The following is a 56,086-nucleotide window of genomic DNA, read 5'->3' on the forward strand; positions in this document are numbered from 1 at the left end:
CTGCCATTTGTTTTGTTTGGCGGCATGAATGTACTAGAGTCGCGTGACTTGGCCATGCGCATTGCTGAGCACTACGTCGAAGTGACCAGTCGTTTAGGCATTCCCTATGTATTTAAAGCCAGCTTTGATAAAGCAAACCGGTCGTCTATTCACTCGTACCGTGGGCCTGGTTTAGACAAGGGGTTAGAGATTTTCAGCGAAATCAAGCGTACGTTTAACGTGCCGATTATTACTGACGTTCACGAGCCTTACCAAGCAAAGCCGGTTGCAGAAGTGGCAGACATTATTCAGTTGCCAGCGTTTTTGGCTCGCCAAACTGACCTCGTTGTTGCTATGGCTGAAACTGGTGCGGTAATTAACGTGAAAAAACCACAGTTTTTGGCACCACACGAAATGCGTCATATCATTAAAAAGTTTGGCGAAGCGGGAAATCACAACGTGATTTTATGCGAACGCGGCAGTAGCTTTGGCTATAACAACCTAGTAGTTGATATGCTAGGTATGGACGACATGAAACACATGGCGCCGGTAATGTTTGATGCAACCCACGCGTTGCAGCGCCCAGGTGGACGTGCAGACTCAGCCGACGGCCGCCGTGCTCAAGCGGCAGTGCTGGCACGCTCAGGCATGGCGTTGGGTTTAGCCGGTTTGTTTATTGAAGCACACCCAGACCCCGAACAAGCCAAATGTGATGGCCCTTGTGCCTTGCCATTAGCTAAGCTCGAGCCATATTTACAACAAATGCAAGCGGTTGACCAGTTGGTGAAAAGCTTCGCACCTTTAGATACCAGCAACTGATAGAAGCTAGACAGCTACGCGGCAGCAGCGTTAAGGTTTTCGCACTAGATATATCGTGTGAACCTTAGTGTTGCTGTCGGATGTCATCATGCTCTGATAGTCTTCGTTATACCATCCTGACTGAACGATCTGGCTGTGAAACTTGCTCATAAAATCAATGGGTGTGTTTGAATTACCAAACTCAATTTCACACACTGTCGTACGGCACTCAATATTGTTTAAATTTGCTGACTGTAAGTTTTCATTGCTGTCATAAATCAGTCTTAAATTTTCTTCCATCGCATATGCCCAGTCCTGATCTGTCGGTTCGGTTTGCATGCGCTGCTTAACGTCTTCCATGTTGAGCATATTGCGTAACATTTCAGCAATTTTCTCGTCTTCAGCGCTTGAGCCCGTAGCTGGAGATACTGGCACAAAGGTTTCTTGCTCGACACGGGTTGTTGTGGCTTGCGTTTCAAGGTCTTCGCTCGTTGCAGTCGTCTGAGACGACTGGCTTAAACTATATTCGTTAACGTCATTGACGTTTTTGGCTACTACAGTTGCCGGAGTTTTAGTTGTTTTGACAACTTCAATTTCTTTCGTGACCAAAGGTTGCGACGTTGGTTGCTGCCACAAGAAATAACTTAAAACCGCAATAATGCTTAAGTAAATGACATGAATCCATTTTGACATGTTGAGTATTCCTTTTATGTGCCTATTTAGATGCTTGCGCTAGCGGTCAATCTGCTTTAAATTAAAACGCATGTTTAAAATATGCGTTCTAAACGCGCGCATCCAAAAATAGGGCGCTTTTGTATGGCGAAGCGAGAAACCACGAAAGATAAAATTCTTAATGCTGCAGAAGCTTTATTTGCTGAGCATGGCTTTGAGCAAACCTCGCTAAGGCAAATTACTGCTGAAGCGGACGTTAATCTTGCGTCTGTAAATTACCACTTTGGCTCAAAAAAGGCGTTAATTCAAGCGGTCATGGCCCGTTATCTTGAAGTACTGATGCCAGCGCTAAACGCTGAGTTTGACCAACTTGAACCGCAAGCACAATTTACCACGCGTGACGTATTTGACTGTTTTCGCGAGCCACTTAATGCGCTGAAGAAAGTGCGCAAGGGTGGGCCAACTATCTTTTTAAGCTTGCTGGGTTTTGCGTATGCCGATATTCAGGGGCACCTACGTCGCTACACCATGGAGCATTTTGGCGAAGTAATGCACCGCTTACTTGCTTTGTTACACGTGGCGAATCCAAATTTGAGCCCGGCAGACATGTTTTGGCGCTTGCACTTTGTGTTAGGGGCTTCGGTATTTGCGCAAGTGTCAGGGCCGGCGTTGCGAGAAATTGCCGCCGCCGACTTTGGTGAGTCTATTGCGGCCGACCAAGTTGTCGACCGCTTAATTCCGTTTTTGGCCGGTGGTGTCGATGCACCCACGGCATAATCAGCTATGCTTAACGTAGCTTAATTTGATAGGTGTAATAGCATGGAAATTTTAATTCTCTTAGTGGTTGTAGTGGTGCTGTTATTTGCGGTGCCGGATATTCGCAAGAGCTTGATTTCACGCCCTGCGTTTGCGTTTTTCAAGCGCGTGTTACCGCCGCTGTCGCCAACAGAGCGCGAAGCAATGCAAGCGGGTGATACCTGGTGGGATGCTGACTTGTTTAGTGGCCGACCTGATTGGCACAAGTTTCATCAAACCAAAGCGCCGCAGTTTACCGAAGCAGAGCAAGCTTTTATTGATAACCAGCTAGAAACGCTATTGGGTATGTTGGACGACTTTAAAATCGTCCAAAAAGATGTCGACTTGCCGAAGAAAGTTTGGGATTACATTCGCAAAGAGAAATTCTTTGCCATGATTATTGGTAAAGAATTTGGTGGTCTTGATTTTTCGCCAGCGGCGAACTCACACATTGTGTCACGCATTGCAACGCGTTCCATTAGCGCTGCAGTGTCGGTTATGGTGCCGAACTCATTGGGTCCAGGCGAATTGCTCACGCACTATGGTACCGATGAACAGAAGAACTATTGGTTGCCGCGTTTAGCTGACGGTACCGATATTCCGTGCTTCGCGCTAACAGGACCGGAAGCAGGCTCAGACGCTGGCGCAATTCCAGACACTGGCGTGGTGTGCAAGGGTGAATTTGAAGGCAAAGAAGTGGTTGGTATTCGCCTGAATTGGAGCAAGCGCTATATTACCTTGGCGCCAGTAGCCACAGTGCTTGGTTTGGCATTTAAAATGTACGATCCAGACGGTTTGCTTGGTGATCAGAAAGATATCGGCATTACCTGTGCCTTAATTCCAACAAACCACGAAGCGGTTGAAATAGGCGAACGTCATTATCCGCTCAATCAAGCGTTTATGAACGGTACCACGTACGGCAAAGACGTCTTTATTCCGTTGGATTGGATTATTGGCGGCCAAGATTATGCTGGCAAAGGTTGGCGCATGCTTATGGAGTGTTTGTCAGCAGGGCGTGGTATTAGTTTGCCGGCGTTAGCAGCTGCAACAGGTCATGTGACTGAACGTATGACCGGCGCCTATGCTTATGTGCGTCAGCAGTTTGGTATGCCAATTGGTTTGTTTGAAGGGGTTCAGGCTGCCATGGGTAAAATTGGCGGCACCAACTATACCTTGGAGTCGATGCGCCGTTTAACGGTAACCGCTTTGTGCGAAGGCAAAAGCCCCTCGGTTATTACTGCGATGACCAAATACCACATGACAGAAATGGGGCGCCAAGTTATGGAAGCCGCCATGGACGTGCACGCAGGTAAAGGTATTCAATTGGGGCCACGCAACTATTTAGGCCACGGTTACATGGCTACACCGGTTTCAATTACCGTTGAAGGTGCGAATATTCTCACCCGCAACTTAATGATTTTTGGTCAGGGCGCTACACGCTGTCATCCATACGTATTAGCGGAAATGGAAGCGGCGTCAAACCCAGACGAAGAACAAGGGTTGAAGCAGTTTGATAGCTTGTTGTTGAAGCATATTGGCTTTGCTGCGGGTAACTTCTTTGGCAGCTTATTCATGGGCTTAACCGGGGCGCGCTTTAATGCCAGCCCGATGAGCGGCCCAACGGCGCGTTATTATCAGCAGTTAACCCGTATGAGCCGCGCTTTGGCGTTAACGGCAGATATGGCGATGTTGGTCATGGGCGGTGACTTAAAGCGCCGCGAAATGCTTTCAGCACGGTTAGGTGATGTGTTAAGCCATTTGTATATGGCCTCTGCAGTACTCAAGCGCTACGAAGACGATGGCCGCCAAACCGGTGACTTGCCGTTTGTGGAGTACGCCATGAGCCATCATTTGTATGAAATTGGCCAAGCGTTTAAAGGGTTTTTCGCGAACTTCCCGAATCGCTTTATTGGCTGGACGTTGCGGTTAGCTATTTTTCCTCTGGGATTACATTATGCCAAACCGTCAGACGACAACCTGCAGGTTATTGCGAAGAGCATGATGGAGCCAGGCTTAACCCGTGATCGTCATACTTTCTTGTGTTTCTGGAAAGACGACCCGAAAGATATGACCGGCCATATGGAACTTGCGTTCTTGGCCATGCGTGAACACGCAGATATTTATAAACGTATTCGCAAAGCCGTTAAGCGCGGTGATATTGCTGAAGACCTAAGCGGTGATGACCTAGTGAAAGCGGCGCGTAAAGCTGAAGTGATTAGCGCGGACGAAGCCAAAGCGTTTAAGAAAACGGAGCAGCTGCGCATGACTGCTATTGGTGTTGATCAATTTGCGCCAGGTGTTATTGAAGGGCGTAAGTTCTAAACATCTAACGCTGAACAAAAAAAGGGCTTACCTAGTGTAAGCCCTTTTTTTATCTTGCTGTAGCCACTGGTACGAAATTACACACCAATTGGCTTATAGCGCGTACGGTGTGGTTCCATAGCCTGCTCGCCGTGGGTTTTCTTCATGTATTCTTCGTAGTCGGTGTAGTTACCTTCATAGAAGTTGATTTGGCCTTCGTCACGGTAATCCAAAATGTGTGTGGCGACGCGGTCAAGGAACCAACGGTCGTGCGAGATCACCATGGCTGAGCCCGGGAATTCCAGCAATGCTTCTTCAAGTGCACGCAAGGTTTCAACGTCAAGGTCGTTGGTTGGTTCGTCTAACAGCAATAAGTTACCGCCAGCTTTTAACAGCTTAGCTAAATGCACACGGTTACGTTCACCACCGGATAACTCACCGATTAATTTCTGTTGGTCGTTACCACGGAAATTAAAGCGGCCAACATAAGCGCGGCTGTTAATTTCGAAGTTACCAATACGTAAAATATCTTGGCCGTCGGAGATTTCCTTCCAGACGCTGTTTTTGTCGTTCATGTCGTCACGGAACTGATCGACGCTTGCTAACTGCACGGTATCGCCGAGCTCAACGGAACCCGAGTCTGGCTGTTCTTTGCCGGTGATCATACGGAACAAGGTTGATTTACCCGCACCGTTCGGGCCGATAATACCGACAATGGCGCCTTTCGGAATGCTAAAACTTAAATCGTCAATGAGTACGCGGCCGTCGTAGGCTTTCTTCAGGTTTTTAACCTCAAGCACTTTGTCACCCAAGCGTGGGCCTGGTGGAATAAAGAGCTCGTTGGTTTCGTTACGTTTTTGATAATCACCGCTTTGTAGCTCTTCAAAACGCGCCATACGTGCTTTGCTTTTTGCTTGGCGGCCTTTCGGATTTTGGCGCACCCATTCAAGCTCTTGCTTGATACTACGTTGGCGCGCTTTTTCTTGTTTCTCTTCTTGTTCTAAGCGCTTTTCTTTTTGCTCAAGCCAAGATGAGTAGTTACCTTCCCATGGAATACCGTAGCCGCGGTCAAGTTCGAGAATCCAACCAGCCACATTATCTAAGAAGTAACGGTCGTGGGTAATGGCCACAACAGTGCCGTCGTAGTCATGCAAGAAGCGCTCTAACCACGCGACAGATTCGGCATCCAAGTGGTTGGTTGGTTCGTCAAGCAACAACATGTCGGGCTTACTGAGTAATAAACGACAAATAGCAACACGACGACGTTCACCACCAGAAAGCACCTTAATTTTGGTGTCCCACGGCGGCAGGCGCAGTGAATCGGCTGCACGTTCCAGCATATTATCTAAGTTGTGCCCGTCTTTAGCTTGAATAATGGCTTCAAGTTGGCCTTGTTTTTTCGCTAGCGCGTCAAAATCGGCGTCTTCTTCTGCATAGGCCGCATAAACTTGGTCAAGTTCGGTTAAGGCATTTTTCACATCAGCAACCGCTTCTTCGACGGTTTCGCGTACCGTTTTCTCTTCATCTAATTGCGGTTCTTGTGGCAAATAGCCAATTTCAATGCCAGCCAAAGGGCGTGCTTCACCTTCGATTTCTTTGTCCACGCCGGCCATAATGCGCAATAGCGTTGATTTACCGGCACCGTTTAAGCCGAGTACACCAATTTTCGCACCAGGGAAAAATGATAATGAAATGTCTTTCAGAATTGTCTTTTTCGGGGGGACAACTTTGCCAACCCGCGACATGGAGTAAATATATTGTGCCATAGCAGCGTTCGTTCCTTTTTAGGTCTAATGATTAGACTAAATTACTAAGCGGTTATTTTAACCCTTAAGTTGGCGCTAACCCAAGTATATTGGTAAACTAGCGCCACTATTTTTGTTAACCCCCGTGGATAACAGGTTCGAGTTAGTCCGTTTGTGAAGTCAGGAGCCCCAATGTTGAAACATGAAATGAATATTGCCGATTACGATGCAGATTTATGGCAGGCAATGACTGGTGAAGTGCAGCGCCAAGAAGAGCACATTGAATTAATTGCCTCAGAAAACTATACCAGTCCTCGGGTACTTGAAGCGCAGGGCTCACAGCTGACTAACAAATATGCCGAAGGCTATCCTCATAAGCGTTACTACGGCGGTTGTGAATACGTCGATGCGGTAGAAGACTTGGCCATTGAACGAGCAAAAGCATTATTTGGTGCGAAGTATGCCAACGTACAACCGCATGCGGGCTCACAAGCAAACTCAGCGGTATTTTTAGCGTTATTAAACGCTGGCGACACCGTGTTAGGCATGAGCTTAGCGCACGGTGGCCACTTAACCCACGGTTCGCACGTTAACTTTTCCGGTAAATTATACAATGCCGTACAGTACGGCTTGGACGAAACCACTGGCGAGATTGACTACGCCGAAGTACGTGAATTAGCGCTCGAGCATAAGCCGAAAATGATTGTGGCTGGTTTCTCTGCCTACTCGGGTGTGGTTGATTGGGCTAAGTTCCGCGAAATTGCTGACGAAGTTGGTGCCTACTTGTTAGTTGATATGGCCCACGTTGCTGGCTTAGTGGCTGCTGGTTTGTATCCAAACCCGGTACCATTTGCCGATGTGGTCACCACCACCACGCACAAAACCTTAGCCGGCCCACGTAGTGGTTTGATTTTGTCGGGTAAAGACGACGAAGATTTACATAAAAAATTAAACAGCGGTGTGTTTCCTGGTAGCCAAGGTGGCCCGTTGTGTCATGTGATTGCGGCCAAAGCTGTGGCATTTAAAGAAGCCATGGAGCCTGAGTTTAAAGCGTATCAGCAGCAGGTGCTTGATAACGCCAACACCATGGTGAAAGTGATGCAAGAGCGCGGCTACAAAATTGTCTCTGGCGGCACCAAAAACCACTTGTTCTTAGTTGATTTGATTGACAAAGATATCACCGGTAAAGACGCAGATGCGGCCTTAGGTCGGGCCTATATTACGGTGAACAAAAACTCTGTTCCGAATGACCCACGTTCACCGTTTGTTACTTCAGGCTTACGCCTAGGTACGCCAGCGATTACCCGTCGTGGCTTTAAACAAGCTGAGACCGAGCAAGTCGCAAACTGGATTTGTGATGTGCTTGATAACATGAACGACGAGTCAGTGATTGCACGTGTGCGTGAGCAAGTGAAAGCACTGTGTAAGCAGTTCCCTGTTTACAAATAACGAAGACCAAGGAAGCAGCCTATGCATTGTCCTTTTTGCGGAACACAAGACACCAAAGTTATCGACTCGCGGTTAGTGGCCGATGGCGCTTCAGTGCGACGTCGACGTGAGTGCAGTGACTGCAAAGAACGGTTCACCACGTTTGAAACCGCGGAATTGATCATGCCTCGTGTGATCAAGTCTGATGGAACGCGAGAGCCGTTTAATGAGGACAAATTACGCAACGGGCTGCTTCGCGCTTTAGAAAAACGCCCAGTTAGCTTAGAGGCGATGGAGCAAGCGATTCATAACGTCAAGTCGGCGCTGCGCGCTACGGGTGAGCGAGAAATTACCAGCCAGGTTATCGGTGGTTTAGTCATGGAAAACCTCAAAGCCCTCGACAAAGTGGCCTATATTCGTTTCGCTTCGGTATACAGAGCCTTTGATGATATTCGTGAGTTTGGTGAGGAGATAGCACGTCTCAATGACTAAGCCACGAGTCAACCATCAGTTTTACATGCAACGCGCCCTTGAGCTTGCCGCTCAGGGGCGTTTTTCAACGCATCCGAACCCCATGGTGGGCTGCGTAATTGTTGCTAACGGCGAGATTGTCGGTGAAGGCTGGCATCAGCGAGCTGGCGAGCCACATGCGGAAGTGCATGCGTTGCGCCAAGCCGGCGAGCGAGCGCGAGGTGCAACCGCTTATGTGACGTTGGAACCGTGTAGCCACTTTGGACGCACGCCGCCGTGCGCCGATGCGCTGATTAACGCGGGGCTGAAGTGCGTGGTGGTGGCTATGCAAGACCCAAACCCGCAAGTGAGTGGTGAGGGCATTGCGCGCCTGCAAGCGCAAGGTATTGACGTAAAAGTTGGGGTGCTTGAGCAGGACGCGCGCCGGCTCAATAGCGGGTTTGTGTCGCGTATGCAACGCAAACGTCCGTGGGTGCGGGTAAAAATGGCGGCTTCGTTAGACGGGCGTACTGCGCTTGCGAATGGGGCTAGCCAATGGGTTACTAGCAGCGATGTGCGCAACGACGTACACCGCTGGCGCGCGCAAAGCGGGGCCATTTTAAGTACCGCGGAAACCGTTTTGGCTGACCAAGCACAATTGACTGCACGCCATCAACAAGCCGTGTTACAACCGCTGCGGGTCATTATTGACTCCCGTGGTTTGCTAACCGGTGAAGAAGTTGTGTTTTCGAACACCGCCCCAATTTTATTGGTGCACGCGCCTGATACTCAGCGTTCGGTTGAGAGCGCCGCGCGTTGGCCCGAGCATGTGCAAGTGGTGACAGTTGAGCGCACCCAAACCGGGCATATTGATTTAACTGAATTACTGCACACCTTGGCAGCGCGTGAAGTGAACTCGGTGTGGACCGAGTGTGGTGCGCAACTGGCCGGTGCATTGATTGAGGCTGAGCTAGTTGATGAACTGATTGTGTACTTAGCGCCTAAACTCATGGGACATACCGCCCATGGGCTCTTGCATTTACCGCCATTTGAGGCGATGAGCCAAGTACCGGAACTTAAATTTACCGATGTACGCCTAGTGGCTGACGCGTTGCGAATTGTCGCCGTGCCGCACCGGGTGAGAGGAGACATATTGTCGTGAATAACGTGTTAAATACAGACGCTTCTACACTCAACAGTGCTGCAGAAATTATTGAAGATATTCGTCAGGGTAAAATGGTTATCTTGATGGACGACGAAGACCGTGAGAACGAAGGCGATCTTATTCTTGCTGCTGAATGTGTCACCCCCGCGGCAATTAATTTTATGGCGCGTTACGGTCGTGGCCTGATTTGTTTAACGCTTACTGAAGAGCGCTGCAAACAACTGCGCTTACCCTTGATGGTTGATCAAAACAACTCGCCGTATGCCACCAATTTTACTGTGTCTATAGAAGCTGCTGAAGGTGTCACCACAGGCATTTCTGCGGCCGATCGCGCTCGTACCGTGCAGGCTGCGGTGGCGAAGGATGCAAAACCAGCCGATTTGGTTATGCCTGGTCATATATTCCCGCTTAAAGCCAAAGCTGGCGGCGTGTTGAATCGTGCTGGACATACCGAAGCTGGCTGCGACTTGGCACGTTTAGCAGGCTATGAGCCGGCCGCCGTTATCGTCGAAATATTGAACGAAGACGGCACTATGGCGCGACGTCCTGACTTAGAAAAATTCGCTGCTGAGCACGATATTAAAATTGGCACCATTGCTGATTTGATTGAATATCGTTCGTTAAAAGAGAAAACAGTTGAGCGTAAGGCGCATTGCAAACTACCAACCGCTTATGGCGAATTTGAACTGATTACCTATCAAGACACCATTGATAAACAGGTGCACTACGCGCTCGTGCATGGTGAAGTTAGCGCTGATAAAGCAGTAAATGTTCGGGTGCATTTGCAAGACACCTTTAACGATTTGTTCGCGACAGAGCGCGCAGCCAAGCGCAGTTGGCCGCTTGGCCATGCGATGAAATACATTGGTGAAAACGATGGCGTATTGGTGGTTATCGGTCGCCAGCAGTCTTCAGACGATATTTTAGAGCAGGTGATGAGCTTTGCTGCGGAAGACCGTGGTGAAGTAAAACCTAGCGCCGCCGCCTCGAATGCGTCGCGCAACGTGGGTATCGGCTCGCAAATATTAGCCGACTTGGGTGTTCATGACATGCGCTTAATGAGTTCACCAAAACGTTATTCAGCGTTGTCTGGATTTGGCCTAGAAGTTGTTGATTTTATTGAAGATGCTCAGGCTGACGACGAATAGGTTAGGTTAATTGTTAGCGATGTTAAGCACCTGCTGCCACAGTTGTTCATTGGTGGGAGCAGGGTGGCCAGCTAGCTTTGCTTGGCGCGCAACAAAGCCATTTAAATAGTCAACTTCAGTGGGGCGGTTCAGGCGCACATCCATTAGCATTGACGAATAGTTGTTCGCGGTGTTTTTGATGACATGATGCGCTTGAGCGACTAACTCTTCGGCACCCAACTGCACCCCAAAATAGGCTGCTAACCAACAAATCTCTTGTGCTGCCTGCAATTGTACGGCACTTATATCGTGGCTCAGCAGTTCGCCGTTGCGACAGTTGTGAATAACCGTAAACGGATTAATTAAGCAATTAATGGCGAGTTTAATCCACCGCCGCTGATGAATTGCTGGGCTCCAATTCAATGGCGGTAACGCGTTGTTCAGCACCGAAAATACTTCAATAGGGCGAGCGCTTGAAGCGTGCTCAACTTGTGCCCAACCAAGCCAGCTTTCACCCATTCCAGCATGGATAACCTCGTTGTCATGACGATAAGCACCGTGCGTGGTTACCCAATGCAGGGTGTTTGGCGGCAGCAAACTTGCTTCGTTATCAAGCATACCGTTGTAGCTGACGATCAACGAAGATCCAACGGGTAAATTTGCGGCGTTTAATTGTTCAATCACGGTTTCTACTTGATAGGCTTTTACCGCGGCAAAAACTTGTGTGGGCTGGGTTAATGGTAAGTCAACCGTGCTAAATTCCAGTTGGTGGGCGTTGTAAAGCAGCTGAATAGTTGCTTGTTCATGACGCGGTTTTATAACGACGTGCTCACCAATACGACGTAAATTTGCTGCCATTAAGCTGCCAATAGCCCCAGTACCCACCACTAGCCAATGCATTTAGTTTAGCTCCCGCTGATAATTTTGTTCGAGCCGCGTTAACGGTTTTCGCAATGCCAGTAATATCAGCAAACTCGGGGTTACCATGATTGCCGTAAGGATAAAAAACAATTGCCAGTCGCCGTTTAGCCAGTTCACAACATAACCGCTATACGAAGAAAGCAGTGTACGCCCAAGGTTACCAAGCGACGCAAATAACGCATATTGGGTGGCGGTAAAGGCGCGATTACACAGCAAGCTAATAAAGGCCACAAAGGCGACGGTTGACCACGCTGCGGTAAAGCCGTCAATGATCACCGCAGCCAGTAAAAGGTTCGTGTTGGGCCCAACACCGGCTATCCAGGCAAACATTAAATTCGATGCCGACATGGCAATGCCGCCAGTAAGTAGGCCGCGCACAATGCCAAGCTTCAAGTTAACAAAACTGCCTAAAATGGCGAAGACAATGGTTACCCACCAGGTGACCATTTTTGAGTACACGGCAATATCGTCGTTGCTAAAGCCAATTTCTTTGTAAAACACAATAGACATGCGGCCAAGAAAGGCTTCGCCAATTTTAAACAGAAAAATAAACGCTAGCATACCTAGGGCTAGCTGCCAGCCGCTGCGTTTAAAATACTCGGTTATTGGCTCGACCAAGGTGCTTAGTAACCAGTCTTGCCAGCGGTTGAATTGCGGTATGGCAGGTCGGTAGCGGGTTGATTCTCGGGTGGCCATAACAAACAAAATTTGTGCGCCAATAACAAAACACAGCACCGTATAGGCGTCTTGCCAAAACAGACTAGTGCCATCGACTAAGAAAAATGGAATGGCGCCGAGCCCACTGTAGCCACTCCACCAACCGGCGGTTGCCATGGCTGCACCAGCTGATTGCAGGCGCGCTTCATGGGGGCCAAAGGTTTCAATACGATAGGCATCGATGGCCACGTCTTGGGTGGCTGAAAATATAGCGATGACGAGCGCCATGAGTGCAACCCACCAAATGTCAGTAACCACATCGAGTTGGGTTAAGGTTAGGGTAGCGGCCAGAATACCGAACAAGCAAAGCAGCATCCAGGCGCGGCGTTGCCCAAACCAGCGCTGTAACTTGGGCACTTTGACGCGGTCGACTAACGGTGACCACAGGGCATTGACCGAGTAGGCGACAAAGACCACGCCAAATAGGCCTATAGCCGAGCGGTCTACGCCAACTTCTTGCAGCCAAGCTGACAACATAGAGCCGATGAGCACCCAAGGGAAACCACTAATGACGCCAAACCCGAAGATAACCCATATACGCGGTTCGCGATAAATACTGAAGTCTTTATACCAAGGCTGTGATGAGGTCATGGGGCCTACTGTTGCGGTAGAATTTCTATTTTTTTAAGTACCGGCGGATTTTTCGGAACATTTGGCCAGCCGGTTTGCTTGTGATAGAACTCGGTTTCAACCGCTGCTAACTTTTCTAACACAGCTTCACCTTCAACCACCCAGCCAAACACGGCGTAGCCCCAGCCTTTGGTTGACGGGTTGAGTGACTCGTTGTCATTCACATTAAAATAAAACTGGCGTGTTGCTGAATGAGGGTCATTAACACGGGCCATTGCAATCGTGCCGTAGTTGTTCAACATTCCGTTGCCAGACTCATTGAAAATGGGATCAAACATGGTTTTGGCTTCAAAGTTTTCAGTGTAGCCGCCACCTTGCACCACAAAACCAGGAATAATGCGATGAAAAATGGTGTTGTTGTAACTACCGGCTTGCACGTACTGCAAAAAATTTTCCACGGTAATTGGCGCTTTGGCGCGATTTAGCTCAACCACAATGTCACCTTCGGTGGTTACAAACTTCACTTTAGGAAATAGGTTATTGGGCTGAACTGTGTTTGCATTCGTAGAAGCAGACGCAACGAAAAGAGCCGTAAACACGACAAAAACAGCTAATTTTATGGCAGTTCGCATGATTAACCTCGGGCTTTTAAAATGACAAATTTATTGTTTTGTGCAACTTGGTGCACTTGCTTAAATAAACGTTTCAAAGGCTGATAATAGGGTAAATGACGGTTAGCCACTACCCATAGTTCGCCGTTTTTACGTAAAACTCGCTTACTATCACGAAACATTTGGCGAGCAATGTGTTCGGTCACCGCGTGCTCTTGATGAAACGGAGGGTTGCATAGAATGAGATCGCAGCTGTGATCGTCTTGCTTTGCCAAGCAGTCGTCAACCTGTGCATGATATTGCGCTGTTGTACTGGCAGTTGTGCCCGTAAGGTTCTGTTCAATGTTGGCACGGGTTGACGCAATGGCTAAGAATGACTCATCAACCCAAGTGATCTGACTGGCCGGCGACAATTGCGCGTAGCGCAGGCCAAGCACGCCATTACCACAACCTAAGTCAATAACGCACTCAGCGCCGCTTGGCGGCATATTGCTGAGCATAAATCGCGCACCGATATCCAACTGGTTGCGAGCAAATACACCTGCATGGTGTTGTAGCGTTAGGTTAAACTCAGGCACCTGCCAGGTACTAACAAACCGCTCAGTCTGGATAGGCGTTGAGGTAAGTTTGGCACTTAATGTGCGACATTTTCGTTGTATAAGAGAAACATCGACACCGGTGCAATATTGGTCAAATAGCGCACGCACAGCGGGTGTAAACAGCTTACTTTTTGCCGCCGCAAAAAGCTGGGTGCCAGGGGGTAATTCAGTAGCTAGTTTTGCTAATTGAAATTCAAGTAAACTCTGGCTTTTGGGTATTTTTAAAAATACCACGTCTGTGGCTGCAGGCGCATGGTCTAGCGGTGACAGCGGTTGTAAGGTGTTCGGTAGTTGATTACTGGTTAAGTTGGCATGCCATGCGCAATGGCTTACATAAGAGTCAGCTTGACTGGCAACGGGTAAGCCTGCCAATGGCAGCAGTAGGGCACCGAATTGGTCGTTGACGAGCAATGGTTGCTGGTCGTCGCGCTGAGCAATAATGTCATGCAATAACTCGTCGGCAGCGTCCCACGCTTGCAGCGGGTCGTGACTGCGAACCGGGTAGCGATTTAGTTGCCACTGTCCCGCGGCACTTCGAAGTGTTGTCATGACTCAACCTTATCAATTTTGTTTTCCAGGCACTTTTGTAATGGTCGGACATTTCACCGCCGAACATTCGTGCTATGATACCGAAAAACGACAGGTGACTATAGGTTTTAACACGTGAAAATATATGCAGAAATTACCGGCTGGGGTAAGTGTTTACCGCCTGCTGTGATGACCAACGATGATTTAGCAACTTTTCTTGAAACGTCAGATGAGTGGATTCGTACCCGCACGGGCATCGAAGAACGTCGGGTCAGCGAAGTTGGCACGTCGAAGCTAGCAACGGTTGCCGCGCGCAATGCACTTGCTGCTGCAGGCTTAAATGCCGAAGACATTGATTTGATTATTGTTGGTACCTGCACGCCTGACGAAATTATTCCTAACGTAGCTTCGGCTGTACAGCGCGACTTAGGTAATAAAACCGCAGCAGCGTTTGACTTAAACGCTGCCTGCAGCAGTTTTTTGTATGGGATGCACTATGCCACCCAAGCCATTCGCACCGGCGCACACAAAAAAGTATTGATTATTGGTGCTGAGCGTTTAACCCGAATTCTTGACTGGACCAAGCGTGAGAGTGCGGTGCTGTTTGGTGATGGCGCGGGCGCTATGGTGCTTGAGGCGAGTGAAAACGAATGTGGTCTACTGGCTTCGCATGTTACCTGTGATGCCGATGCACGTGATGTGTTGGCGCTTGAGTTTGGCATGAGTTTTGACCGCTTTGGTTTTGACGGCATTATGCCGTTCAACTTTGTTGGCCAAGAAATATTTAAACGCGCGGTTAAAGGCATGAATACAGCCGTGGAAAAAGTATTTGAAGAAACCGGCCTAACCACTGACGACATTGACTCGTTAATTCCGCACCAAGCGAACAAACGCTTAATCGATTACCTTGCCAAAATGTGCAAAGTGCCGGAAGAAAAAACAGTTATTAATATTCAAAAGTACGGCAATACGTCGTCTGCCACGCTACCGATTGCGTTTTGTGAAGCGGTGGAGCAGGGTATTGTTAAACCAGGCGATACCATTGTCTCGGCCGTGTTCGGTGGCGGCTTAACCTGTGGCGCCGGCATAATTAAGTGGGGCCAGCGTGTCACGCCAATTCGTGACAACAACGAGCAACTACCAAGCCAGGGTAAATCAGCGTTGGATTTAATTTTACCGTTACACGAAGGTACTAAAGCAGCTTGGGAAAAACGTGGCGATGAGTAATTTTGTTAAAGAGGAAGTGCGCAATAATGTACTGTGGCTCACTTTATGTCGTACCGACAAAAAGAATGCCTTAACGCAAGACATGTACACCGCCTTAAGTGCGGCACTGCAAGCGGCTGAGCGCGATGGCAAAATAGCCGCCGTGGTACTGACGGGCGACGGAGATAGTTTTACCGCTGGCAATGACTTGCATGATTTTCTTGCCATTGAAGAGCTTGACGATAGCGCACCGCCATTTGAGTTTCTGTATACCTTAAGTCGCTTAAGTGTACCTTTAGTGGCCGGTGTGAACGGCTTGGCCATAGGTATTGGCACCACTATTTTGCTGCATTGCGACTTAGTTTATGCAGCGGACGACGCGGTGTTCGCGTTGCCATTTGTTAATCTTGGTTTGGTTCCTGAGGCCGCATCAAGCTTGCTGTTACCACAAGCCTGTGGTCACTTACGGGCATCCGAACTGTTATTGTTAGGTGATAACTTTAATGCGCAAACAGCACTGGAATATCGCTTAGTGAATAAAGTGGTCGCGCGTGCAGAATTGCAAGATACCCTAGAACAGGTAGCCGATGCATTAGCAGCCAAACCTCATGGCGGTTTACGTGCAGCGAAGAAGCTAATCAAGCAACCGGCCGAACCAGTCGCTGATCGTATTGAGCGTGAAGCTAAAATTTTTGCCAAAGCATTAAGCTCTGAAGCTGCTCGCAAAGCTATTGCTGAGCGCTTAAATCGCAAGAAATAATCGAAATCGTTTATTTAATCGGCAGTCAGTGTTTAGCGCCTTGCTAGCCGACTGCCTTTGCGCGATAATGCCCGCCGTTATGGTGACCTCATTGGTCCCCTCGCAACACGAACTGGCGAACCCGGTCAGGCCCGGAAGGGAGCAGCCGTAGTTAGGGATGTGTGTGCCGGGGTGCTGGCTGGTGAGGTCGCCACCCAATCTTGTTAGAATCAAGAGCGATATTAGCTATTTGATATCAGATATTAGACCAGTAAAGACTTGTGTTTCTAATATCAAATATCCAGTATCTAATATCGCTTTTGCTTTTCTAACGAGGATGACATGCCAAAGAATGTGAAGCCGGTTTATTACGGCGACTACCTGCAACTCGACAAACTGCTTGATGCACAATCTCCCCACAGCAAAATGCATGGGCCAGAAGCTCATGACGAAATGCTATTTATTATTGTTCACCAGGTTTATGAATTGTGGTTCAAGCAAGTATTGCATGAGCTGCGTGCCATCCATGCAGAGTTTAGCCACGAACAATTAGATGATAGAGCGCTGCAACTAGTGGCGCATCGGTTACGTCGAGTATTGACAATTCAAGACTTGATGAACGATCAGGTCGGTGTTATTGAAACCATGACACCGCAAGAATTTCTTGAGTTTCGTGACTACCTGGTACCTGCATCTGGCTTTCAGAGTATTCAATTTAAAGAATTAGAAATACGTTTGGGGCTTACGCGTAATACTCGTATTGCGTTTGACCAGCAGTCATTCTACAACCGTTTAAATAATGAACATCGAGCGTATCTTGAGGATTTGGAGCAGCAGCCGAATTTGTTTGATCGGGTTGATGCGTGGTTAGCACGTATGCCGTTTCTGCAATTCGATGATTTTAGTTTTTGGGATGTATATCAGCGGGCGGTGCAAGATGCGCTGGATAGAGATGAAGAAATTATAAGAAAAAATGCCAGCGATACCGGCCAGCTAGAAACTGAACTCGCAAGCCTACAAGCAAATCGGGATAATTTTTCGGCATTGTTTGATAACGAACGTTATAAATCTTTACAAGAAAACAACCAAGTAAGGTTGTCTCAGCGCGCAATGCTGAGTGCGCTTTTCATCACGCAATACCGAGAGGAGCCTGCCTTTCATTTGGCGCATCAGGTGATTACATCGCTTGCTGAAATGGATGAGAAGCTTACTATTTGGCGCTATAAACACGCCATGATGGTACAACGTATGCTTGGCACAAAAATTGGCACGGGTGGCTCTTCTGGGCATGATTACTTGCGTCGAACCACTGAACAAAACCGAGTGTTTAAAGATTTCTTCGCTATGGCCACTTATTTGTTACCAAAAACAGCATTGCCGGATTTACCAACCTCGGTACGTCAAGCTCTGGGATTTTACTTTCGCCACGACTAACCTTGGGCTTTTTGTTCAAACCAGCGCACCGCTTGATGTAATGCACTAAGTTGGTGCGCTAAGTGCTCCGATAACCACTGGCTACGCGCCGCCGTGGTTGCGCTATTCAAACTTTTTAATTGTCGACGTAGCTCCGCTATATAATCGCTGGGCACGTTTGCATCCTGGCTAAATAGTTGGCTATCGAACCAATCTGAAAAACTTTCTTCGTTTATTGCCAGCCGATTTATGCGTTGTTCTAAGTTTTCAATTTCAGCATTTATTCGATGGTAGAGATCAGGATTCATAGCCATTATTGAATTGCTCGCTGTACTTTCAAATTTTTACGTGAACTTGTTATGCAAATTTTACTCTAAAAGCTAAGATAATTATGCGCGCAAAGTAATGATTTATGCATAACTGTTAAGAAGCTGTAAACGAGAATTTATCTTAATTTGCAGTGAATTTAAGCTGACATCGGTAGTTGACATGGTCGCGCCGATCGTGGGAGTATTGAAGCATTATTACCGTAGGGTTTCTATCGGTAATAGCTGCAAGTGTTGATTAAACTCTTTTCGTCACTCAAATAACTGGGAGGCTGACGACATTTGGTCGTTGTGCCTAAAGTTAAGTCAAATTGGTTGGGAACTATGACCAAAGTAATCAATAAAAGCAAAGTTGCTGCAGCCTTAGTTGGCATGTTCGCAATTGCAGGTAGCGCGACAGTAGCTGCCCAAGACGTTTCTACGTTGCAAAACGAAGAAGCAAAAATCCATACTGCTGACAAGCGGTCTCAAAACAAAATTAATTCTTTGTTCGAACAGAGCCAAGAGTTGTTGTATGAGTACCGCGGTGTTGTAGACGAATACGAAAACTTAAAAGTCTACAATGATCACGTTCAGCGTTTAGTTGATGACCAAAATGCATCACTGGCTTCTCTACAGCGCCAGATCGATCGTATTGAAGAAACCAAGCAAGGCGTGGTTCCTTTAATGTACAACATGATCGACGCTTTGGAGCAGTTTGTGGAGCTGGATCTTCCAATTCACAAAGAGCGCCGTTTAGCCCGTGTTGAGCGTTTACGCGAAATTATGGGTGCATCAAACGTTGCAACTTCTGAGCAGTTCCGTCAAATCACTGAAGCTTATCAAGCGGAAATGGATTACGGCGCTGGTCTGATCGCATACGAAGGCAAATTGCAGTTCGAAGGCGAAGAAATCTCTGTTGACTTCTTCCACCTTGGTCGTGCAGCGCTTATGGCACAGTCTTTGGACCTGAAAAATGGTTGGATTTTCAACAAAGAAACTGGCGAATGGGAAGCTCTTGATGACGCTTACCTAGGTTCGTTGACCAAAGCAATTCGTATGGCGCGTAAACAAACCGCCCCTGATCTGATTAAACTGCCTATCTATGCAGCGGAGCGTGCAGAATGAACAAACTAGTGAAATCTTTGCTGGTCGCAGCAGCATTCTCATTATCAGCTGGCGCAAGCTCTGCTTATGCGCAAGATGAAGCGAAATCACTAGACCAACTTCTTGATTTAGTGAAGCAAAACCGTGCTGCGTCACAGCGCATTAACGCTGAGCGTGAAGCCGAGTTCACTTCAGAGCGTGCCGACAAGCAAGCTTTGTTGAACCAAGCTAAACGTCAATTAGCTGATGAAAAAGCTCGTGGCGAGCGTTTGCAAACTGAGTTTGCAGAAAATGAAATCTCTTTAGCAAACAAAGAAACCGAATTGCAAAACGCATTAGGTACTTTGGGTGAAATCGTTGGTGTTGCACGTGGTGCTGCATCAGACACGATTGGCCGTATTGCAACCTCGATTGTTAGCGCACAGTTCCCAGGTCGTGAAGACGTGTTGGAATCTATCGCTGAAGCAAAAGAAGTTCCAACAATTGCTGAGCTTGAAGAGCTTTGGTTAGCTTGGTTAACCGAAATGAAAGAGTCTGGCCGCGTTGTAACGTTCAACAGCGACGTGACTTTGCTTGACGGTTCAAGTGAGAACCGCGATGTAACTCGTATTGGTGTATTTAACCTGATTTCAGACGGTGAGTACTTCAACTACAACGACTCCGCTGAAGAAATTCAACCATTGGGCCGTCAGCCTGAAGGTTTTGTTTTGTCAGCCGTTGAATCGTTTGAAAGCACTCAGTCTGGTTACGAAGGTTTATACATTGACCCGGCTCGTGGTCAAATCTTGAACTTGGCAACTCAAAAAGCAACGCTTGAAGAGCGTTACCATCAAGGTGGCACAGTTGGTTATGTAATCACTGTTGCACTAATTGTTGGTTTCTTGATTGCAATTTACAAGTTTGTAACCTTGGGCTTAGAGAGCGCGAAAATGCGTTCACAGTTGAAAAACACTGCTAACCCATCAGACAAGAATGCTTTGGGCCGTATCTTGAAAGTGTATCAAGAGAACAAAGGCGCAGACACTGAGAACCTTGAGCTGAAACTTGACGAAGCTATCTTGCGTGAAACACCACGTATTGAAAGCGGCGTGAACATTATCAAGATCTTGGCTGCTATTGCTCCGTTGTTAGGTCTATTAGGTACAGTTGTAGGTATGATCGGTACGTTCCAATCAATCACATTGTTTGGTACGGGCGATCCGAAAATCATGGCTGGTGACATCTCAATGGCGTTGGTAACAACTGCATTGGGTCTGATTGCAGCATTGCCATTGATTCTTGTACACGCGATTGTGGCAGCACGCGCTAAGTCAATTGTTCATGTATTAGATGAACAGGCTGCAGGTATCGTCGCCGCGCACGCGGAGAAGAAGGAGTAATCCTATGGTATACCTGATGGAGCTTTGGGAATCTATCAGGGATTTTCTGGGTACCGGTGGCGACGTCTTGTACGTCGTCATGGGGGCGCTCTTTCTCATGTGGGTTCTCATGATTGAGCGCTATTGGTTCCTGACTGGCGTGTTTCCAAAGATGAAGCAACAAATCATCGATAATTGGAACGCGCGTCAAGACACCACCTCATGGTACGCTCACAAAATCCGTGATGCATGGATTTCTGAAGCCGACGAAAAACTAAATGCGCGTATTTTGTTGATCAAAACCTGCGTAGCGATTTGTCCTTTAATCGGACTATTAGGCACCGTAACCGGTATGATTGCAGTATTTGAAATCATGGCGGTGCAAGGTACTGGTAACCCACGCCTTATGGCATCGGGTATTTCGATGGCCACCATCCCGACTATGGCGGGCATGGTAGCAGCATTGTCAGGTATGTTCTTCGCCTCTCGCTTAGAAGCACGGGTGCGTCGAGCAAAACACAAATTGATCGACAGTTTGCCACATCATTAAGAGAGAAGAATTATGGCACGTAAACGTTTTCGTGAAGAGGAAGATGCAGCGATCGATATGACGCCGATGCTCGACATCGTATTCATCATGTTGATCTTCTTCATCGTAACCACCTCTTTCGTAAAAGAAGCTGGTATTGACGTGAACAAGCCAGAAGCTAGTCAGGCAGAGAAAAAACCTTCTGCTAACATCTTTATCGCGATTCGTGCGAATGGCGAAGTTTGGATGGACAAGCGTATGGTTGATGTTGAGCGCGTTGGCGCGAACATTGAACGTCTGTTGGCCGAACAGCCAACTGATATCGTAGTGATTCAGGCGGACGAAGAAGCCAAACATGGTGTTGTCGTTAAAGTCATGGATCAAATTAAGGAAGCGGGTATTGACAAGATATCCATAGCCGCAGAGGACGATTAATTATGGTGCGCTTTTTAGTATCAATACTATTAGGTGCTGCAGCTACGTTCCTTCTGTTCGCTTTCATGGCTTTTTTGATTAGCGGCGGTGAGGGACGTAACGAAGGTCCACCACCGACTGCACCAATTGAATTAGTGACTACTCCGCCGGATTCGGATGTGGATCAGCGTAGTCGTAAGCCGCCACCACCTCCGCCTCCGCCTCAGCAGCCACCTGAGACTCCACCGAACGAGCCTGATACCTCAGACTCTGACGGTATGAATCTTGACTTAGGTTTTGATGTTGATGTTGGTGGTGCAGACACAGGCCTTGACGGTAGTGGACTCGCAGTTCGTGACGGTGAAGCAACACCAATAGTACGAATCAACCCACGTTATCCTCCGGCGGCAGCTCGTGATGGTATTGAAGGTTGGGTAATGCTTCGGTTTACTATCGATGAAACTGGCGGTGTTACTGACGTTGAAGTGATTGACGCAAACCCTCGTCGTATGTTCGACCAAGAGGCGCGTCGCGCGCTACTGCGTTGGAAATACAAACCAAAAGTGGTTGATGGTAAGGCTCAGCGCCAACCGGGGCAGACGGTTCGTCTTGAATTCTCGTTGGATCAGGAGTAATGATGATGCACAAAAAACTCACAGCATTAATTAGCGCGAGTGTATTGTGTACTGTGTTAGCCGGAGCACCAGCTCCTGCGCTGGCCCAAGACATCAATTACAACTTGCCTTCGGCACAAACCGTGCAAGAGCGTAAAGACTCTCGTTCGAATCAAGCTGTAAGTGAACGCGTAGGTCGTCGTTTGATGACTGCGCTTGACCTTTACACTGAAGAACAAGACGTAAAAGGCGCTATTGCAGAGCTGCAGGACATTGATCCGCGAGAAGGTTTCGACCGTGCTTATGTAAACCGGTTCCTAGGTAACCTTTATGCTGCTGATGAGCAGTTCGAGCGTGCCTTTGACTTGGTTAAACAAGCTGCCGATGCTGACGTACTCGGTTGGGGTGACCAAGCTACCGTATTGAAATTAACCGCGGATTTGGCGCTGCAAATGGAGCGCTATTCAGATGCGGTAGTGTATTACGGTAAATGGTTACAGTTCACTGGTGAGCGCGATCCTGATGTGTTTATGCGCATCGCAAACGCATTCTATGAAATGAAGCAGTACGAGAAAATTATTCGTCCTGCAGACATTGCCATCGAAGCATTTCGCGCAAAAGGTGAAGAAAACCGTAACCCTTATATTATGAAGGTTGCTTCATATTATGAGCGCAAGATGTACGCGGAAGCCGTCGTTGTTTTAGAAGAAGGCTTGAATGTATTACCAGGTGAGAAGGCTTGGTGGAACCAATTAGGCATGATGTACATGCTATTGGAAAACACACAAAAAGCGCTTCAAACCATGGAGATTGCATACTTAGCCGGTTACCTTGACAAAGAAAGCCACTTCAAAGCATTGGTACAGCTTTATTCAAACATTGAAGTGCCATATAAAGCTGCAAGCATTATGGAGCGCCATATAGAGTCTGGTGATATTGAAAAGACTTCGCGCAACTATAAAACTGCAGCAAGCAGCTATGAGCAAGCACGTGAGTATGCTAAGGCTGCAGTTTTATATGGTAAAGCTGCACAGCTTGAAGATGAGCGTAGCGAGCGAGCTGATGTGTATCGCCGTCAAGGCACAGCGTATTTGCGTGCTGAAGAATTCACAAAAGCGGCTGATGCGTATTTGAAAGCGATTGATAACGACGTAGAAAACCCAGGTCGGGTTTATATGTCGCTTACTGAAGCTTACTTCTATAACAATAATTTCCGTGAAGCACTGAAATATGTTCAAGAAGCCAAGAAGTTCAGTAACGAACGTCGCAACGCGAGTAGCTGGGAACAGTATATTCGTCAAAAAGCGTCGAATCGTGGCGTATCTTTATAAGCTTTAGAATAATAAATTCTATGTAAAACCCCGCCATTTGGCGGGGTTTTTTGTATGTGTAATCTATTATTTGATGTTGGGCGTAGTTTGTTCATACGTGCTATTATTTTGTTCGGAACAACAAGAGGAATACGTTATGAAATCAATGAAAAAGTCAGTATCTGTTGCAGTTGGTGCGTTTTTAGTGAGTACAGCAGGCGCTTCTGTCGCAGCTAATCCGTTTGGCTACACTGAATTACCAGGGGGCTATCAGCAACAAGAACAGCAGCAACAAGAACAGCAGCAACAAGAGATGCGCTGCGGCGGCAATAAAGGTGAGAAAAAGCACGATAAGTCGAAGCACAAAGAAGGCAAATGCGGCGAAGGCAAGTGTGGCGAAGGCAAATGCGGCGAAGGCAAATGTGGCGAAGATAAAGCGAAAGCCAAAGAGAAAATGAAAGACAAGCAAGGCGAAGGTAAATGCGGTGAAGGTAAGTGCGGCGAGGGTAAATGCGGCACAGCGTAGGTCTTGGTTTACGGCGGGAGTTTTTATCCGAGGTACTGGCGAGTACTCCCGCTGTCGACTTTTGGGAAATTGCCCCAGAGAATTGGATGGCGCGTGGTTATGAGGCGGAATACCAGCTTGATAGAATACGTGAGCGGTACGCGGTTAGTAGCCACGGTCTGTCGCTATCCATCGGCAGCCCTGACCCTTTAGATGAGTCATTCGTTCGACAGCTTAAAACCTTTCTCGATCGTTTTAAGATCTCTCGCTACAGTGAGCACTTGAGTTATTGCTCTGCAAACGGTCATTTGTACGACTTATTACCGATTCCTTTTACTGAGCAAGCGGCAGAGTATGTTGCTGCGCGTGTAAAACGCGTTCAGGATATTCTTGAGCGCCCAGTTCTGCTAGAAAACGTTTCTTATTATGCCCCCGCAAAAACTGAAATAACTGAGCTCGCGTTTATTAAACAGGTGCTTGAGCACGCTGACTGCCAATTGCTGCTTGATGTAAACAATGTTTACGTGAATAGTGTTAATCATAACTATGACCCATTTGATTTCATCGCGGCATTACCCTCACAACGCATAACATACGGGCATATTGCCGGCCATTTTGAGGAAGCTAGCGATTTGTTAATTGATACGCATGGCGCCGATGTGCGCAGTGAGGTTTATGAACTGTTAGCTTTTGCGTATCAGCAACATGGCGATTTCCCAGTACTTTTAGAGCGAGACTTTAATATTCCACCGTTAGATGTTCTGCTACAAGAAGTAAAAAAAGTAAAAGCTGTAAGCTAAGAACTTGCATGAGATAGCCATAAGAGGGTGGTTTTGGAAGACTTTAGAGATATTCAAAAGCAATGGGCAATGTGGTTGCGAAATCCAGATGGTGCAAGCCCGCCGGCGAACGTCTCTAGCAGGCGCTTGCAGGTTTATAGTCGCTTAGTTCGCAACAATATCGAGAGTTTTATTGAGCGAGGATTTCCGGTACTAGCCGAGGTTCTATCTAAGCAGCAATGGCAGTCTTTGTTGCAATCCTTTATTGAAAAACATAACTCTGAATCGCCATTATTTGCGAATATAGGGGACGAATTTGTCAATTTTCTTGAGACGTTTACGCAGAAAAACACGTCGGCTATTTCGTATCCAGATTTTATCTATCAGTTAGCCTGTTATGAGCGCATGGAGGTAGAGGCCTATCATGCTGAGATGTCGTGTGTTCCTCCTGTCGTCAAGCAACCAGAGCTTTCATTATGGCGTATAAATCCTTCACTTCAGTGGCGAGATTTTAATTACCCGGTGCATACAATTCAGCCGCAGCTTGTTCCCAACGAGCCGTTACCTCAGCCGATTTTTATTGCTGTATACCGTGTTGATTGTGTTGATGAAAATAAGCAATTTTCAAGCACCGTCAAATTTATGCAATTAAACCCAGTTACAATGCTGTTAATTGACCTGTTACAGCGTCAACCAGGATTATCTATAGCCGACATGGCTGTGAGATTGTCCGAACAATTACCGCAATACAGCGTGCAGCAACTTGAACAAGGTTTATTGACAACCATTCCCGATCTATACCAAAGGGCTATGTTGTTCCCATTCGCCAATTAAAGTATGATCCGCACCGCTAATTTTAGTCAGTGAGGATGTATTTTATGGCACATGATGAAAACTTCCGTGATGAATCGGGCGTAAAAATGGGCTGGCTTGCGGTAATTACGTTTGTGGCAGTTCCAGTACTACCAGCTGTATTGGCTTGGTATAAATTTTTTGCAGCGTAAGCTGAACGATTTAAGGGCATTTTATGTCACTTCGATTATTGCTGGTTGAGGATAAGCCAGCGACACGGGAACAATTGGTAAAAATTATCGAGCAAAGCCCGTATGCGGTTAGCTGTGCCAATGATGGCTTAGACGGCTTAAACTGCAGTAAAAACTATCATTATGATGTGGTGTTAGTTGATCACAAAATGCCATTAATGGATGGTATTGCGTTGATTAAAAGCTTGCGCCAGCTTGACGCCTACGTGCAAACACCAATCATGTTGATGACCACTCAAGATGCGAGCCAAGTTCAGCCACTTGCGGAAAAAGCAGGTGCCAATTTGTGCTTGGCCAAACCGGTTGATGCAGAACGATTATTAGGTTTACTGAATGATCTTGCTGCGACGACGGGTCACCCCCAGCAAACCACAGCTTGAGATAAAACATGCAAATAGAAACATATATTCATGCAATACCTGATTACCCAAAACCAGGTATTGTGTTTCGTGATATTACACCGCTATTAGCTAATGGCGATGCGTTTCGCGAGACAATTAATACCTTTTTGGCGCGTTATAAAGACCAAGGTATAACCAAAATTGTTGGTATTGAAGCACGTGGTTTTATATTCGCAACTGCATTAGCGTATGCAATGGGGGTTGGATTCGTACCACTACGTAAGCCAGGTAAGTTACCCCGTGAAACGGTGTCGCAACGTTATGCTTTGGAGTATGGTGAAGACCAACTCGAATTACATGCCGAAGACTTGACCGCAGACGATAACGTTTTAATTATGGACGATTTGTTAGCAACGGGTGGAACTGTTTTAGCAGCCGTTGAAATGTTGAATAAACTCAATGTCACTATTGCTGAGTGTGCTTTTGTTATTCAATTAAACGAATTGCCAGGTGCAAAGCGCCTTAAACAGGCGAACATTCCATACTATACGCTGTGCTCGTTTTAAGGTAAGTTAACACCTTAATAAAACAGACCGATAAAGAAGATATTGGCAATGAGCTATCAAGTACTTGCACGTAAATGGCGGCCACGAAACTTTGCTGAAGTGGTTGGTCAACAACACGTTTTGCGGCCGTTATTTAACGCGCTGCAAACCGGTCGTTTGCACCATGCTTGGTTACTAACCGGTACTCGAGGTGTGGGTAAAACCACCATTGCCCGTATTCTTGCCAAAAGCCTCAATTGCGAGAAAGGTGTTACCGCACAGCCATGTGGTGAATGCGCCGCTTGTGTAGCGATTGATCAAGGGCGTTTTGTTGATCTGCTAGAAATAGATGCAGCGTCACGCACCAAAGTTGAAGATACCCGCGAATTACTTGATAACGTGCAATACGCGCCAACCCAAGGGCGTTATAAGGTCTATTTGATAGACGAAGTACACATGTTGTCGCGCCATAGCTTTAACGCGTTACTTAAAACGTTGGAAGAGCCGCCCGAGCACGTCAAATTTCTGCTAGCAACTACAGATCCACAAAAACTGCCGATCACGGTGTTGTCACGCTGTTTGCAGTTTAATTTAAAGGCCTTATCGCGTGATGAAATTAGCGGCCATTTGCAGCAGGTATTAACGGCGGAAAACATCACTTTTGAAGAACCGGCCATACAGGCACTTGCTAAAGCAGCGCAAGGTAGTTTGCGTGATGCGCTTAGTTTAACCGACCAAGCTATTGCTCAAGGTGACCAGTCAGTGACCATGGCCGGCGTTCAGCAAATGTTAGGTAGTGTGCCAAGTTTTCAGTTAGTCAACTTACTGCAGCAACTGCTAGCCGGTGATGCTGAAACTATGTTGCAAACCCTTGATACAGTGGCTAGTCAAGTTCCTGACTTAAGCGGTTTAATTCCTGAACTACAGAACTTAATTCACCAACTGGCTTTATTTCAGGCGGTACCAAGCACGGCCCATGCAACCGGGCTAGAGCCAAGTGCCCAACATTTAGCTCAGCAACTGCCGGCTGAATTACTGCACGTGTTCTACGACATTTTGGTGCAGGGGCGTCGTGACTTAAATTATGCCAGCGATGTACGCAGCGGTGTCGAAATGACATTGTTGCGGTTAATGGCATTTCGCCCAGAATACTTAGAAATTGTCGAAACTAGTGCCGAAACTGTCACCCAGACAAAAGCAGTTGCGGCGGCACCACCGCCTTCAAAGCTGACGCAAACAACCAATGAACAGGTTCAGGCGCACCAGCAAGAGCAGGCTTCAGCACAGCCAGATGTAGCTGCAGAGCAGCCAGACGCAGGTCAAGCGCCGCATTACGATGCCGAGCCTTCGAATGCGCCGGAGCCGGAACCACAGCCAGAGCCTGAAGCGCGCTTTGAGCTAGCGCCAGAACAAGCACCAGAGCCAGAGTCTGAGCCGCAACAAGCGCCAGAGTCGCAGGCCGAGCCAGCACCGGCAAATGACTTGCAGGCGCTGCTGGCAACACGCCAAGCGTTAGCGCAAAAAAAAAATCCTGAAGTAGCGGCACCTGCTGAGCAAGAGCCCTCAGCGCAGAACCAAGAGCCCTCAGCGCAGGAGCAAGAGCCCTCAGCTGTTGACCAAGAGCCCTCAGCGCAGGAGCAAGCTCCGGAAACCGGACCACGCACCCCTGTAACTCAGACGCAAGCAGAGATTTCAGCAACAACAAAGCGTGCCGCAGAAGTAGACCAGTGGGCAGCCATGATTGATGAACTCGATTTACATGGTTTAACCCGACAGTTAGCGCGCAATAGCGTATTCACGCAACATAGTGATAAAAACGTGCTAATGGTGCGAAGAAATTGGGCGTACCTGTTGAATGATGGTGCAGTCGTCACCATTAAAGAAGCTATGGTTGAGCAGTTTGATATTCAACTGCACGATGTTTTAGTTGGCGATGCAGAAGCAGCAACCCCAGTTGAAATTCAGCAACAAATTAATGCTCTTCGCTTAGAAGCAGCAAAGCAAACGCTGGCGGACGATCCGTTAGCACAACAATTAGCAAGTGAGTTTGGTGCAACGCTAACGGCAGACTCAGTAAAACCCGATTAATTTTCCAAATTTGAAGAATAGAGGTTGTTATGTTTAAAGGTGGTGGTTTAGGCAACATGATGAAGCAAGCGCAACAGATGCAAGATCGTATGCAAAAAGCGCAAGCGGAAATCGCGAACTTAGAAGTGACTGGCGAAGCCGGTGCTGGCATGGTGAAAGTAACCATGATGGGTAACCACAACGTTCGTCGCGTAAGCATTGATCCAAGCTTATTTGAAGACGACGATAGCGAAATGATTGAAGACCTGGTTGCCGCTGCCATCAACGATGCAGTGCGCCGTGTAGAGCAAACTAGCAAAGACAAAATGGCTGAAGTAACTGGCGGTATGAACTTACCACCAGGCTTTAAAATGCCATTTTAATTAGGCGCTGACCATGCGACTTAGCCCAGCAATACAAGAATTGGTGGAAGCGCTGCGCCTGTTACCAGGGGTTGGGCCAAAGAGCGCCCAACGTATGACATTTCAGCTGTTGGAACGGCAGCGCGATGGCGCTTTACGATTGGCGCGGGCGTTGCAAGAAGCGGTTGAGAAAGTAGGGCACTGTAGCCAGTGCCGTACCTTAACTGAAGACGAAATTTGTGCTATTTGCGCGAGCGACAAGCGCCGTCAAAGTGGCCTGCTGTGCATTGTCGAAACACCGGCTGACGTGCTTGCTATTGAACAAACTGGCCAATACCAAGGTTGCTACTTTGTGCTAATGGGGCATTTATCGCCGTTAGACGGCATTGGCCCTGAAGATATTGGTCTTGATGTATTAGCCAAGCGTCTAAGCCAAGAAAATATCGAAGAAATTATCTTGGCAACAAACCCAACGGTGGAAGGCGAGGCAACAGCACATTTTATTGCTGACTTGGCCCGCACTCGTCACATTCGCACCTCGCGTATTGCTCATGGCGTGCCGGTAGGTGGCGAGTTGGAATACGTTGATCAAGCTACCTTAGGCCATGCGTTTAGTGGGCGTAAGGTTATTGACCATAACTAATCACAGAAATTGCGTAAAAGGCGCTTGAAAAGCCAAGCGCCATCCCCATCTTTCTTCTAGACCAAGATTCACTTACTGAGTCATAACCACAATAGTGTAGGAGAAATCACTATGGCGGAGACCCGTCAAGCAGAAACCCATGGTTTTCAAACCGAAGTGAAGCAATTGCTTCATTTGATGATTCATTCACTTTATTCCAATAAAGAAATCTTTCTGCGCGAGCTGGTATCGAACGCATCGGATGCTGCCGACAAGCTACGTTTTAAAGCGTTAAGCGACAGCAGCTTATTGGCCGATGACGCCGAGCTTTATGTTCGCGTTAGCGCCGACAAAGACGCTGGTACCATTACTATTAGCGACAATGGCATTGGTATGACGCGTGACGAAGTCATGACCAACTTAGGTACCATTGCCAAGTCGGGCACCGCCGATTTCTTTAGCCAATTGTCGGGCGATCAAGCCAAAGATAGCCGTTTGATTGGTCAGTTTGGTGTCGGTTTTTACTCGGCCTTTATTGTGGCCGAAACGGTGACTGTACGCACTCGTGCGGCGGGCGCAAGCGAAGCCGTTGAATGGTTCTCTCGTGGTGAAGGCGAGTACGAGCTAAAAGACATCGAAAAGGTCAAACGCGGTACAGACATTATTTTGAAACTGCGTGATGACGCCACTGAATATCTAGATGAATGGCGCTTGAAGAGCATTATTACCAAATACTCAGACCATTTGAGTATTCCGGTACAAATGCCAAAACGTGACGACGACAACAACAAACAAGAAGGCTGGGAAGCGGTTAATTCTGGCCAGGCATTGTGGACACGTGAAAAGTCGGAAATTTCTGACGACGAATACAAAGAGTTCTACAAAACTGTGGCGCATGACTTTGATGAGCCACTGCTTTGGAGCCACAACAAAGTTGAAGGTACCTCTGAGTACACTAGCTTGCTGTATGTTCCAAAACGCGCGCCGTGGGACTTATGGAACCGTGATAATCAGCATGGCATTAAGCTGTACGTTAAACGCGTGTTCATTATGGATGACGCCACGCAGTTAATGCCAACCTATTTGCGCTTTGTGCGCGGGCTTATGGATTCCGCTGACTTGCCATTAAACGTGTCGCGCGAAATTCTGCAAGACAACAAGATCACGCGGGCAATGCGTAATGGTAGTACCAAGAAAATCTTAAGTATGCTTAGCAAGTTAGCGAAAGACGATGCTGAGAAATACCAAGAGTTTTGGAATACCTTTGGTGCCGTATTAAAAGAAGGCCCAGCGGAAGACCACGCCAACCAAGAAACCATTGCCGGTTTGCTGCGTTTTGCTTCAACCCATGAAGACACCAGCGAAGCGAAGGTGAGCCTTGACGCCTACATTGAGCGCATGCCTGAAAAACAGGACAAGATTTACTACATTGTTGCCGACAGCTATGAAGCTGCTCGTGACAACCCAGCGTTAGAAATCTTCCGCAAGAAGGGCATTGAAGTGTTGTTGCTGTCGGAGCGCATTGATGAGTGGTTAATGAGCCACCTGACTGAGTACAAAGAGAAGCCGTTCCAGTCGGTAACGCGCGGTGACTTAGATCTTGGCGAGTTAGACGACGCCGAGACCAAAAAAGAGCACGAGCAAGCTGAAAAAGCCTTCAAGAAGCCGTTAAAGCGTTTTGAAGAAGCCTTGGGTGACAAAGTCAAATCAGTGCGTGTAACGCACCGTTTGACCGACTCTCCAGCGTGTATTGTCACCGACGAAAACGATATGAGCACGCAAATGGCCAAGCTCATGGAAGCTGCAGGTCAGAAAGTGCCCGAGACCAAGTATATTTTTGAGGTGAACCCAGAGCATACCTTGGTGCAACGCATTGTGGCCATGGACGACGACGCGCGCTTTAGCGAGTGGGCGAACGTGTTGCTTGATCAAGCAACGCTAGCTGAGCGTGGTAGCTTGAAAGATCCGGCGAAATTTGTCGCACGTTTGAACAAATTAATGCTCGATTTGACCTAAAACAAGCGAAAAGAGCATTGTCCGACCAAAGTCGGCAATGCTCGGACTTGTAAAGCCTGTTTGCGCAAGGTAAAGTTCGGCTTTAACTCATCCGCATTAAACACATTAAGTAAAAAGAGGTTGTTCATGCGCATTATCCTGTTGGGCGCTCCGGGCGCAGGGAAAGGTACGCAAGCGCAGTTCTTGATGAAAACCTTTGGGATTCCACAAATCTCAACGGGCGACATGCTTCGAGCTGCAATTAAAGAAGGTACCGACTTAGGCAAGCAAGCGAAAGCGGTCATGGATGCTGGCAAATTGGTATCAGACGATATCATGATTGGCTTGGTTAAAGAGCGTGTGGCACAACCAGATTGCCAAAATGGCTTTTTGCTTGATGGCTTTCCGCGAACGATTCCGCAAGCTGACGGCATGCATGCTGCTGGTATTGATGTCGACGTGGTACTTGAATTTGACGTGCCGGATGAAGTGATTGTGGAGCGTATGGCTGGGCGTCGTGTTCACCCTGGCTCAGGCCGTGTTTATCATGTCACTTACAACCCACCTAAAGTGGAAGGGAAAGATGATGAAACCGGTGATGACTTGGTGATTCGTGATGACGACAAAGAGCAAACTGTACGCAAGCGTTTGGCAATTTATCATGAACAAACCGAGCCTTTAGTGGCATATTATCGTAAACTAGCCGAGCAAGGTCAGGTTAAGTTCCATAATATTGATGGAACCGGCGATGTTGATGCCATAAGCGAGCAGCTTGGTCGTTTATTGAAATAATCAATAGCCGAATCGATTTAAAAAAAAGCCCACCTTGCGTGGGTTTTTTTGTATGCTCTTAACGAATAACCAATAACGAATAACGAAAAAAGGATTCACTCCATGGATTTTAACTTACCGATTACCATGTTGTTTGCTGGCTTACTAACACTGCTGTATTTCGCACTGTCGGTGAATATTATTCGCCTACGTTGGCGCGACCGCGTGGGTATTGGCACCGGTGACTCGCAAGACTTGAAAGTTGCAGTGCGCATACATGGTAACTTTGCCGAATATGTTCCATTGTCATTAGTGCTCTTTGTACTTATGGAATGGCATGGTGCCGCAAGCACATTGTTATACGTGTTAGGGGGCGTTTTATTTGTAGCGCGTATTTGCCATGCCTTAGGCTTAACCATGAGTGTCGGCCCGTCGTGGGCGCGTACGGTTGGCGTATTGGGCACCTTTAGCGTATTGCTGATGCAAGCGGGCTACTTAATCGGTGCCTTTATTGGTGGCGTATTATGATGGATTTTCCCGGCGTGCATCGTTTTGGTGCGGTAGGTAAAGCGCCAATGCTGTTATTACACAGTTCGCAAAGTAATAGCGGGCAATGGCGTGCTCTTATTCAGCAGGTTCAAGCTGACTACGATATTTTAGCGATTGATTTACTCGGCTACGGTAAAGCGCCGGCCGTGCAGGATATTGAACCCGAGGCCTTTCGTTTTGCCGATGAGTTGCCCCGCGTTTTAGAAGCGGTTAAAGCCGCTGACTGGCGGCAGCCCATTACCTTGGTTGGGCATTCTTATGGTGGTGCTTTAGCACTTAAATTGGCACTGGAGCAACCGGTGCCGGTGCGTCAACTGGTTGTTTATGAGCCAGTAGCGTTTCATGTATTAACAGCGAATGAACCGGCTCGACAAGAAATTGAAGCCATAGCGGCACAAATGTATCAGGCTGATGAAACGGCCGCTACGCGCGGGTTCGTTGATTATTGGAATCAACCCGGCTTTTTTGACGCTTTACCCGAGCGTATGCGCCAAGGTATGACTCTGCAGGCGAAAAAGGTGACCATGGACTTTGCCGCATTAATGGGAGAGCCACATAAGCTTGCCGATTATCGCAATGTGCAGGTGCCAGTGTTGTTATTGCAGGGCCAATACACCCAAGAAAGCGCGCGCTGTGTGGCGCACCATTTATTACAAGTGCTGCCCGATGTGCAAACGCAAACAATTCAGGCTGGCCATATGGGGCCTATTACTCATGCCAGTGACGTTAATCAAGCTATTATTGGGTTTTTAGAGCACCAGTTGGTGAGTTAATTATGGCCAAACCTTGTGATCATGACTTTGCATTTCTGCAGCAACAGTCAGAGTTTATGTACCTTGATAGTGCAGCAACCTGTCAGGTACCAACACCTGTGCTAGAAGCCTATAGTCATTATTACCGTCACCAGCACGCGAACGTACACCGCGCTAGCCATCGTTTAGGGCGCGCAGCAACCGCCGCGTTAGAAAATGCCCGCAATGTATTTGCTAAGTATGTGGGAGCTGAGGCCGAAAATATCGCGTTAATGAGCTCAACCACGGCGGCGCTCAACGGCCTTGCCGAGCAGTTGCCAATTGACTGGCAACCCGGCGATGAAGTGCTATTAAGTTATGCAGAACATCATGCAAATATCTTACCTTGGCAACGCTTAGCTAAGCGTTACAAATTGCATTTGCAGTTTATTTCAATTGACCAGCATACCGGCAAACTGGGCGACTGGCGCACGTTACTGAACGCGCGCACCAAAGTGGTCAGTATAACCGCAGCAAGCAACGTCACTGGCGCGGTGTTTGATATTAAAACCTTGTTAGCAGCTGCCAAGGCGCAGGGGGCCATAACCGTTGTCGATGCGGCCCAAGCCGCTGCGCATGTGCCCATCAATGTGAACGATTTACACTGTGATGCGTTGGTGTTTAGCATGCACAAAGTTTACGGTGTCAATGGCTGCGCACCGCTATATTTGCACCCCGAGTTGTGGCCTCGCATGCAGCCATTTCAAGTGGGGGGTGGTATTGTTCAGGAAGTTTCGCCGCGCAGTGCACAGTGGGTGCCGACCATTCAAAAATTTGAAGCTGGGAGCCCAAATACGGCGGCGGCAGTTGCTGGCGCTACCGCAATTGACTGGCTAACCAAACAGCAACCGCATCAGCACTTAGCTCAATTACGCACGCAATTTGTAGAGCAATTGTCGCAGCGGCCATGGTTAACCGTGTTGCCGGCGGGTGACCACACCACGCCGACCGTGGCTTTTTACAGCTTAGGGTGGCAAGCGTTTGATATTGCAACCTGGCTTGATCAACATGACATTGCGGTGCGTGCTGGGCATCACTGTGCACAATTGTTATTGCAACAATGGCAGCTACCAGCGGTCGTCAGAGTGTCCTTTGGCGCGTATAATAGCGCCGCAGATATTTCTCATTTTCTTTCTACATTGGATGCTGGCTGGGATATTTTTTCAGCCTTGGAGTAGCAGACGTGCAACAAGCCAATCATTGGTGGACCGAGTCGGTGAAGCTGGCGCGGCTTACTGGGCCGATATTAATCGCGCAACTCACGCAAATGCTCATGAGCGTTGTCGATACGCTGATGGCTGGGCGAGTTAGTGCCACTGATTTGGCAGCCGTGTCGGTAGGTGGCAGTATTTGGGTGCCTTCAACCTTGATTATTATGGGCTTAGCACTTGCTTTGGCGCCAATCATTTCGCATTTCGATGGCTCTGGCAAGCACCATAAAATTAGTAATATGGTGCAACAAGGATTATATGCAGCGCTTGGTGCAGGCTTATTATGCTTCGCGGTTATTCTATGTGCGCCACTTATTTTGAATGCCATGTCGGTAGAGGCTGAGTTTCGCCAAATCACGCTCGACTATTTGTTTTATATTAGTTTTGGTATTCCGGCGTTAGTGCTGTACATGGTGCTGCGTAACTTCTGTGAAGGGCTATCACATACCGTACCGTCGTTGGTAATCGGAATTTTAGGGCTAATTGTTAACATACCAGTGAACTATATTTTTATTTATGGTGAGTTCGGTATGCCGGCACTTGGTGGGGCAGGCTGTGGCTTGGCAACCGCAATTGTGTTGTGGGTTATGGCGCTGGGCATGCTGATCTATTCAGTGTTTGCCAAACGTTTTAAAAAAATACGGGTATTTGGGCAGTTTCACGCGCCGAATTGGGATGATATTTGGTATGTGGTGCGCATTGGCTTCCCTATTGCTACGTCCATGTTTTTTGAAGTGAGCTTGTTCGCTGCCGCAGCCTTGGTCATCGCGCCGCTTGGGGCCACGGTGGTCGCTAGCCATCAAATTGCTTTGAACATTTCGTCGCTGGTTTACATGGTTCCTTTAAGTTTATCCATGGCGGTAACACTGCGTGTTGGCTTTGCGCTTGGCGCTGGCAACCCGGCGAACGCGATGTTAAGTCATAAGCTCGCAACCTTGTACGGTGTTACGTTCGCAGCTGTTAACGGGTTGATTATGTATTTAGCTGGGGCGTGGTTAGCCGGCATTTATACTGACAACCAAGCGGTTATTCAGTTGGCGGCAACGTTAATGGGCCTCGCTGCCATTTTTACCATTTCCGATACCTTTCAAGCCATTGCCATTGGTACCTTGCGTGGGTACAAAGACACCAAAGTGGTCATGTTTATTACGTTCTTGTCGTACTGGCCGTTTGGTTTAACGCTAGGTATTTTGCTGTCATTAACCGACTGGATAGTGCCGGCGATTGGTGCCGCCGGCATGTGGATTGGCTTTATCTCTGGCTTGAGTGTGGCGGCCGTATTGTTAACCTGGCGCTTGCGCGTGGTTAGCCGCCGTTATGACGCTGAGCAAGCACAGCTAGCACATCGTTAAGTGAACGGTCGCGCGCCGCTAGCACCACCAACAAATGGTAGAGTAAATCGGCACTCTCGTTCAATAACTCTTTGTCGTCGCCGGCCACGGCGGCGAGTGCTACTTCCACACCTTCTTCGCCAACTTTTTGCGCAGCGCGCTTAATGCCTTGGGCAAACAGGCTTGCGGTATAGCTTGAGTCTACCGGCGCACCTTTGCGTGACTCAATAATGTCATTGAGCTTTTGCAACATGGGCACGGCTTGTTCGTCAGTAAAGCAGCTACGCGTGCCGAGGTGGCACGTGGGGCCATTGGGTAGGGCAATCACCAGTAGGCTGTCACAATCGCAGTCTGTGTGCACGCTAATGAGCTCAAGGGTATGACCTGAACTTTCTCCTTTGCACCAGAGTCGTTGTTTGCTACGACTATAAAACGTGACTAAATTGCTGCTCAGTGTTTGTTCTAAAGCCGCTTGATTCATAAACCCTTGCATCAAAATTTCGCCGCTATAGGCATGTTGTACTATAGCGGGTAACAAGTTGTCGGTTTTGGCAAAATCAAGCTGCGTTATTTGGTCTGCAAGAATACGCATGGGACATCCTTTTAGGTTGCGGGGCGAACGGCTATGCCCGCATCGATTAATGACTGTTTAAGTGTCGGTATGGCAATAATGCCTTTGTGAAACACTGAAGCAGCAAGGGCACCATCGACATTGGCGTCAGTAAATACTTGCTGAAAATCCGCAATGCTACCTGCACCGCCAGAGGCAATTAACGGCACCGGACAGTCGTTGCGCAGAGCGCTGAGCTGCTCAATGTCGTAGCCTTTGCGTACCCCGTCTTGGTTCATACAGTTTAAGACAATTTCGCCAGCGCCTCGCGCCACCACTTCACGCAACCAGTCGCGGGTTTGCCAAGTGGTTTTTTGAGTGCGGCTTTCGTCGCCAGTAAACTGGTACACATCGTAGGTATTGGTTTCGCTATTGTAAAAACTATCAATACCAATGACGATACACTGCTGACCAAATTCTTCGACCAGGCTGTTAATGAGCTCAGGGTTACGCAGGGCAGGGGAATTGATCGATATTTTGTCGGCGCCCATGGCTAATATTTCCTGCGCTTGAGCGATGGAACTAATACCTCCAGCTACGGTAAACGGAATATCGATAACACGGGCAATGCGCTCAACCCATGATTTGTCCACCACGCGAGCGTCTGCTGACGCGGTAATGTCATAAAATACTAGCTCATCAGCGCCGGCCTGGGCATATTGCTCGGCTAAAGGTTCAATAGCCCCGATAACTTCGTGGTTACGAAACTGCACGCCTTTAACCACTTCACCATTGCGCACGTCTAGGCATGGAATTATGCGTTTGGCCAGCATGAAAGCGCCTCCTCAAGGGTAAATTTTCCGGTAAGGAGGGCTTTCCCCAAAATAGCGGCGTCACAACCAATGGCTTGTAATAATTCAAGATCGTTGAGCCCAGCCACACCACCGGAAGCCTGTACTTGAACTTGTGGATAGTCGGTTTTGAGCTGTCGGTATAAGTTAATATTGCAGCCGCTCAGCATGCCGTCACGACTAATATCAGTGCACAACACGTGACGCAAGCCATAGGGTAAGTAGGCGTCAATAAGTTGATTGAGTGTTAACTCTGAGGTTTCTTGCCAGCCATGAGTTGCAACATAGGCAACACCGTTGGCGTCAATGTTCACGTCAAGGGCTAAAACAATGGCATCAGGGCCATAGGTTTCAAGCCATTGCTGCACCAAACGCAGCTCACGTACTGCCACCGAGCCAACCACTACGCGTTGCACACCAGCGTTAAATAGCCCTTCAAGATCGGCTTGGCTACGAATACCACCGCCAACTTGTATGTTCATGGTGGTAGCAGAGGTAATGTCCTTCAGCAATGCGAGTTGGCGTTTGGCAGGGTCACGCGCACCATCAAGATCAACCAAGTGCAACCATTGCGCGCCTGCTTGTTGGTAATCAGCAACAATAGGCAGCGGGTTGCTAGCAAAGGTCGTTTGCCGCGCAAAGTCGCCTTGCTGTAAGCGAACCACTTCGCCATTAATTAAATCAAGCGCGGGTATTAACATCGGTTAACTCCAAAAAGTTTTTTAACAGTTGTGCACCGGCTGCGCCTGAGCGTTCCGGGTGAAATTGCGCACCAAAGTAATTGTTGTGGCGAATCATTGCGGCAAAGGTTTGCCCGTAGTCGCACGTGGCAATGGTGGCATCATCGGGCGCCACGGCATAGCTGTGCACAAAATAAAACCAAGCTTGCTCAGGTGAAATATTGGCCAGTAACGGATTGTTCTGGCTGGCTTTTACAGTGTTCCAGCCCATATGTGGCAAGGGTAAGTCTTGCGCTTGCATGCGCAGCGTACGCGCTGGAATAACGCCTAGGCAATCCACATTGCCCTCGGCTGACCAGTTGGTTAGCAACTGCATACCCAGGCAAATACCCAGCACCGGTTGTTCAAGCTGTTTGAGTACGTTTACTAATTCAAGCTGCTGCAGGTTGCGCATTGCCGCCTGAGCGGTACCAACGCCTGGCAAAATAACTTTGTCAGCACTGCGAATGCGCTCGGCGTTTGCGGTAACCTCAGGCTTTACGCCAAGGCGCTCGAACGCAAAGCGTACCGAGCTTAAGTTTGCGCAAGCGGTATCAACAATAACTAAACTCATGCCAGCATTCCCTTACTTGACGGTAGGGCATTGTCACCCGAACGCGCGACGGCTTGACGCAGCGCGCGACCAAATACTTTGAACAAGCTCTCAACTTGGTGGTGTGCATTACCTTCGGTAGTACTCACGTGCAATGACACCGCTAAAGCGTCGCTGATTGAGCGGAAAAAGTGCCCAACCATTTCGGTAGAAAGCTCGCCGACTTTGTCGCGACTAAAGGGCGCAGAAAATTGCAAATACGGGCGACCCGACAAGTCAATCAGGCACTCTGCCCGGCATTCGTCCATAGGCAGGGCAAAGCCAAAGCGGCCAATGCCACGCTTTTCGCCTAGTGCCTGGCGTAGTGCTTGGCCAAGTGCTAAGGCGGTGTCTTCTACCGTGTGGTGCTCATCAATGTGCAAGTCGCCGCTGACATTAATTTGCAACGAAATACCTGCGTGCGTAGCAATTTGTTCAAGCATGTGGTCGAAAAAGCCAATGCCGGTATTCATACGAATTGGTGCGGTTGCGTCTAGGTCCACTTGAATGTCGATGTCCGTTTCACGGGTAGTGCGACGCACTTGCGCTTGGCGCGGCTGTTTCAATAACTGGTGCGCAATTTGCTGCCAAGTTAAGTTGGCGCGGTCGTAACGTAGGCCGCGAATGCCCATGTTTTCGGCCAACTGCATGTCGGTTTCACGATCACCAATCACATACGAATTGGCGAAATCTACTTTGCCCTGCACCAAGTAGTCACGCACTAAGCCCAGTTTTGGTTTGCGGCACGTACAGTTATCGGCATCAAAGTGTGGGCAAATCAATACGTCATCAAAGCGAATGCCTTGTGAGCTAAACACCGCCATCATTAGGTCGTGAGGCGCGTCAAAGTCTGCTTGCGGGAAGCTGTCGGTGCCCAAGCCGTCTTGGTTCGACACCATCACTAAGCGATAACCTTGGTTTTGCAGCGCCAACAAGGTAGGAATAACGTCGGGTTCAAACACTAACTTGCTAATACTGTCGAGTTGCTTGTCAATTGGCGGCTCTTCCACAAGTGTGCCATCGCGGTCTATAAACAAAATTTTCTGTGCCGTGGCTGTACTCATGGCAATACCTCCATTAACTTCTGCATTTCGGTTGCGCTACCAATGCTGACACGAACCGTGTTATTTAACCCACGCTGGGCTGACTGATTACGAATAAGCACGCCGTTGGCAGCGCAATCGCTCACCAGTTGGGCCGCATCGGGCACACTAATCAGGACAAAGTTGGTGACACTTGGCCACACTTTGAGCGCCCATGGCTTGCGGCTTACCCATTGGATAAAATCATCACGCAGCGCTTTGGTTTCGGCAACCAAAGCCTGCATGCGCGCAATATTTGTCGTGCTTAGTGCAGCCGTTGCCGCTTGTAAGCTGGGTTGAGGCATTGGGTAGGGTGCAATAACCTTGCGCAACACCTCAATGATATCTGTATTCGCCAGCGCAAAACCGCAACGAATCGCCGCTAAGCCAAATGCTTTGGATAGTGTGCGTAAGACCACCAATTGTGGATAATCGTTCAGCCATTGCGCGGCGCTAACTTGGTTACTGTTGTCGACGAACTCTATGTAGGCCTCATCCACAATCACCAGAGCGCGCGAACCTACGGCCTTAATAAAGGCTTTTAAAGCCTCGCGATTAACGCGATTACCGAGCGGGTTGGAAGGTTGGCAAATAAACACCAACTTAACGCTATCTAGCGCAGCTAACATAGCTTCAGTGTTCAGTTGCAAGTCACCGTCGGCATCAGCAACGAGCGGCACATCAATAACCTTTGCGCCTTGGGTTTGAGCGCTTATCGCGTACATGCCGTAAGTTGGGGTGGTGATCATAATGGCATCACGCCCGGGTTCACAGAAACTACGAATTAAAAGGTCAATGGCCTCGTCGCTACCGCGGCAGCTAAGTACCTGCTCAGTGGCCACACTAGCATAGGTTGCATAAGCGCCATTTAAGCTGTCGCTTTGAAAGCTAGGATAACGATTCAACATAGCGTCTTGTGCATCACCGGTGGTAAGGCTTGGCGGATAAGGCGCTTCATTGGCATTCAGCCACACGCCATCGCCGCTCATGCTGCGGCGCGCCGATGCGTAGGGCGTTAAAGCGGCTAGGTGCTGGCGCTGTAATTGTTCAGCAATGCTCATGAACCTTCCTCCAAGCGAATACTCACGGCGCGCGCGTGGGCGCGAAGGCCTTCAGTTTCGGCCAAGGTAATAATGGCGTCGGCAAGCTCGCTCAAGCCGGCTTTGCTGACCTGTTGCGTGGTGAAGCGACGATAGAAATCAAGCAAACCTAAGCTGCTGTAATTGCGCGCAAAGCCATAGGTTGGCAGCACGTGATTGGTGCCCGTGGCGTAATCACCGCCAGACTCTGGCGTAAAGTGGCCAATAAATACCGAGCCGGCAAGGTTCACTTGTTCAACCGCTTCGTCGGCTTTATCAAACTGCAACGACAAGTGTTCTGGCGCATAACGTTGACTAATGGCAAAGGCTTCGGCTAAGTCACGGGTTTGAATCAGCGCACTAGACGCCAAGGCTTGGCGAGCGGTTGCGGCGCGCGGCAAAATAGCCAGTTGCTGCTCAATCGCTTCGGCTGTTGCCTGAAGCAGTTTTGCACTTGGGCTCAATAAAATAACCTGCGAATCAACCCCGTGCTCGGCTTGCGAAAGCAAGTCGGCTGCAACAAAGCTTGGATTAGCGCTGTCATCAGCAATCACGAGTAACTCCGATGGGCCTGCGGGCATATCGATAGCTGGGCCCCCTGGCAACTGCGCAACTTGTTGTTTCGCGGCTGTGACATAGCTATTGCCTGGACCATAAATTTTCGCAACCGGCGCAATAGACTCCGTGCCAAGCGCAAGCGCCGCAATAGCTTGCGCACCACCGCAGCGATACACCTCAGTGATGCCACATTTTTGTGCAACATACATAAGCGCTGGGCTCAGTTCGCCATTTTTGTCCGGCGGGCTAACTAACACGCGGCGCGGGTTATTCGCTATTTGAGCGGGCACACCTAACATCAGCGCGGTTGACGGTAACACCGCGGTGCCGCCTGGAATGTACAACCCAACCGCATCTAAAGGGGCAAAGCGTTGCGTACACACCACCCCGGGCGCCGTTTCTACAGTAATGTCCTTCGGTTTTTGGGCCTGGTGAAACGCCGCAATGGTGCTATAGGCTTTATCAATGGCCGCACGAACACTAGGTTCAAGTTTGGCTGCCTGTTCGGCGATTTCCTCGGCGCTATAACGTAACTTCCGCAGCGATTCGCAATCGAACTGTTGAGTGTATTGCAGCACTGCCGCATCACCATTTTGGGCAACGGCGTCAATAATGGCCGCAACTTGTTGCTGTAAGCTCGCCGACTGCGCTTGGGCAGGGCGTGCAAGCAACTGCTGTTGCTCAATCGAGCTTAATAAATTCCATTGCTTAATACGCACGGTTTACCCCATCATTTTTTCAATTGGCATCACCAGAATTGAACTACAACCAATCGCTTTTAACTGCTCCATGGTTTCCCAAAATAACTTTTCGGTACTGACAACGTGCACTGCGACAAGCTCCTCAGTGTGGCTGAGCGGAAGTATAGTTGGGCGTTCAGCGCCTGGCAGCAGTTCAACCACTTGCTCAAGTTGACTCACCGGGGCGTGTAGCATGATGTACTTGCTTTCACGGGCCATTTGCACCCCATCAATACGCGGCAGCAATTGATCGATAATGGCTTGTTTTGCAGCGCTCAGTGGTTCTGGGCGCTGTATCAGCTGCGCTTGCGAGCGGAATATGACTTCTTTTTCTACCAAACCATTCGCCTCTAACGTGGCGCCAGTAGATACCAGATCACAAACTGCGTCGGCAAGGCCAGCCCGCGGTGCAACTTCAACACTGCCAGTTAATATGGCGTTGCTCGCGTTTACACCTTGTTGCTTTAAGTAGTTTTGCAATAAATATGGGTAGGTGGTGGCAATGCGTTTGCCTTCTAAATCTTGCACACCGCGGTAACCTTCTTCTTTAGGCACGGCAATAGACAAACGGCACTGGCCAAAGTCGAGCGCACGTAAACGCTGCACGCTACAGGCCAAATTTAATGCCTGGCGCTCTAGGCGTACTTCTTCAAGGACGTTTTCGCCTACTAAACCTAAATCGACCACGCCATCCATGACCAAGCCCGGAATATCATCATCACGAACTCGCAGTAAGTCGACCGGCTGATTACTGCTGTGCGCCAATAACCGTGCCTCGTGCAAACTAAACTTAAAACCACAAGCCTGTAGTAATGCGATCGACTCTTTGCTTAAACGCCCTGATTTTTGAATGGCGATAGTTAAACGCTGTGAATTCTTATCAACAACCATAATTTTTTCCCTTAATAAAAAACCCCGCGAAGGGAGCGCCTTGCGGGGTTCATTGATTCTTTAGTGAAGGCAGCCCCAAAACAATTGGTTAGCCTTCAGTACACACTGGGCTAACGTGTTCGATTGTGATGATGGTGATGCCAAGTTGTGTACATTAAAGCCTCGTTATTCGTTATTCGTGCGCTGCGCTGTTTGTGCGCTTCGCTGTTCGTACGGGCTTCGCCCTGTTCGTTTAATATGTCGGTAATTGTATAGTGTTAAGTATTGCTGTCAACTTTGGTTTGTATGGCTTTTTAAATTTCCTGTATCAAGTTGTATAGCTTATTTGGTTTTGTAGTAACGAGTAACAAATAACAAATAACAAATAACGAATAACGAATAACGAGTAACGACTAACCAACAGCGAAGCGCACGAACCACGAACAGCACAGCGGACGAATCACGAATTTCATGTTAAAGTTCTGGAATCATTTAGAGCAAACACAATTCATGTCAAAAGTTACCTCACAATTTCAAGCCGATGGCGTACTTGCGCGCACATTGACTGGCTTTCGCGCGCGGCCGTCGCAAACGACAATGGCCGAAGCGGTGGAACGTGCGCTGGCGCAGAAGTCGCAACTAGTGGTTGAGGCTGAAACCGGTACGGGCAAAACCTTTGCGTACTTGGTTCCGGTGCTATTAAGTGGCGGTAAAGCCATTGTTTCTACTGGTACGAAAGCACTGCAAGAGCAGTTGTTTCACCGAGATTTACCAGCGCTACGAGACGCCTTGGCGCCACGAAAAATGGTCGCATTGTTGAAGGGGCGCGCTAATTACTTGTGTCTTCATCGTATGAATCAGGCGGTGGCGCATAGTGGTGAGCTAAGTAAAGAGCAGCAAAGTCAGTTAGTCGAAGTGAGAAAATGGGCGCAGCGAACCGATGACGGTGATGTAGGTGCACTGAATATTTTGCAAGAAGATGCTGCTATTTTGCCGCAAGTGACAAGTACCGTGGATAATTGTTTGGGGCGTGATTGCCCAGACTACGATGCGTGTTATTTGGTGAAGGCGCGCAAAAAAGCGATGGATGCCGATTTGGTGGTGGTAAATCATCATTTGTTTTTTGCCGACATGGCATTGAAAGATGTTGGCTTTGGTGAGCTAGTGCCGCAAGCCGATGCGGTGATATTTGACGAAGCGCACCAACTGCCCGATATAGCTAGCCAATATTTTGGCGAAGCGGTTTCAAGTCGTCAGCTGCAAGAGCTGGCGCACGAACTTAAGGTATTGTACCTCACCGAGTTAAAAGACTTACGACAGCTTGATAAAGCAGCCGACAAGTTATTAGGCAGCCTCAAAGATTGGCGCTTGGTATTTCCCAATGACCCCATGCGCGGCAACTGGCGCGATTTTTCCAAACAGCCAGCGGTGCAGTTGGCGGCAAATGTGGTGGCCGAACATTTAGAGTTTTTGCGCGAGGTGTGTAAAAGCGCGTTGGGGCGCCATCAAGATCTTGATAATGCCTATGAGCGGTGCGTGCAATTTTTACATAAATGGCAGCAGCTTCAAGATGTTAGCCGCACTGGCTTCAGCTTTTGGTTTGAAACCACCGTACGCCAAGTCACGCTGCATCAAACGCCGCTGAGCGTTGCCGATAAATTCGGTGGTTATTTGCAGCGCAGCGACATGGCGTGGGTTTTTACCTCGGCGACATTGGCGGTCGGTGAAGACTTTAGTCATTTTACCGAGCAGTTAGGTATAGAGCAGGCTGAGAGCTTGTGCTTACCCAGCCCCTTTAATTTTAACGAGCAAGCATTGTTGTGTTTGCCTCGCTATTTGCCGCAACCGCACGAACGTGACATGCCGTCGGCACTGCTTGAAGTGGTGTGTGAGGTGCTAGAACACAATGAAACCGGCGGTACCTTTGTATTGTTTACCAGTCACCGAATGCTGCAGATGATCGCTAAACTTTTGGTGAATCGCACCGATCGCCCGTTACTGGTGCAGGGCAGTACCAGCAAACGTGACTTGCTTGAGCAATTTATTGCTGCCGGTAACGGCATTTTGCTAGGTACCTCATCCTTTTGGGAAGGGGTGGACGTACGAGGTGATGCGCTGCGCTGCGTGATCATTGATAAACTGCCGTTTGCCAGCCCAGACGACCCATTGTTGCAGGCGCGCGTGGAAGATTGCCGACTGCGTGGCATCGACCCCTTTGCTCAGGTACAATTGCCGCAAGCGGTTATTGCTTTGAAGCAAGGAGCTGGCCGGCTTATACGCGATGCCGACGATCGCGGTGTATTAATTGTGTGCGATCAACGCTTAGTGACGAAGCCTTATGGTGGAATTTTTCTGACCAGTTTGCCGGCCATGCGGCGCACACGCAGTTTAGACGTTGCCCTCGAATTTCTTGATAGTTTGGAACGTACACAGGAGCCTACAGAGTGAAATTAGCGGCTGTTTTAGCCATTGATACGTCAACTGAGCAATGCTCGGTCGCCTTGAAAGTTGGCGAGCGTACAGTCACGCGTGCTGCGATAACGCCGCGTGAACATTCACAGCGTATTTTAGGTTTTGTACAAGAAGTACTTGCCGAGCAGCAAATTAGCTTAGCTGATATTGACGCTCTGGTGGTCGGGCATGGCCCAGGCAGCTTCACCGGCGTGCGCATTGGGGTGTCGGTGGCACAAGGCTTAGCGTTTAGCCATGACATTCCAGTCATTGCCGTGAGTACTTTGGCGGCGTTGGCGCAGCAAGCAATTCGTTTGCACCATGCCGAAACTGTGGTTAGCGCTATTGATGCCCGTATGCAGGAAATATATGTGGCGCCATTTAGTAACCACAATGGCTTTGCAACAGCGTTTGGCGAGCCGCACATGGCGCCTTTAGAAAATATTACTCAGCAGCCATGGTGGCCTGCGCTAACGGGCACTGTTGTTGGTGCCGGTACGGGTTGGCAAGCTTATGGCGATGCATTAAACCCAGGCAATGTCGTTGCTGTGCTAGATGATGTCACCTTACCGCTAGCTGAAGACATGTTAGAGTGGGCACTGGCTCATGGCGAACCAGTTGCCGCAGAAAAATTAGAGCCGTTGTACGTGCGCAACGAAGTTGCTTGGAAAAAACTGCCTGGGCGATAAGTTTGGGCGGTCAGTACGAGCGGTAAGTTCGGGTGTAAATCACAATGAATAATTCCGCAGCGGGAACTTACTAGGCAATTTGGCGATCTAAAGTCTATATTTTCAACATGACCTTCGTTGTTGTGGTCTTAAGAGGTAGTGGTTATGAAAGCATGGATAAAACACTCAGCAATTGTTGTCGCGGCGCTTTCCTTAGCGGCGTGTTCAGCGGTGCCCGATAGATTGCAAGTAGCCAATGAAGACGCTCTTGTTGCCTACGAGATGGTGCTTGAAGCACCGAACGCCAACAACGGTGAAACCGCACGCTGGGGCGGTGTCATTGCTGAGGTGAGAAACTCAGATTCAGGTACCGTTATTGAGGTGGTTAACTTTCCGCTCAATTCGTGGGGGCGCCCAGTGCCAGGCGAGCAAAGTTCTGGCCGGTTTCGTGCCACGTTAAATGGCTTTGTTGACCCTATGGTATACACCCAAGGTAGCGAAGTCACCTTTACCGGAACTGTGGCTGGCGTAGAAAAGGGCACCATTGGCGAGTATAACTACTTGTTTCCGCTGCTCAATGTGTCTGCTAAGTATTTATGGCCTGAGCGCAAAGAAAAAGCGCAAATGGAAGTGAATTATGATGCCTTATGGTATCGCCATTATTATTACACGCGGCCGTTTTACCCAAGCCCTGTATATATTCCGGGCCCGGTAATGAAAGAACAGCCGAAACAAGGCAATAACTAATAATAACCAATAAAAACGAAAGCCAAATTAGCATGTTAGATAATACATTGTTATTTCAACAGGCTCGGCAATGTGCCGAGCCTGTTGCTTTTCAACTGCCGTGGGGTGTTATTCGCGGTTTAGCTTGGGGTAACCCCGAGGGTGAGCCTCTGTTGGCATTACATGGGTGGCTTGATAATGCGCATAGTTTTGTGCCGCTGGCCGATGCGTTTTTGCAGAGTGAGTTAGCGCAGCGATATCGGCTGATTGCCATTGATTGGGCTGGTCACGGGCATAGTGACCACCGTCCGGTCGGCAATTTTTATCCGTTTATGGATTACGTGTATGACCTGTGGTACCTGTGCCAGCAGCAACAATGGTCGCAGGTAACTATTGTAGCGCATTCTATGGGGGCTTATGTGGCAAACATGTATGCCGGCATAGAGCCGCAACGTGTGACACACCTGCTCGCCATCGAAGCATTTGGGCTGTTAGCGTCAACCGCTGCAGATACCACCAATGATTTGCGGCAGGGCTTTCAAAGCCGCTGGCAGCAGCAAGATAAAAAACGCCCGCATTATCGTGATTTGAATACGGCTATTGCAGCGCGCACGCACGCTGGCGATTTTTCGCGTGAACTAGCGGCGCTATTGGTCGCACGCGGCATTGAACAACTGGGTGAGCATGACTTTCGCTTTCGCGCTGACGGGCAACTACGCTTAAAGTCACCGGTGCGCTTAACCGCAGAGCAAATAGCCGATGTGTTAAGCCATATTACTTGTTCGTTTGATGTGGTACTTGGTAGCGCGGGGCATGAGCGTTTAAAGCAAGCCATCACCGCTTGGCGGCCCTATGTAAAACAGCTGAACGTGCATGAGTTAGAAGGCGGGCACCATGTGCATATGGAGCAACCAACTGCGATTATTGGGCTATTATCACAGATAACTTGCACGCACAATGGCTAGGCAACACTGGTCGGATATGCGATGATTACGCGTTACAAAAATTAGAATATTTAAATTTATTTGTTCAGGAGCATGAAGCGCGTGGATAAAATTTGGCTACAACGTTATCCAGCTGGCGTGCCGGAAACGATTGATCCGGACCACTTTAATTCGCTGGTCGATATTTTCGAACAGAGCATCGAAAAATATGGCGATAAAATCGCCTACGTCAATATGGATACCGAGCTATCCTTCAATGAATTGGACGCATTGTCACGCCAATTTGCAGCTTATTTACAACAGCAAGGCCTGAAAAAAGGCGATGCCTTGGCCATTATGATGCCAAATTTGCTGCAGTACCCAATTGCCTTGTTTGGTGCATTGCGTGCCGGTTTAGTGGTGGTGAATGTCAACCCACTGTATACCGCGCGTGAGTTAAAGCATCAATTGTCAGATTCGAATGCCAAAGCCATTGTTATTTTGGATAACTTTGCTGACACACTGCAAAAAGTTGAAGCAGATGTACCGGTCAAAAAAGTTATTTTGACGGCCATAGGTGACATGCTGCCGGCGCCGAAGCGCTGGATTGTGAACGCGGTTGTTAAATACGTGAAGAAAATGGTGCCGAGCTACAAGCTCAACAACACCGAAACCTTCCGTGCAGCGCTTAGCCAAGGGGCTAAAGCTGAGTATCAACGCCCGCAGATGGCTGGTGACGACTTAGCGTTTTTGCAGTACACCGGCGGTACCACGGGCCTAGCAAAAGGCGCCATGTTATCGCACCGCAATATGGTGGCTAACTTAGAAATGGTGTCTGCCATTGTTGCACCACTTGTTGATGACGGCGAAGAAACTATCGTAACGGCATTGCCGCTGTACCATATTTTTGCATTAACAGCGAACTGCTTAACCTTCATGAAGCACGGCGGGCGTAATATTTTGATTACCAACCCACGTGATATGAAAGCCTTTGTAAAAGAGCTTAGCAAATATCCGTTCTCGATGATTTCTGGCGTAAACACCTTATTCAATGGCTTGTTACATGCCGAAGGCTTTAAAGATTTGGACTTTTCGAACCTTAAAATTGCTCTGGGCGGCGGTATGGCTGTGCAGCGTTCAGTTGCTGAGCATTGGGAGCGGGTCACTAAATCACGGTTATTGGAAGGTTACGGCTTAACCGAATGCTCGCCGATTGTTACGGTGAATCCAACAGACATTGAGCATTACAATGGCACCATCGGTATTCCTTTGCCGTCAACGGAAGTGCGTATTGTTGACGTTGATTCGGGTGAAGTATTGCCACAAGGCGAAGCGGGCGAACTTCAAGTGCGCGGCCCTCAAGTCATGGTGGGTTACTTGAACCGTCCGGATGAAACTGAAAAAGTCATGCGCGACGGCGATTGGTTCGCAACCGGTGATATTGGCGTGATGGACGAGCAGGGTTTCTTCAAAATTGTCGATCGTAAGAAAGACATGATTTTGGTGTCGGGCTTTAACGTGTATCCGAACGAAATTGAAGACGTGATTGTTGAGCACCCGAAAGTACTGGAAGCTGCGGCTATTGGTGTTCCACATGACAGTTCGGGCGAAGCCGTGAAAGTGTTTGTGGTGCGCAAAGAGCAGTCATTAACTGAAAAAGAATTAATTACCTTTGCGCGTGAAAACATGACTGGCTACAAAGTACCTAAGTTTGTTGAGTTTCGCGACGAATTGCCAAAAAGCAACGTCGGTAAAATACTTCGCCGCGAGCTGCGTGACGAAGAAGAGGCGAAGTCGAAATAACACATGTTGCCCTATCAGGTTATTACCTCTAATGCCGAGCTGCTGGCTTTTTGCGAGCACGCTCGGCACGTTCCTTATCTTGCGTTAGATACCGAATTTGTTCGCAACCGTACTTATTATGCACGCTTAGGCTTGGTGCAAGTGCGCGCGGCAGACCAATTGGTGTTGATTGATCCTGTTGCTGGGCTTGACCTAGAGCCGTTTTGGGAACTGTTAAAAGACCCGAACGTGCACATTGTCATTCATGCTGGTGGTGAAGATTACGAGATACTGGCCCAGCACATGGGACAAATACCAACGCACATTTTTGACACCCAAATTGGCGCAGCATTTGCCGGGCATGGCGAAGCGCTAGGCTATGCGGCGCTGGTGAAGCACTATACCGACATTGAAGTGGACAAATCACAGTCACGCACCGACTGGATGCAACGGCCTTTAGCGCCTGAACAGTTGGATTATGCCGCCGCTGATGTGTTTTACCTACATGATATTTACCCCCGTTTACGCTCAGAGCTTTCGGCTGAAAAGCTTGAGTTGGTTGAAGCGGAAAGTGCACTGCAAGTGGCTAAACGTGGTGAACAAACGCCGACAAAGTGGCTGTATTTGTTCTTTGGCAATGCCTGGCAGTGTAATCGTCAACAATTAGCTGTATTGCGTGAGCTGATGGGCTGGCGCTTAGATCGGGCGAAAAAATCAGATATTCCACTGGGCTTTGTCGCGAAAGATCACACCTTGCTTGAGCTAGCTCGGCGCATGCCTGAAACCACGGGGCAATTGCGAGGGATTACCGACTTGTCGCCCATGACCATTCGCTATGCGGGCGATGATTTATTAGCGGCGATTCGCCAAGGTAAAGCCGCAACCGAATTGCCAGCTCAGCTGGAACGGTTAACGGATATGCGAGGCTACAAACCAGTTTTTAATGCCATTAAGCAGCAAATTACCGCATTAGCAAAAGAACTTGGTATTGAGCCAGGCATGGTTGCTTCGCGTCGGCAAATTAATGACGTCATTCATTGGCAGTGGCAAGTACCAAACGAAGCCAAGTCTGACCTGTCATCACCGGACTTGTACGTGGGCTGGCGGGGCGCTAAGCTTAGTACTCACTTGGACGCCATTTTTAAACGGGATCGTTAAGCATGTTGTGTGCGATTTACCGCAGTCCGAAGCGGGCTGATACCTATTTGTACCTGCCGCATCCGGCTGACTTTACAAAAATTCCTGAACCTTTGCAGAAAAGCTTTGGTCAACCTATACATGTAATGACCATGGCGCTTAAAGACGAGCGCAAGTTGGCTCGTATGAGTGTCGCTGAGCTAAAGCAACACCTAGAAGAGCCCGGTTATTACTTACAAATGCCACCAAAGCAAGAAAGCTTATTGGATGCTCACAAAAAGCAACAACAGGAGTCTGCACGCTGATGCAAGTTACCATGCCAATTTTTCGATTATTTGCCCTTGGGGTGATGAGTTTGTGGGCTTCGGCCACTGTGGCGCAAGAAGCCGACGCTAATGAGAAAAACGCGGAGGGTTTTGCGGCTTACGTTGAAATCATCAAACAAGAAGCGCTGGCGGATGGGTACAGCCAAGCAACCTTGGACAAAGCTTTTGCCAACGCGCGCTTTTATCAGCGTTCGGTAAAAGCCGACCGCAACCAACCGGAATTTAAGCTAACGCTCGATACCTATTTGCCGCGTGCGGTGCCAGAGTGGAAAGCAAAAAAAGCAGTGGAAAAGCTTGAGGAACACCGCGAATTGCTAGAAAAAATTGGCAAAGAATTTGGCGTGCAACCGCGCTTTATTGTGGCGCTGTGGGGTATTGAAACCAATTTTGGTAGCTTTACCGGTGGCCAAGATGTTATATCAGCGCTAACGACCATGGCTTATGAAGGACGCCGCGAAGCATTTTTTAAGAAAGAGCTTTGGCACGCGTTAACTATTGTTGAAGAAGGTCACATTGATATTGAGCAAATGCGAGGCTCGTGGGCCGGCGCCATGGGCCAGACTCAATTTATGCCAAGCTCATTTATGCAATATGCCATTGATTACGACGGTGATGGCCGTAAAGACATTTGGGGCTCAATGGGCGATGTGTTTGCGTCAGCAGCCAATTATTTGAAATCGGTTGGCTGGCGTGATGACGTCACTTGGGGCCGCCAAGTGCAGTTGCCAGAAGGTTTTGATACCAAGTTAGCCGGCTTGAAAACTAAGAAAACATTGGCGCAATGGCAAGCACTAGGCGTGCGCCGTTATGACGGCTCAGACTTACCGCAACGCGATGATCTGCAAGCCTCGGTGGTAATTCCGGATGATAATCAAGGCCGTGTTTATTTGGCCTACGATAACTACGACGCATTAATGCGTTGGAACCGCTCGCATTATTTTGTGGCCGCGGTTGGGTATTTATCTGATCGAATTCGCTTTCCACGATGAGCTTACCGAACCCTTCCAAAATAGTCTGTGTGGGCCGCAATTATGTGGCCCATGCAGAAGAATTAAATAACCCATTACCGACACGGCCATTATTATTTATGAAGCCACCCTCGGCGATTAGCTATTTGCCTGAGGTGGTTATTCCAAGCGATCAAGGCGAGTGCCAACACGAAATTGAATTGGCCGTTTATATTGGTCAACCGCTTCGCAAAGCCACAACTGAGCAAGCGCAGCAGGCTATTGTTGGCTATGGCGTCGCGCTTGATTTAACACTGCGCCAAGTCCAAAGCGAATTAAAAGCGGCAGGGCAGCCGTGGGAACGCGCTAAAGCCTTCGATGGCTCCTGCGTTTTAGGGCCAATGGTGTCGCTTAACGAATTAGAAAATGGCGGTGATTTTACCATTCAACTTGAGGTAAACGGCCAGACTCGGCAAGTGGGCCACAGCCACCAGATGATTTTTGCCATCGATGATCTGTTAGCCGATATCAGTCAGCAGTTTACCTTACAGCCGGGCGATATCGTTTTAACCGGTACCCCAGCGGGTGTCGCATCATTGGCGCTAAACGATCAGCTGACGTTGCATTTAAGCCAAGGCGATAAGCACTGGCAGTGGCACGGCTCTGTGCGTTGCGAGGCCTAATGTTCTGGCAAGAAAAAACACTGGAGCAAATGACCCACGAAGAGTGGGAGTCATTGTGTGACGGTTGTGGCAAGTGCTGTTTGCACAAACTGATTGACGAAGACGATCAGCAAGAAGTCATTCACTATACCGACGTGAGTTGTCGGTTACTGAATACCAAAACAGGCTTTTGCTCCGATTATGCGAACCGTAAACGGCAAGTACCCGACTGCGTGGTGATTACCCCTGCAAATGTTTACGATCTTGATTACATGCCACCAAGCTGTGCTTATCGGCGCTTAGCCGAAGGCCGTGGTTTAGCCAGTTGGCATCCGTTATTGCACGATGGTGATCGTGGGCCCATGATGGCTGCTGGCATGAGTGCGGCTGGGTTGGTGGATAGCGAAGACCAAGTAACGGAAGATCTTGAATTAAGAATTGTTACTTGGCCTTTAAACGATAGTGATTGATTTGCGCGGTTACAGGCGGCGTAGCTTGAGTAGCCGTGCCAAAATAATGAGTACCGCGGCAATTGCGTAGGCTGCAAAAAGAATCTGCATCCAGCCCGGCATACTGATACCAACAAACTGCCAATCAATTTCACCACATTGTCCCGGCGCGGCGAAAAAACTTGGAATCCATTCGTGCAATGGCATCCAGCTTGGGAAGCCTGGGTACATGTCGCATACAAATAACCAATTATTTTCGGCATTTTGAATTTCTAAATGGCTTGTGGCTATACGCCAGCCCCAAACCGATGCAATTAACCAACCCGCATAACCCACCAGTCGCGCCCAAACAACCTGCGGTGCCACCAATGGAATTAATGCCGCAAGGCCAATTACTAGCACGGCGGTACGCTGTTCTATACATTTTACGCACGGCTCTAAACCCATTTGATATTGAAAAAACAATGCGGCAGCGAGTAGCGCAAAACATGAGCCCGCTAATAAGGCCCAAGCGCCGCGTTTGGCGGGCAGTTTAGCTAAAAAATTAAGCATGAATTCACCTTGTTATTGTTATTTGCTCAGCACCTTACCTGAGCCTTTTTGGCTTGTCGATAAGATTGCGTTAAGAAGCTTTACAAAACTTGTCCGACCATTGCAAACACTGCTAGAATTGAAGGTCTTGTAAATATAACAAATAGCAACCTATTATAGGCAACGTTATTCAAAACACAGGCCATTTCATGATCATCAAGGCACAAAGTCCAGCGGGTTTTGCCGAGGAATACATTGTAAAGTCAATCTGGAACGGGCATTTTGCGCCTGGCACTATTTTGCCAGCTGAGCGCGAGCTATCTGAATTGATAGGTGTTACGCGTACCACTTTACGTGAAGTATTGCAGCGTTTAGCGCGCGACGGGTGGTTGACCATTCAACATGGCAAGCCAACTCGCGTGAATAACTTCTGGGAAACTTCAGGGTTAAATATTCTTGAAACTTTGGCGCGCCTTGACGAAGACGGTATGCCAGAGCTGGTTGACCAACTGCTATCAGCACGCACCAATATTAGTGCCATTTATATTCGCCAAGCGGTGCGTAATGCACCAGAAAAGGTGGCTGAATTACTGCAAGAGGCAGAAGGTTTAGACGACACGGCAGAGGCGTTCAGCCAATACGATTACCGTTTAAACCATGATTTGGCGCAGGCGTCAGGTAACCCTATTTATGTGTTGGTACTGAATGGTTTCAAAGGCTTGTATTCGCGTATTGGTAACTTTTATTTCTCCAACGACGATGCACGCAAGTTAGCGCGTAAATACTATGCAGATCTCAAAGAAATGGCTGCTGATTCGCGTCGTGACGATGCGGTGATGTTAGTTCGTGAATACGGTTACCAGTCGGGTCGTATTTGGCACAGCATGCGCGGCGATATTCCCGATAATTTAGTGGAATAAGAGCAAAAGCGATAAGTTAAAAGAGCAAAAGCGATATTAGCTATTAGATATTGGATATTAGATAAAAGCAGCTACGAGAAGTTAGCTAACTGGCCACGGCATTCGTAATTCGGTTAAGATTCACTAGACAATAATAAAAAAAATTGGTGAATCTTAATGACCCCCTCAAAATTAATCCTCTGTATAAAATTAATAACCATTGTCTTGTTGCTAAGTTTAGCGGGTTGTCAGTCAACATCATCTGATAAACCTGTCTATGCAGGGCCTGTTTTACCCGACAATTATGACTTCAAGTTTGGTGATAAAGACATGGCCGCAGCCATGCACGCGGTTTATTTACATAAAACAGACGAATTAGAGCAGTTGCTCCAAGCAAAAAAATTCTATTGGTATATCAACTTTGGCCATCTTGAGTCGGCGCCTTTGCTTTCTCACCTTGCTATAATTTCGTCGTGTTACGACTGTATTGATGTGTTTGCGAAGGTTGGGTTTGACCTGAATAAGCGCGATAAGTACGGTCGCACGCCATTGATTTATGCCGCCTTGTCGTCGAAGCCCAAATTTATTCCGTTATTAGCCGCACATAGTGACATTGACGCGCGTTTAGATGCGAAGACAGGGTTCACTGCTTTGCATATGGCAACCAATAAGAATTTTCCAGCCACTATTAAAGCATTGGTAGAGCAGGGTGCCGATATTGAAGCCCGTGATGTGAATCAATGGACTGCACTGCACCATGCGGTGCAAATGGGCTTTGTTGAAAGCAGCAAAATGCTGCTAGAACTGGGTGCAGATCCAAATGCGCTATCGGTTAGTCATTGGACAACGCTACACCAAACGGGCAATCGCATTAATACAGCCGATGAGACCAATATAGCCGCCATAGCGAAACTATTATTAGATGCCGGCGTGAATATAGATGTGCAGTCGGATAAAGGTATTACGGCCCTGCAATTGAGTATTTGGCAACGTCGTGACAGTGTGACGGAGTTATTATTAGCGCAAAACTCGGATCTTCATGTGGTCGACAATGAAGGATGGTCGGCATTGTCATATGCGGTAGATAAAGGCGATATAAAAACGGCAAAAGTATTACTTGATGCCGGAGTAGACCCACAGCCACGTTCATCAACCGGTTGGACACCTTTGATGTTTTTAGCGAACGATAATTATCAACATGACGAGTTAATTATTGAGTTCGCTGAGCTGC

Annotated in this window: 59 protein-coding genes and 1 other RNA gene (2 of these 60 only partly in view); 44 read left to right on the plus strand and 16 right to left on the minus strand. The window is 48.3% G+C overall.

The window, feature by feature from the left end; genetic code table 11:
• On the plus strand, positions 1-798 hold the 3' portion of the coding sequence (kdsA, locus tag BM334_RS03570) for a 3-deoxy-8-phosphooctulonate synthase (RefSeq protein ID WP_092839265.1). The gene continues 51 nt to the left of window position 1, outside the view; the window shows 798 of its 849 coding nt (coding positions 52-849); its start codon lies off the left edge, out of view; its stop codon occupies positions 796-798.
• A gap of 30 nt (positions 799-828) precedes the next feature.
• Here the strand turns inward: kdsA and BM334_RS03575 are convergent, their stop codons facing one another.
• Positions 829-1,470, minus strand: a complete 642-nt coding sequence (locus BM334_RS03575; RefSeq protein ID WP_092837970.1) for a hypothetical protein — start codon at positions 1,468-1,470, stop codon at positions 829-831.
• Between the two features lie 123 nt (positions 1,471-1,593).
• On the opposite strand from BM334_RS03575, the gene psrA reads away from it, so the two are divergent.
• Complete coding sequence (gene psrA, locus BM334_RS03580; RefSeq protein WP_092839268.1) at positions 1,594-2,226, plus strand: TetR family transcriptional repressor PsrA; 633 nt, start codon at positions 1,594-1,596, stop codon at positions 2,224-2,226.
• A 42-nt stretch (positions 2,227-2,268) separates the two neighbouring features.
• The gene (locus BM334_RS03585) at positions 2,269-4,566 is read left to right on the plus strand and encodes an acyl-CoA dehydrogenase (RefSeq protein WP_092837973.1); all 2,298 of its coding nucleotides are present in this window, start codon (positions 2,269-2,271) and stop codon (positions 4,564-4,566) included.
• A gap of 77 nt (positions 4,567-4,643) precedes the next feature.
• Here the strand turns inward: BM334_RS03585 and ettA are convergent, their stop codons facing one another.
• Complete coding sequence (gene ettA, locus BM334_RS03590) at positions 4,644-6,311, minus strand: energy-dependent translational throttle protein EttA (RefSeq protein WP_092837976.1); 1,668 nt, start codon at positions 6,309-6,311, stop codon at positions 4,644-4,646.
• Between the two features lie 171 nt (positions 6,312-6,482).
• Between ettA and glyA the strand changes: the two genes are divergently transcribed.
• Genes glyA through ribBA form a run of 4 tightly spaced genes read left to right on the plus strand, consistent with a single transcriptional unit; the run spans position 6,483 to position 10,481 of the window.
• Positions 6,483-7,739, plus strand: coding sequence for a serine hydroxymethyltransferase (gene glyA / locus BM334_RS03595; RefSeq protein WP_092837979.1), 1,257 nt, complete (start codon positions 6,483-6,485; stop codon positions 7,737-7,739).
• Positions 7,740-7,760: 21 nt separating this feature from the next.
• On the plus strand, positions 7,761-8,210 hold the full coding sequence (gene nrdR / locus BM334_RS03600; RefSeq protein WP_055438222.1) for a transcriptional regulator NrdR: 450 nt from the start codon (positions 7,761-7,763) through the stop codon (positions 8,208-8,210).
• Complete coding sequence (ribD, locus tag BM334_RS03605; protein WP_092837982.1) at positions 8,203-9,330, plus strand: bifunctional diaminohydroxyphosphoribosylaminopyrimidine deaminase/5-amino-6-(5-phosphoribosylamino)uracil reductase RibD; 1,128 nt, start codon at positions 8,203-8,205, stop codon at positions 9,328-9,330. The genes nrdR and ribD overlap by 8 nt, the downstream gene beginning before the upstream one ends.
• A complete protein-coding gene (gene ribBA / locus BM334_RS03610; protein ID WP_256209352.1) occupies positions 9,327-10,481 on the plus strand; it encodes a bifunctional 3,4-dihydroxy-2-butanone-4-phosphate synthase/GTP cyclohydrolase II in 1,155 nt (384 codons plus the stop codon). The genes ribD and ribBA overlap by 4 nt, the downstream gene beginning before the upstream one ends.
• Before the next feature lie 6 nt (positions 10,482-10,487).
• Here the strand turns inward: ribBA and BM334_RS03615 are convergent, their stop codons facing one another.
• The 4 genes from BM334_RS03615 to BM334_RS03630 are packed head-to-tail and all read right to left on the minus strand — an operon-like array spanning position 10,488 to position 14,427.
• Positions 10,488-11,360, minus strand: coding sequence for a ketopantoate reductase family protein (locus BM334_RS03615; protein ID WP_092837985.1), 873 nt, complete (start codon positions 11,358-11,360; stop codon positions 10,488-10,490).
• Entirely contained in the window at positions 11,361-12,689 is a 1,329-nt protein-coding gene (locus BM334_RS03620; RefSeq protein WP_092837988.1) for an AmpG family muropeptide MFS transporter, read from the minus strand. It lies immediately after the preceding gene.
• A gap of 5 nt (positions 12,690-12,694) precedes the next feature.
• Positions 12,695-13,300, minus strand: a complete 606-nt coding sequence (locus tag BM334_RS03625) for a peptidylprolyl isomerase (RefSeq protein WP_092837991.1) — start codon at positions 13,298-13,300, stop codon at positions 12,695-12,697.
• 2 nt (positions 13,301-13,302) lie between these two features.
• Entirely contained in the window at positions 13,303-14,427 is a 1,125-nt protein-coding gene (locus BM334_RS03630; protein ID WP_092837994.1) for a methyltransferase, read from the minus strand.
• 114 nt (positions 14,428-14,541) lie between these two features.
• Here BM334_RS03630 and BM334_RS03635 point away from each other — a divergent pair, with 114 nt between their 5' ends.
• The 4 genes from BM334_RS03635 (at position 14,542) to BM334_RS03650 (ending at position 17,785) form a co-directional block, all read left to right on the plus strand.
• A complete protein-coding gene (locus BM334_RS03635; protein WP_092837996.1) occupies positions 14,542-15,633 on the plus strand; it encodes a ketoacyl-ACP synthase III in 1,092 nt (363 codons plus the stop codon).
• Positions 15,626-16,372: an enoyl-CoA hydratase-related protein gene (locus BM334_RS03640; RefSeq protein ID WP_092838000.1), complete on the plus strand. Its 747-nt coding sequence runs from the start codon at positions 15,626-15,628 to the stop codon at positions 16,370-16,372. The genes BM334_RS03635 and BM334_RS03640 overlap by 8 nt, the downstream gene beginning before the upstream one ends.
• A gap of 89 nt (positions 16,373-16,461) precedes the next feature.
• Positions 16,462-16,559, plus strand: an RNA gene (ffs, locus tag BM334_RS03645) — signal recognition particle sRNA small type.
• A 134-nt stretch (positions 16,560-16,693) separates the two neighbouring features.
• Complete coding sequence (locus tag BM334_RS03650) at positions 16,694-17,785, plus strand: tryptophan 2,3-dioxygenase family protein (RefSeq protein ID WP_092838003.1); 1,092 nt, start codon at positions 16,694-16,696, stop codon at positions 17,783-17,785.
• Here BM334_RS03650 and priC read toward each other — a convergent pair.
• Positions 17,782-18,078 (minus strand): primosomal replication protein PriC, encoded by a 297-nt coding sequence (priC, locus tag BM334_RS03655; RefSeq protein ID WP_092838006.1) that lies wholly within the window; start codon positions 18,076-18,078, stop codon positions 17,782-17,784. The genes BM334_RS03650 and priC overlap by 4 nt on opposite strands.
• Positions 18,079-18,414: 336 nt before the next feature.
• Here priC and BM334_RS03660 point away from each other — a divergent pair, with 336 nt between their 5' ends.
• The 21 genes from BM334_RS03660 to BM334_RS03755 all read left to right on the plus strand — a co-directional run bounded on the left by BM334_RS03660 (position 18,415) and on the right by BM334_RS03755 (position 36,334).
• Entirely contained in the window at positions 18,415-19,197 is a 783-nt protein-coding gene (locus tag BM334_RS03660; RefSeq protein WP_055438213.1) for a DUF3450 domain-containing protein, read from the plus strand.
• Positions 19,194-20,555: a MotA/TolQ/ExbB proton channel family protein gene (locus tag BM334_RS03665; protein ID WP_092838010.1), complete on the plus strand. Its 1,362-nt coding sequence runs from the start codon at positions 19,194-19,196 to the stop codon at positions 20,553-20,555. The genes BM334_RS03660 and BM334_RS03665 overlap by 4 nt, the downstream gene beginning before the upstream one ends.
• Positions 20,556-20,559: 4 nt before the next feature.
• Entirely contained in the window at positions 20,560-21,084 is a 525-nt protein-coding gene (locus tag BM334_RS03670) for a MotA/TolQ/ExbB proton channel family protein (protein ID WP_092838014.1), read from the plus strand.
• 12 nt (positions 21,085-21,096) lie between these two features.
• On the plus strand, positions 21,097-21,498 hold the full coding sequence (locus tag BM334_RS03675; RefSeq protein ID WP_055438210.1) for an ExbD/TolR family protein: 402 nt from the start codon (positions 21,097-21,099) through the stop codon (positions 21,496-21,498).
• Between the two features lie 2 nt (positions 21,499-21,500).
• A complete protein-coding gene (locus BM334_RS03680; RefSeq protein ID WP_092838017.1) occupies positions 21,501-22,112 on the plus strand; it encodes an energy transducer TonB in 612 nt (203 codons plus the stop codon).
• Entirely contained in the window at positions 22,112-23,422 is a 1,311-nt protein-coding gene (locus BM334_RS03685; protein ID WP_241970893.1) for a tetratricopeptide repeat protein, read from the plus strand. Before BM334_RS03680 ends, BM334_RS03685 begins: the two co-directional genes overlap by 1 nt.
• Before the next feature lie 136 nt (positions 23,423-23,558).
• Positions 23,559-23,927: an HvfA family oxazolone/thioamide-modified RiPP metallophore gene (locus BM334_RS03690; RefSeq protein ID WP_092838020.1), complete on the plus strand. Its 369-nt coding sequence runs from the start codon at positions 23,559-23,561 to the stop codon at positions 23,925-23,927.
• Complete coding sequence (locus tag BM334_RS03695; protein WP_092838023.1) at positions 23,912-24,706, plus strand: HvfB family MNIO-type RiPP peptide maturase; 795 nt, start codon at positions 23,912-23,914, stop codon at positions 24,704-24,706. Before BM334_RS03690 ends, BM334_RS03695 begins: the two co-directional genes overlap by 16 nt.
• A 33-nt stretch (positions 24,707-24,739) precedes the next feature.
• Complete coding sequence (locus tag BM334_RS03700; protein ID WP_126801817.1) at positions 24,740-25,519, plus strand: HvfC family RiPP maturation protein; 780 nt, start codon at positions 24,740-24,742, stop codon at positions 25,517-25,519.
• 44 nt (positions 25,520-25,563) lie between these two features.
• The gene (locus tag BM334_RS12800) at positions 25,564-25,689 is read left to right on the plus strand and encodes a hypothetical protein (RefSeq protein WP_256209353.1); all 126 of its coding nucleotides are present in this window, start codon (positions 25,564-25,566) and stop codon (positions 25,687-25,689) included.
• Between the two features lie 23 nt (positions 25,690-25,712).
• Entirely contained in the window at positions 25,713-26,108 is a 396-nt protein-coding gene (locus BM334_RS03705; protein WP_092838029.1) for a response regulator, read from the plus strand.
• An 8-nt stretch (positions 26,109-26,116) separates the two neighbouring features.
• A complete protein-coding gene (locus BM334_RS03710) occupies positions 26,117-26,635 on the plus strand; it encodes an adenine phosphoribosyltransferase (protein WP_055438204.1) in 519 nt (172 codons plus the stop codon).
• Positions 26,636-26,683: 48 nt separating this feature from the next.
• Positions 26,684-28,702 carry a DNA polymerase III subunit gamma/tau gene (dnaX, locus tag BM334_RS03715; protein WP_092838032.1) on the plus strand — a complete coding sequence of 673 codons (2,019 nt, stop codon included), beginning with the start codon at positions 26,684-26,686 and terminating at the stop codon, positions 28,700-28,702.
• Positions 28,703-28,731: 29 nt separating this feature from the next.
• Positions 28,732-29,064: a YbaB/EbfC family nucleoid-associated protein gene (locus BM334_RS03720; protein ID WP_092838035.1), complete on the plus strand. Its 333-nt coding sequence runs from the start codon at positions 28,732-28,734 to the stop codon at positions 29,062-29,064.
• A gap of 13 nt (positions 29,065-29,077) precedes the next feature.
• Entirely contained in the window at positions 29,078-29,686 is a 609-nt protein-coding gene (gene recR, locus BM334_RS03725) for a recombination mediator RecR (protein WP_092838038.1), read from the plus strand.
• 111 nt (positions 29,687-29,797) lie between these two features.
• Positions 29,798-31,681, plus strand: a complete 1,884-nt coding sequence (htpG, locus tag BM334_RS03730) for a molecular chaperone HtpG (RefSeq protein WP_092838041.1) — start codon at positions 29,798-29,800, stop codon at positions 31,679-31,681.
• A gap of 126 nt (positions 31,682-31,807) precedes the next feature.
• A complete protein-coding gene (gene adk, locus BM334_RS03735; RefSeq protein WP_055438199.1) occupies positions 31,808-32,452 on the plus strand; it encodes an adenylate kinase in 645 nt (214 codons plus the stop codon).
• A gap of 102 nt (positions 32,453-32,554) precedes the next feature.
• A complete protein-coding gene (locus tag BM334_RS03740) occupies positions 32,555-32,959 on the plus strand; it encodes an MAPEG family protein (RefSeq protein WP_092838044.1) in 405 nt (134 codons plus the stop codon).
• On the plus strand, positions 32,956-33,753 hold the full coding sequence (locus BM334_RS03745) for an alpha/beta fold hydrolase (RefSeq protein WP_241970894.1): 798 nt from the start codon (positions 32,956-32,958) through the stop codon (positions 33,751-33,753). Before BM334_RS03740 ends, BM334_RS03745 begins: the two co-directional genes overlap by 4 nt.
• Positions 33,754-33,755: 2 nt before the next feature.
• Positions 33,756-34,949, plus strand: coding sequence for an aminotransferase class V-fold PLP-dependent enzyme (locus BM334_RS03750; protein WP_092838047.1), 1,194 nt, complete (start codon positions 33,756-33,758; stop codon positions 34,947-34,949).
• Positions 34,950-34,954: 5 nt separating this feature from the next.
• On the plus strand, positions 34,955-36,334 hold the full coding sequence (locus BM334_RS03755; RefSeq protein ID WP_092838051.1) for an MATE family efflux transporter: 1,380 nt from the start codon (positions 34,955-34,957) through the stop codon (positions 36,332-36,334).
• Here BM334_RS03755 and hisIE read toward each other — a convergent pair.
• The 8 genes from hisIE to hisG are packed head-to-tail and all read right to left on the minus strand — an operon-like array spanning position 36,288 to position 43,375.
• Complete coding sequence (hisIE, locus tag BM334_RS03760; RefSeq protein ID WP_092838054.1) at positions 36,288-36,905, minus strand: bifunctional phosphoribosyl-AMP cyclohydrolase/phosphoribosyl-ATP diphosphatase HisIE; 618 nt, start codon at positions 36,903-36,905, stop codon at positions 36,288-36,290. The genes BM334_RS03755 and hisIE overlap by 47 nt on opposite strands.
• A gap of 11 nt (positions 36,906-36,916) precedes the next feature.
• On the minus strand, positions 36,917-37,696 hold the full coding sequence (hisF, locus tag BM334_RS03765; protein WP_092838057.1) for an imidazole glycerol phosphate synthase subunit HisF: 780 nt from the start codon (positions 37,694-37,696) through the stop codon (positions 36,917-36,919).
• Positions 37,678-38,415, minus strand: a complete 738-nt coding sequence (gene hisA, locus BM334_RS03770; protein WP_092838060.1) for a 1-(5-phosphoribosyl)-5-[(5-phosphoribosylamino)methylideneamino]imidazole-4-carboxamide isomerase — start codon at positions 38,413-38,415, stop codon at positions 37,678-37,680. The genes hisF and hisA overlap by 19 nt, the downstream gene beginning before the upstream one ends.
• Positions 38,396-39,007: an imidazole glycerol phosphate synthase subunit HisH gene (gene hisH, locus BM334_RS03775; protein ID WP_092838063.1), complete on the minus strand. Its 612-nt coding sequence runs from the start codon at positions 39,005-39,007 to the stop codon at positions 38,396-38,398. The genes hisA and hisH overlap by 20 nt, the downstream gene beginning before the upstream one ends.
• Positions 39,004-40,089, minus strand: a complete 1,086-nt coding sequence (hisB, locus tag BM334_RS03780; RefSeq protein WP_092838066.1) for a bifunctional histidinol-phosphatase/imidazoleglycerol-phosphate dehydratase HisB — start codon at positions 40,087-40,089, stop codon at positions 39,004-39,006. The genes hisH and hisB overlap by 4 nt, the downstream gene beginning before the upstream one ends.
• The gene (gene hisC, locus BM334_RS03785; protein ID WP_092838069.1) at positions 40,086-41,168 is read right to left on the minus strand and encodes a histidinol-phosphate transaminase; all 1,083 of its coding nucleotides are present in this window, start codon (positions 41,166-41,168) and stop codon (positions 40,086-40,088) included. The genes hisB and hisC overlap by 4 nt, the downstream gene beginning before the upstream one ends.
• Positions 41,165-42,457, minus strand: coding sequence for a histidinol dehydrogenase (hisD, locus tag BM334_RS03790; RefSeq protein ID WP_092839280.1), 1,293 nt, complete (start codon positions 42,455-42,457; stop codon positions 41,165-41,167). Before hisD ends, hisC begins: the two co-directional genes overlap by 4 nt.
• Positions 42,458-42,466: 9 nt before the next feature.
• Complete coding sequence (gene hisG, locus BM334_RS03795; RefSeq protein ID WP_092838072.1) at positions 42,467-43,375, minus strand: ATP phosphoribosyltransferase; 909 nt, start codon at positions 43,373-43,375, stop codon at positions 42,467-42,469.
• Between the two features lie 489 nt (positions 43,376-43,864).
• Here hisG and yoaA point away from each other — a divergent pair, with 489 nt between their 5' ends.
• The 10 genes from yoaA to BM334_RS03845 all read left to right on the plus strand — a co-directional run bounded on the left by yoaA (position 43,865) and on the right by BM334_RS03845 (position 53,446).
• Complete coding sequence (gene yoaA, locus BM334_RS03800) at positions 43,865-45,802, plus strand: DNA repair helicase YoaA (RefSeq protein ID WP_092839283.1); 1,938 nt, start codon at positions 43,865-43,867, stop codon at positions 45,800-45,802.
• Entirely contained in the window at positions 45,799-46,494 is a 696-nt protein-coding gene (tsaB, locus tag BM334_RS03805; RefSeq protein WP_092838075.1) for a tRNA (adenosine(37)-N6)-threonylcarbamoyltransferase complex dimerization subunit type 1 TsaB, read from the plus strand. The genes yoaA and tsaB overlap by 4 nt, the downstream gene beginning before the upstream one ends.
• 144 nt (positions 46,495-46,638) lie before the next feature.
• Entirely contained in the window at positions 46,639-47,220 is a 582-nt protein-coding gene (locus BM334_RS03810) for a Slp family lipoprotein (protein WP_092838077.1), read from the plus strand.
• A gap of 32 nt (positions 47,221-47,252) precedes the next feature.
• Entirely contained in the window at positions 47,253-48,164 is a 912-nt protein-coding gene (locus BM334_RS03815) for an alpha/beta fold hydrolase (RefSeq protein ID WP_092838080.1), read from the plus strand.
• Positions 48,165-48,245: 81 nt separating this feature from the next.
• Positions 48,246-49,925: a long-chain-fatty-acid--CoA ligase FadD gene (gene fadD / locus BM334_RS03820; RefSeq protein WP_092839286.1), complete on the plus strand. Its 1,680-nt coding sequence runs from the start codon at positions 48,246-48,248 to the stop codon at positions 49,923-49,925.
• A 3-nt stretch (positions 49,926-49,928) separates the two neighbouring features.
• Positions 49,929-51,062, plus strand: coding sequence for a ribonuclease D (gene rnd, locus BM334_RS03825; RefSeq protein WP_092838083.1), 1,134 nt, complete (start codon positions 49,929-49,931; stop codon positions 51,060-51,062).
• Between the two features lie 2 nt (positions 51,063-51,064).
• Positions 51,065-51,346 (plus strand): YcgL domain-containing protein, encoded by a 282-nt coding sequence (locus BM334_RS03830; RefSeq protein ID WP_055438182.1) that lies wholly within the window; start codon positions 51,065-51,067, stop codon positions 51,344-51,346.
• Entirely contained in the window at positions 51,346-52,356 is a 1,011-nt protein-coding gene (locus tag BM334_RS03835; RefSeq protein WP_092838086.1) for a lytic murein transglycosylase, read from the plus strand. The genes BM334_RS03830 and BM334_RS03835 overlap by 1 nt, the downstream gene beginning before the upstream one ends.
• Complete coding sequence (locus BM334_RS03840) at positions 52,353-52,997, plus strand: fumarylacetoacetate hydrolase family protein (RefSeq protein ID WP_092838089.1); 645 nt, start codon at positions 52,353-52,355, stop codon at positions 52,995-52,997. Before BM334_RS03835 ends, BM334_RS03840 begins: the two co-directional genes overlap by 4 nt.
• Positions 52,997-53,446, plus strand: a complete 450-nt coding sequence (locus BM334_RS03845) for a YcgN family cysteine cluster protein (protein ID WP_092838092.1) — start codon at positions 52,997-52,999, stop codon at positions 53,444-53,446. Before BM334_RS03840 ends, BM334_RS03845 begins: the two co-directional genes overlap by 1 nt.
• A 9-nt stretch (positions 53,447-53,455) precedes the next feature.
• On the opposite strand, the gene dsbB is transcribed toward BM334_RS03845, so the two are convergent.
• On the minus strand, positions 53,456-53,977 hold the full coding sequence (dsbB, locus tag BM334_RS03850) for a disulfide bond formation protein DsbB (protein WP_092838095.1): 522 nt from the start codon (positions 53,975-53,977) through the stop codon (positions 53,456-53,458).
• 188 nt (positions 53,978-54,165) lie between these two features.
• Between dsbB and fadR the strand changes: the two genes are divergently transcribed.
• On the plus strand, positions 54,166-54,876 hold the full coding sequence (gene fadR, locus BM334_RS03855; protein ID WP_092838098.1) for a fatty acid metabolism transcriptional regulator FadR: 711 nt from the start codon (positions 54,166-54,168) through the stop codon (positions 54,874-54,876).
• A gap of 156 nt (positions 54,877-55,032) precedes the next feature.
• Positions 55,033-56,086, plus strand: the 5' portion of a protein-coding gene (locus BM334_RS03860) for an ankyrin repeat domain-containing protein (RefSeq protein WP_092838101.1). Its footprint extends 131 nt past the window's final position; the window shows 1,054 of its 1,185 coding nt (coding positions 1-1,054); its start codon is at positions 55,033-55,035; its stop codon lies beyond the right edge, outside the window.

The sequence above is a fragment of the Pseudidiomarina donghaiensis genome (assembly GCF_900116895.1).
Taxonomy (GTDB): Bacteria; Pseudomonadota; Gammaproteobacteria; order Enterobacterales; family Alteromonadaceae; genus Pseudidiomarina; species Pseudidiomarina donghaiensis.

Bases quoted from the DNA above. Each gene is read 5' to 3' on its own strand.
- BM334_RS03575 (WP_092837970.1), bottom strand. From the start codon at position 1,470: ATGTCAAAATGGATTCATGTCATTTACTTAAGCATTATTGCGGTTTTA.
- psrA (WP_092839268.1), top strand. From the start codon at position 1,594: ATGGCGAAGCGAGAAACCACGAAAGATAAAATTCTTAATGCTGCAGAA.
- BM334_RS03585 (WP_092837973.1), top strand. From the start codon at position 2,269: ATGGAAATTTTAATTCTCTTAGTGGTTGTAGTGGTGCTGTTATTTGCG.
- ettA (WP_092837976.1), bottom strand. From the start codon at position 6,311: ATGGCACAATATATTTACTCCATGTCGCGGGTTGGCAAAGTTGTCCCC.
- glyA (WP_092837979.1), top strand. From the start codon at position 6,483: ATGTTGAAACATGAAATGAATATTGCCGATTACGATGCAGATTTATGG.
- nrdR (WP_055438222.1), top strand. From the start codon at position 7,761: ATGCATTGTCCTTTTTGCGGAACACAAGACACCAAAGTTATCGACTCG.
- ribD (WP_092837982.1), top strand. From the start codon at position 8,203: ATGACTAAGCCACGAGTCAACCATCAGTTTTACATGCAACGCGCCCTT.
- BM334_RS03615 (WP_092837985.1), bottom strand. From the start codon at position 11,360: ATGCATTGGCTAGTGGTGGGTACTGGGGCTATTGGCAGCTTAATGGCA.
- BM334_RS03620 (WP_092837988.1), bottom strand. From the start codon at position 12,689: ATGACCTCATCACAGCCTTGGTATAAAGACTTCAGTATTTATCGCGAA.
- BM334_RS03625 (WP_092837991.1), bottom strand. From the start codon at position 13,300: ATGCGAACTGCCATAAAATTAGCTGTTTTTGTCGTGTTTACGGCTCTT.
- BM334_RS03630 (WP_092837994.1), bottom strand. From the start codon at position 14,427: ATGACAACACTTCGAAGTGCCGCGGGACAGTGGCAACTAAATCGCTAC.
- BM334_RS03640 (WP_092838000.1), top strand. From the start codon at position 15,626: ATGAGTAATTTTGTTAAAGAGGAAGTGCGCAATAATGTACTGTGGCTC.
- BM334_RS03650 (WP_092838003.1), top strand. From the start codon at position 16,694: ATGCCAAAGAATGTGAAGCCGGTTTATTACGGCGACTACCTGCAACTC.
- priC (WP_092838006.1), bottom strand. From the start codon at position 18,078: ATGGCTATGAATCCTGATCTCTACCATCGAATAAATGCTGAAATTGAA.
- BM334_RS03660 (WP_055438213.1), top strand. From the start codon at position 18,415: ATGACCAAAGTAATCAATAAAAGCAAAGTTGCTGCAGCCTTAGTTGGC.
- BM334_RS03665 (WP_092838010.1), top strand. From the start codon at position 19,194: ATGAACAAACTAGTGAAATCTTTGCTGGTCGCAGCAGCATTCTCATTA.
- BM334_RS03670 (WP_092838014.1), top strand. From the start codon at position 20,560: ATGGTATACCTGATGGAGCTTTGGGAATCTATCAGGGATTTTCTGGGT.
- BM334_RS03675 (WP_055438210.1), top strand. From the start codon at position 21,097: ATGGCACGTAAACGTTTTCGTGAAGAGGAAGATGCAGCGATCGATATG.
- BM334_RS03680 (WP_092838017.1), top strand. From the start codon at position 21,501: ATGGTGCGCTTTTTAGTATCAATACTATTAGGTGCTGCAGCTACGTTC.
- BM334_RS03685 (WP_241970893.1), top strand. From the start codon at position 22,112: ATGATGATGCACAAAAAACTCACAGCATTAATTAGCGCGAGTGTATTG.
- BM334_RS03690 (WP_092838020.1), top strand. From the start codon at position 23,559: ATGAAATCAATGAAAAAGTCAGTATCTGTTGCAGTTGGTGCGTTTTTA.
- BM334_RS03695 (WP_092838023.1), top strand. From the start codon at position 23,912: ATGCGGCACAGCGTAGGTCTTGGTTTACGGCGGGAGTTTTTATCCGAG.
- BM334_RS12800 (WP_256209353.1), top strand. From the start codon at position 25,564: ATGGCACATGATGAAAACTTCCGTGATGAATCGGGCGTAAAAATGGGC.
- BM334_RS03705 (WP_092838029.1), top strand. From the start codon at position 25,713: ATGTCACTTCGATTATTGCTGGTTGAGGATAAGCCAGCGACACGGGAA.
- BM334_RS03710 (WP_055438204.1), top strand. From the start codon at position 26,117: ATGCAAATAGAAACATATATTCATGCAATACCTGATTACCCAAAACCA.
- dnaX (WP_092838032.1), top strand. From the start codon at position 26,684: ATGAGCTATCAAGTACTTGCACGTAAATGGCGGCCACGAAACTTTGCT.
- BM334_RS03720 (WP_092838035.1), top strand. From the start codon at position 28,732: ATGTTTAAAGGTGGTGGTTTAGGCAACATGATGAAGCAAGCGCAACAG.
- recR (WP_092838038.1), top strand. From the start codon at position 29,078: ATGCGACTTAGCCCAGCAATACAAGAATTGGTGGAAGCGCTGCGCCTG.
- htpG (WP_092838041.1), top strand. From the start codon at position 29,798: ATGGCGGAGACCCGTCAAGCAGAAACCCATGGTTTTCAAACCGAAGTG.
- adk (WP_055438199.1), top strand. From the start codon at position 31,808: ATGCGCATTATCCTGTTGGGCGCTCCGGGCGCAGGGAAAGGTACGCAA.
- BM334_RS03740 (WP_092838044.1), top strand. From the start codon at position 32,555: ATGGATTTTAACTTACCGATTACCATGTTGTTTGCTGGCTTACTAACA.
- BM334_RS03745 (WP_241970894.1), top strand. From the start codon at position 32,956: ATGATGGATTTTCCCGGCGTGCATCGTTTTGGTGCGGTAGGTAAAGCG.
- BM334_RS03750 (WP_092838047.1), top strand. From the start codon at position 33,756: ATGGCCAAACCTTGTGATCATGACTTTGCATTTCTGCAGCAACAGTCA.
- hisIE (WP_092838054.1), bottom strand. From the start codon at position 36,905: ATGCGTATTCTTGCAGACCAAATAACGCAGCTTGATTTTGCCAAAACC.
- hisF (WP_092838057.1), bottom strand. From the start codon at position 37,696: ATGCTGGCCAAACGCATAATTCCATGCCTAGACGTGCGCAATGGTGAA.
- hisA (WP_092838060.1), bottom strand. From the start codon at position 38,415: ATGTTAATACCCGCGCTTGATTTAATTAATGGCGAAGTGGTTCGCTTA.
- hisH (WP_092838063.1), bottom strand. From the start codon at position 39,007: ATGAGTTTAGTTATTGTTGATACCGCTTGCGCAAACTTAAGCTCGGTA.
- hisB (WP_092838066.1), bottom strand. From the start codon at position 40,089: ATGAGTACAGCCACGGCACAGAAAATTTTGTTTATAGACCGCGATGGC.
- hisC (WP_092838069.1), bottom strand. From the start codon at position 41,168: ATGAGCATTGCTGAACAATTACAGCGCCAGCACCTAGCCGCTTTAACG.
- hisG (WP_092838072.1), bottom strand. From the start codon at position 43,375: ATGGTTGTTGATAAGAATTCACAGCGTTTAACTATCGCCATTCAAAAA.
- yoaA (WP_092839283.1), top strand. From the start codon at position 43,865: ATGTCAAAAGTTACCTCACAATTTCAAGCCGATGGCGTACTTGCGCGC.
- BM334_RS03810 (WP_092838077.1), top strand. From the start codon at position 46,639: ATGAAAGCATGGATAAAACACTCAGCAATTGTTGTCGCGGCGCTTTCC.
- BM334_RS03815 (WP_092838080.1), top strand. From the start codon at position 47,253: ATGTTAGATAATACATTGTTATTTCAACAGGCTCGGCAATGTGCCGAG.
- rnd (WP_092838083.1), top strand. From the start codon at position 49,929: ATGTTGCCCTATCAGGTTATTACCTCTAATGCCGAGCTGCTGGCTTTT.
- BM334_RS03830 (WP_055438182.1), top strand. From the start codon at position 51,065: ATGTTGTGTGCGATTTACCGCAGTCCGAAGCGGGCTGATACCTATTTG.
- BM334_RS03835 (WP_092838086.1), top strand. From the start codon at position 51,346: ATGCAAGTTACCATGCCAATTTTTCGATTATTTGCCCTTGGGGTGATG.
- BM334_RS03840 (WP_092838089.1), top strand. From the start codon at position 52,353: ATGAGCTTACCGAACCCTTCCAAAATAGTCTGTGTGGGCCGCAATTAT.
- BM334_RS03845 (WP_092838092.1), top strand. From the start codon at position 52,997: ATGTTCTGGCAAGAAAAAACACTGGAGCAAATGACCCACGAAGAGTGG.
- dsbB (WP_092838095.1), bottom strand. From the start codon at position 53,977: ATGCTTAATTTTTTAGCTAAACTGCCCGCCAAACGCGGCGCTTGGGCC.
- fadR (WP_092838098.1), top strand. From the start codon at position 54,166: ATGATCATCAAGGCACAAAGTCCAGCGGGTTTTGCCGAGGAATACATT.